Source organism: Halomonas saccharevitans, from assembly GCF_032333995.1.
GTDB classification, from domain to species: domain Bacteria; phylum Pseudomonadota; class Gammaproteobacteria; order Pseudomonadales; family Halomonadaceae; genus Halomonas; species Halomonas saccharevitans.
This window is the reverse complement of the sequence record NZ_JAVXUR010000003.1, coordinates 113881-156944: the sequence shown is the minus strand read 5'-3', so window position 1 is coordinate 156944 and position 43064 is coordinate 113881. Positions and strand designations below refer to the sequence as shown.

Here is a 43064-nt window from a genome sequence, read left to right as displayed (position 1 = left end):
GCCCTGGAGTGATCGAGACGAGATGACGTCATTGCGTTCGACGGGGCCGTGGTCGCCAAGAAATCCTTTCTCCCCCCGGGCCCGGGCTCGGGGATTCTCTGCACTATCCCAACCAAATCCAAATCAAGGAGCATGCCATGCAGACCAAAGCCATTCTCGGACTCGCAGAGGTCAACGCCATTCTCGACGCCGCCCAACAGGCAGCCGAGGCCAACGGCTGGCAGGTGACCGTGGCCGTCACCGACGACAGCGGCGAATTGCTCGGCCTGCGACGCCTTGACGGCGCGGCACCGATGACCGCCATGATCAGCGCCCAGAAGGCCCGCACCGCAGCGCTCAGCCACAAGGAGACCCAGGTCTTCGAGCGCATGATCAATGAGGGCCGCACCGCCTTTCTCTCCGCCCCCCTCGAGGGGCTGCTGGAAGGCGGCGTGCCGGTGGTCGTCGACGGTCGAGTGATCGGTGCCGTGGGCATCTCCGGCGTCAAGTCGGATCAGGACGCCCAGGTGGCCAAGGCCGCAGTCGCCGCCATCGGCTGACCGCTGCCCGCCCCGCCCTTCTCGAGGCCCCGCCATGGCGGGGCCTTCTTGATGCGGGCCGCCCTGGGCCGGTGGGACGTAGAACTCATCCCGGGCGTGGTCCAGACTGATACCATTTCCACTCGGGTCGACGCTCCGGGCGTCTCGGAGGAGCTCATGGCTGGTGGATGGTCGAAGGATGGTGCCGTCCAGGAGCAGATCGACAGCACCGTCGAGGATGCCCTGGCACGTTCGCGACAGCAGTTGCCGGACGGCGAGAGTGCCGAGCACTGCGACGAGTGCGGGGAACCGATCCCCCAGGCGCGCCGCGACGCGATCCGCGGGGTGCGCTTCTGCATCGGGTGCCAGGCAGAGCGAGACAAGCGGCAAGGCCCGGCCGCCGGATACAACCGCCGCGGCAGCAAGGACAGCCAGCTGCGCTGACGCGCCACGGCCTGCCCGCTCCCGCCGGATGCGAGGCGCCACTCGGGACGCCCCTTCCGCCGCGGCGTTGCATCATGCGTGGCTCGACCCCATGGTAGACTGCAACCATTTCCTAGGCGGGAGCCCCGGCACACATGTCCCTCGACGACCTGCACCTCAACCTGCGCAACCTGACCCCGGACGACTACCCGCAGCTCAAAGCGCTGATGGACCGGGTCTATCACGACATCGGCGGTGCCTGGCCCCAGGCCACCATCGACAAGCTGATCACGGAGTTCCCCGACGGCCAGATCCTCATCGAGGACGACGAGACCATCGTCGGCGTGGCCCTGACCGCGCTGGTCGACTACGACACCTTCTCCAACCCGCACCGCTACGACGACCTGATCGGCAAGCGCGAGACCATCCTCAATGATGAGGATGGCGACGCCATGTACGGCCTCGACGTGCTGATCCACCCGGATTACCGCGGCTACCGCCTGGGCCGGCGCCTGTATGAGGCGCGCAAGGAGCTGTGCCGCTCCATGAACCTGCGCTCGATCCTCGCCGGCGGGCGCATCCCCCACTATTACCAGCACGCCCACGAGCTCTCCCCGGCCGAGTACCTCGACAAGGTGGCGCGCAAGGAGATCCACGACCCGATCCTCTCCTTCCAGCTGGCCAACGACTTCCAGGTCAAGCGGCTGCTGCGCAAGTATCTGCCGGAGGACGAGAAGTCACAGGGCTTCGCGACCCTGCTGGAGTGGAACAACATCCTCTTCGAGCCGGCCGAGCGGGTACTGGAGAATCGTCCGACCCAGGTGCGCGTGGGCGCGGTGCAGTGGCAGATGCGCGAGTTCTCCTCGGTGGAGTCGGTGCTGCAGCAGGTCGAGTACTTCGTCGACGCGCTCTCCGACTACCAGAGCGACTTCGCCGTCTTCCCCGAGCTCTTCAACGCCCCGCTGATGGGCCTGCAGGACCGCGCCGCCCAGCAGGACCAGATGGCCGCCATCCGCTTCCTGGCCGGCTTCACCGAGCAGTTCAAGACCGAGCTCTCGCGCATGGCGATCTCCTGCAACATCAACATCATCGCCGGATCGATGATCGAGGAGCATGAGGATGGCCAGCTCTTCAACGTCTCCTACCTGTTCCATCGCGACGGTAGCGTCGACGCCCAGACCAAGCTGCACATCACCCCTCAGGAGCGCCGCGACTGGGTGATCGAGGGCGGCGACGAGCTGCAGGTCTTCGACACCGACGCCGGCCGCGTGGGCATCCTGATCTGCTACGACGTCGAGTTCCCCGAGCTCTCGCGTCTGCTCGCCGACCAGGACATGGACATCCTCTTCGTGCCCTTCTGGACCGACACCAAGAACGGCTACCTGCGGGTGCGCCACTGCGCCCAAGCCCGGGCCATCGAGAACGAGTGCTACGTGGTGCTGTGCGGCAGCGTCGGCAACGTGCCCTCGATCGAAAACATGGAGATCCAGTACGCCCAGTCGTCGGTCTTCTCGCCCTCGGACTTCGCCTTCCCCCACGACGCCGTGCTCTCCGAGACCACGCCCAATACCGAGATGATCATGTTCTCGGATCTGGACCTGACCCGGCTGACCGTGGTGCGCGCCGAGGGCTCGGTGACCAACCTCAAGGATCGGCGCAAGGATCTGTTCGACCTGCGTTGGCGCGACTGGTCCTGGAAGTCCGGCGCCAACCTGGAAGAGAGCTGACGCCATGCTCGGCCGGCTGCTGCGCCTGGGGGGCCGGCGTTTCGAGGCGCGCCACCCCTTCCCCGCCGACGAGTGGGCCGAGGCCCGGGAGCGGGTGGCGCTGATCAAAGCCCTGCCCGACGACCAGGCCGAGCGGCTGGGTCAGCGAGCCTGGCAGTTCGTGCATGCCAAGCGCCTGAGCCTTCACCCGGAGCTGGCCGGCACGGTCACCTTCGACGCCCCGGCCCGGCTCGCCCTGGCGGGCCAGGCCTGCCTGCTGACCCTGGGCTGGTGCGACAGCGAGCACCTCGATGCCTTCGCCAATGTCCACGAGATCCTGATCCTGCCCGACGCCTTCCAGCGGCGAGTGGAGGAGATGGACGAGTTCGGCGTGGTGCACGAGTACGACGACGAGCGCGCCGGTGAGACCTCTCTGCAGGGCCCGGTGGTGGTCGCCTGGCCCGACCTCATGGCAAGCGGCGGGTTCGACGGGTTCAACGTGCTGATCCACGAGCTGGCCCACAAGCTCGACCTCGGCAATTCCCTGGACGTCGACGGCTTTCCGCCGCTGCCGAGAGAGATCGACCCGCGGGAGTGGTACCGCATCTTCATGGGGGTCTGGGAGGATCTCCAGGCGCGCCTCGCCCGGGGCGAGGCGACGCCCATCGACGACTACGCCGCGAGCCACCCCGGCGAGTGCTTCGCGGTCTGCTGCGAGCACTTCTTCAGCGACCCCGCCCGCCTCCACCGGGCCTACCCGGCGCTCTACGGACTGCTGTCGCGCTATTTCCATCAGGATCCGCTGGCGCGCCTCCCGGCAGACGCCGGCTCCCTACGTCCCTGGTAGGCCCGCGTCGGACTCGATGAATCAGCCCCCCGAGACCGAGCACCACTGACCCCAACGCCTACTACCGCCAGGAAGCCCCCATGATCGATCTGCGCAGCGATACCGTCACCCGCCCCAGCGCCGCCATGCGCGATGCCATGCACGCCGCCCCGGTGGGCGATGACGTCTGGGGCGATGATCCCAGCGTGGCACGCTTCGAGGCCGCCGTGGCCGAGCGTGCCGGCAAGGCCGCCGCCCTACTCTTCCCCAGCGGCACCCAGAGCAACCTGGCCGCCCTGCTTGCCCACTGCCAACGTGGCGACGAGTACATCGCCGGCCAGCAGGCCCACACCTACAAGTACGAGGGTGGCGGCGCGGCGGTGGTGGGCGGAATCCAGCCACAGCCGGTGGAGCACGCCGAGGATGGCTCGCTGCCGCTGGCGCGCATTCGTGCCGCCATCAAGCCCGACGACTTCCACTTCGCCCGTACCCGCCTGCTGGCGCTGGAGAACACCATCGGCGGACGCGTGATCGACGCCAACTACCTGCACCAGGCCACCGACCTGGCCCGGCAGCATGGCCTGGCGACCCACCTGGACGGCGCCCGACTGTTCAACGCCGCGGTGGCCACCGACACCTCACTGGCCACGCTCTGTGCGCCCTTCGACACGGTCTCCCTATGCTTCTCCAAGGGGCTGGGCGCGCCGATGGGCTCGGCCCTGACGGGCTCGCAGGCGCTGATCGACGCGGCGCGCCGCTGGCGCAAGATGCTGGGTGGCGGCATGCGCCAGTCCGGCATCATCGCCGCCGCCTGTCACCACGCACTGGACTACCAGGTGGCGGATCTCGCCCACGACCATCGCCGCGCCGCGCAGCTGGCCGAGGGCCTGCGGACGCTGCCGCACATCGAGGTGATCTCCCAGGCCACCAACATGGTGTTCCTGCGAGTGTCAGAGCGGCACATCACCCCGCTGCGTGCCTGGTTGGCCGAGCGCGGGATCCTGATCGAAGTGCTGTATGACACGCGCCTGGTGGTGCACCGCGACCTGGATGATGACGCCATCGACGCGACGCTGGCGGCCTTCAGGAGCTATCTGGCGGAGTAGCGCCCTGGCCTAGGGCACACGGGCCTAGGGCGCCAGCGGCCGTCTCAGCCAGACTCCGGGTCGAGCTGGCCCGTCAGCCAGTCCCAGAGCATCACCGCCTCCGGCCGCGCCGGCGCGCGGGCCGGACGCACCAGCCAGAACGCCTCATCGCTATCGACCGGCAGATCAAGGGCCGCCACCAGGTCGTCTCGACTCTCCACCAGTCGCCGATGGGTCAGGGCGACGCCTTCGCCCAGCGCCGCAAGCGACAGCGTCATGGTCTGCGTATCGCAAATCAGCGGCGCACAGCGCGAAGCCAGCGTCGGCACTCCCACGGCCTCCAGCCAGGCCGGCCAGCCCACCTCGAATCCCACGGCATGCAGCAGGGTGTGCTCCGCCAGATCCGCCGGCTCGGTGATGCGCTCGGCCAGGGCCGGCGCGCACACCGGCAGCATTGTCTCACGGCCGAGAGATACCGCCTCCATGCCCGACCAGGTGCCCTGACCGTAGCGAATCTCGAGATCCGCGCCCTCGGGGCCGAAGTCGTCCGGCCAGATGGCGCTGACGAGCCTCAGCGCCACCTCGGGATGCGCGCGGCGAAAGGCGCACAGGCGCGGCGCCAGCCAGTTCTGCTGCACCACCGGCGTGGTGCGCAGCGTCACCGGGGCCTCTCCGCCGCCGAAGACCTCGTCGGTGCCCTCGGCCAGGCGCGTGAAGGCGTCCTGCAGGCACGGCAGCCAGGCCTGCCCCGCCGGCGTCAGGTTGAGGCTGCGCGGGTGACGCACGAAGAGCTTCTGGCCCAGGCGATCCTCGAGCAGGCGCACGCGCTGGCTGATCGCCGCCTGGGTCACGCCCAGCTCCTGGCCGGCGGCGGTAAAGCTCAGGGTGCGCGCCGCCGTTTCGAAGGCCTGCAGCCACAGCAGGGGAGGTAGCCGACTCATGGATAACCTATGCATAAGCTGAGTGGGGTCATAGGGGCCAGATTAATCGTTTGTCGGTGCTCCGACCAGGCGCCAACATGAGCGCCTTCACAAGGGAGGAGCCGATCATGACCGATACGCCGACCGCCGACGCTCGCAGCGTGCTGCCCATGGGCGAACTGACCCCGCACACCGAGGGGCCTGCGCTCACCGAGGCCACGGACGACGGACGACAGCTAGCCCTTGGCTGGCGCAACGGCGATCGGGCGCGGTTTCCGCTGACGTGGCTGCGCGACCACTGCGCCTGCGCCGAGTGCCGCCACCCGATGACCCGCGAGCGCCTCTACATGGCCTTCGAGGTGCCCAAGCAGGCACCGGCCATTTGCCTCGAGGACGGCAACCTGATCCTGAACTGGGCCGACGACCACGTCAGCCATTTCGACGCCGTCTGGCTGCATCAGCGCCGCCCGGGCCAGACCCGGGAAGATGCCGTGCCGGCTCGCCGCCCCTGGGATCGTGACTACCGCCCGGCCCGCGTCGACCACGCCGACTTCGTCGCCGGCGCCGAGGGCGAGCGGGCCTGGCTCACCGCCCTGCTGCGCGACGGCCTGGTGTTGCTCGAGAACGGCCCGCTGGCCGATGAGGAGGTCAGCCGACTGGCGGGTCGCATCGGGCCGCTGCGCGCCACCAACTTCGGCGCCCGCTTCGACGTGAAGTCCAAGCCCAACCCCAACAACGCCGCCTACACCGCCATCGGCCTGGCGCTGCATACCGACCTGCCCAACTGGCGCCACCCGCCAGACATCCAGCTGCTCTACTGCCTGGAGAACGACGCCGAGGGCGGCGAGTCGACCTTCTTCGACGGCTTCGCCGCGGCCGAGGCGCTGCGTCGCCAGGATCCGGAGGCGTTCCGGCGGCTCAGCGAAACCGAGATCGACTTCCGCTTCCAGGACGAAGAGCACGACCTGGTGTGGACCGCGCCGCTGCTGTCCCTCGACGAGCAGGGCCGGGTCAACGAGGTCCGACTCAACAACTGGATCCGCGACACCCTGCGCCTCCCTCTCGAGGAGATCGATGCCTGGTACGACGCCTACCGCACGTTCTGGGCGCTGGCCCAGGATCCCCGGAACCGGCTCGAGTTCTCCCTGGCCCCGGGCGAGATGGTCGCCTTCGACAACCGCCGGGTGATGCACGGGCGCAACGCCTTCGACCCCAGCACCGGCCGGCGCCACCTGCAGGGCACCTACCTTGACCTCGACATGTGCGAGTCTCGCCTGCGGGTGCTGGCCCGCCGGGGCTGAGGCTACGTCGGGAGGCGGGCGGCGAGGGCGCGCCCCGCTTTGGCGCTCGCCCGCTCTGCCGTATGCTTGGGGCCCCTTGCCCCCATGGAACCGCGCGACATGAGCCACCGCCTCGTCCTCGTCACCGGCCTGCTGGTCGCCCTCCTGGCCCTCGGCCTGCTCTGGCAGTGGCTCGCCATGCGGGACCTGCTGACGGTGGAGACCCTGATGACGCTGGTGAAAGGGGCGGTGGCCTGGCGCGACGCGCCCTGGGCGGTGCTGGTGGTGATGGCGATCTACGCCGGCGCCTCGCTGGTGATGTTCCCGCTCAGCCTGCTGGTGGCGCTGACCGGCCTGATGTTCGGGCCCTGGTGGGGCTTTGGCTACGCGCTGGCCGGCACCCTGGCCGCCTCGATGCTGACCTGGTGGGTCGGGCGCCGGCTGGGCCGCGAGGCGCTGATGCGCCACGGCGGCCGGCGCCTGCACGGCCTGTCGCGCTACCTCTCGGGCCGCGGCATTCGCACCATGACGCTGGTCAATCTGCTGCCGCTGGCGCCCTTTACCCTGACCAACATGATGGCCGGCGCCTTCCACCTGCGCTTTCGCGACTACATGATCGGCTCGCTGCTGGGCATCGCCCCGGGGCTCGCCGGCGTCACCCTGCTGGGCAGCCAGCTGGGCCAGCTGGCCACCGCCGAGAGCCGCGGCGAGCTTGTCTGGGCGGCCGGCGGCCTGCTGGTCGGAGTGGCCCTGCTGGTCGGGCTGAAGCGCTGGTCAGACCGGCGCCGCCGCGCCCGCTGAGGACTACTCTCGGGGCGCCTCGGTCTCGTCCTCCTCGCGATGGCCGGGCCACCAGGCGGGACGCTCCTGCTCCCACTCCTCCTGCACCAGGTGGCGCAGCAGTCGACCGCGATGGCGAAACATCTGCCACTCGGCGCCCAGCCGGTGGCGGATCCGCTCCCAGCCTCCCTCGTCGGCGTGGGTGAAGGGCCCGCCCCGGGCGATGGCCTGGCGATAGACCACCAGGCAGCGTGCGGCGCAGCGCGCCTCGTCGTAGCCGGCGGCCGTCGCCAGCGCCGCCTCGGCCAGGGGCGAGCGCGCGCCGGGGACGGCCAGCCCCGCCAGCGCCTGGGCCATGGCGTCGAGGTCGTCGCCTGCGATCAGCCGGCCGTTGCTGCCCTCGACCACCACTTCACGCACCCCGGGGGCGTCGACGGCGACCACCGGCAGCCCGGCCGCCATGGCCTCGGCTACCACCATGCCCTGGGTCTCGCTGTGGGAGGCGAAGGCGAAGACGTCCATGGCGTGGTAGGCGTCGATCAGCGCCTGGCCCTGCAGGCGGCCGGTGAAGTGCAGGCGATCCGCCACGCCGCGCGCCACCATCACCGCCTCGATGTCGCCTCGCGCGTCGCCCTCGCCCACCACCAGGCCGTGCGCCTCGGGGCGCGCCACCAAGGCGCCTGCCAGCGCCTCGGCCAGGAACGCCAGGTTCTTCTCGCGGGCCAGCCGCCCCAGGTGGCCCATCACGTAGGCGTCCTCGGGGATACCCAGCCGCGCCCGCCAGGCGCGGCCGTCACCCAGGGCGAAGCGCGCGGTGTCCACGCCGCTCGGCACCACGCTGATGGCGGGGTTGGCCTCGCGCCGGCGCAGGAGGCCGAGGATGCTCTCGCTGGGGGCGATCACCTCGTCGCACAGCCAGGTGTACTGGGTGGCGAGCGCCACGGCGAAGCGCTGCATGCGCGACGAATCACCGGGCACGTAGTGGGTGTAGTGCTCGTAGAGGGTGTGGTGGGTGAAGATCAGCGGCAGACCGTAGGTCTCGGCCGCCCGAGCGGCGGTATCGCCCAGCAGGAAGGGGTGGTGGGCGTGGACGATATCCGGTTCGAAGGCCTCGATCGCCTCATGGAGCTGGCCGGGAATCGGCACCGGCAGCGAGAAGTCGCTGCCGTTGAAATGCTGCATGGCCACCACCCGCACAACGTCCTCCTCCTCGGCGGGCTGCCCATCCAGGCGCGGTGCCACCACCAGCACGCGATGGCCGGCGGCCTGCAGCTGGCGCTTGAGCCGCTGAACCGACTCGCTGACCCCGCCGACGATGGGCAGGTAGGTATTGGTGAACATCAGCACATTCACGGGGACGTGGCTCCTCGACTTTCAGTGACGACATTCTGACGGCAAGGCAGGCGGCTGACCATCTCCTGTTCAAGATAGGCGACGGGGACCCGGCTACGCGACGGGGCCCGGCATCGCCCCATCGTCGAAAGAGGCGCCGGGAGAGAGCGACCCACCCCACCTCGCCCTGCCCCCATGCCCCCTGTTGCTCGGGAGACAGACGTTGCGGCCTGCCGGGATGGGGTTTGTTGCGTAAGGCAGTAGACTGGCGAGGTGATCCATAAAGCCCAGGAGCCCACCCATGACCCACCGCATCGCGGTCATCCCCGGCGACGGCATCGGCAAGGAGGTGATGCCCGAGGGGCTGCGCGCCCTCGAGGCCGCCGCCGAGCGCTTCGGTATCGACCTTGCCCTCGAGCCCTTCGACTTCGCCAGCTGCGACTACTATCTGGCGCACGGCCAGATGCTGCCCGACGACTGGTTCGAGCGACTCAAGGACCATGACGCCATCTTCTACGGCGCCGTGGGGTGGCCGGAGACGGTGCCCGACCACGTCTCGCTGTGGGGCTCACTGCTGCAGTTCCGCCGCGGCTTCGACCAGTACGTCAACCTGCGCCCGTGCAGGCTGCTGCCGGGGGTGAAGAGCCCGCTGGCCGGCCGCGCGCCCGGCGATATCGACTTCTACGTGGTGCGCGAGAACACCGAGGGCGAGTACTCCAGCGTCGGCGGCCGGATGTTCGAGGGCACCGAGCGCGAGGTGGTGATCCAGGAGACGGTGATGACCCGCACCGGGGTCGACCGGGTGCTGGCCTACGCCTATGAGCTGGCGGCGAGCCGCCCGCGAAAGACGCTCACCTCGGCCACCAAGTCCAATGGCATCGCCATCACCATGCCCTGGTGGGACGAGCGGGTGAAGGCGGTGGGCGAGCGCTACCCCGAGGTCTCGGTGCAGGCGTTCCACATCGATATCCTGGCGGCCAACTTCGTGATGCACCCCGACTGGTTCGACGTGGTGGTGGCGAGCAACCTGTTCGGCGACATCCTCTCCGACCTGGGGCCGGCCTGCACCGGCACCATCGGCGTGGCGCCCTCGGCCAACATCAACCCCGACGGCGCCTTCCCGAGCCTCTTCGAGCCGGTGCACGGCAGCGCCCCGGACATCGCCGGGCAAGGCATCGCCAACCCCATCGGCCAGATCTGGTCGGCCGCCATGATGCTCGAGCACCTCGGCCACGGGGAGGCCGGCGCGGCCATCGTCTACGCCTTCGAGGCGGTGCTCGCCGAGGGGGATCCGGCGGTACTGACGCCGGACGTCGGCGGTCACGGCACCACCGAGACCCTCGGCCGCGCCATCGCCGAGCGCATCAGCGGCTGACGATCGGACACCCCGATGACGGGTGGACCGGTCAGGCCTTTCGCCACCCTCCCTCGAGGATGCGCACCCGATCCGCGGCCAGGTTGTCGCCCAGGTTGCGCCCCATCTCGACGAAGGCCTCGCCGAAGATCAGCGACGGCCCCGGCAGAGTGGGCGGCGTTGGGCATGACGCCTGCGGCGCATCGCTCGCCTCTCGGCGGCCGTGCTTGCGCCGCCAGTCGAGCGCCGACTTGGAGACGTCGTGCACCGTCTCCGATACGAAGCCGCCCGCGGCGAGCAGGCGTTCCAGGGCCTCGCGGGAGCGCAGGTGGCTGGTCGCGACCTCGCGCGCCCAGGGCACCGGCAGCCGCAGCGGCGAGTCATTGTCGCCCGCCACCGGCTCGTGCAGCAGCACCCGGCCGCCCGGCACCAGCAGGCGCCGCCACTCGGCCAGCACCGTCGCCGCGTCAGGCATGTTCATCAGCGCATGCTGGCACCAGACGACATCCATACTGGCCTCCGGCAGCGGTACCCGCGCAGCGTCGGCGCACAGGAAGCGCGTGCGCTCAGCGTAGCCGGTGGCGCGGCTCAGCCAGGCGGCCACCTCGACGAAGGCGGGAGTGATGTCGAGCCCCGTCACCTCACTGCCGAACTCCGCGGCCAGCAGGCGGCTCGCCCCGCCGGTGCCGCAGCCCACATCGAGCACCCGCTGGCCGGGCGTAAGACCACCGAGTGCCGCCAGCGACCGGCTGGCCCGCCGCCCGCCCAGATGCAGCTGATCGATGCCGGCGATCTCGTCGAGGGTCAGCCGCTCTGGATCGCACCCCGCCGCGCGAAAGGCGTCGCGCAGACGGGCCGGCAGGCTTTGCCTGCCGGCGGCGCGGGGCGCATCATAATGGGCAATGAAGGGGCGGGCGGCGAAGCGATCCACGGGGTCGGTCATGGCGATGTCCTGACGGCAGGCTGACGGCGTGATGAGAAACAAGGAGCACCGCCAGTCTATCCGCCGCCGGCCGCGCGCCCCATCGTGCAAAGGTCACAGCTACCGGCCCTGGCCGCCGTTTCCCGACCGTTCTCTCGAACGCCCTTCGACAAGGAGTCATCCGCGATGTCCCGACCGCTGATCACCACGGCCCTGCTGGGGCTCGGCCTCGCCGGCTGCACCGGCCTGCCCGAGGGCACCCGCGCCGTCACCGGCTTCACGCTAGACCGCTACCTCGGCCAGTGGTACGAGATCGCCCGCCTGGACCACTCCTTCGAGGAGGGGCTGGACTGCGTGACCGCCGACTACTCGCGGCGCGAGGAAAGCGGCGTGCGGGTGATCAATCGCGGCGTGGACCTCGCCGCCGGGGAGGAAAACGTCGCCGAGGGCAAGGCCTACCCGATCGGCGAGCCGGGACAGGGGCGGCTGAAGGTGAGCTTCTTCGGCCCCTTCTATGCCGGCTACAACGTGCTCGCGCTGGACGAGGCGTACGACTGGGCCCTGGTGGCCGGCCCCGACCGCGACTACCTGTGGATCCTCTCGCGCACGCCGGACATGGAGCCGGCCACCTACCAGACGCTTGTCGAGCGCGCCCGGGCGCTCGACTTCCCGGTGGAGGGGCTAATCGAGGTGGAGCAGGGCGAGGCCTGCGCCGCCTGGCGCTGAGGGAAGTTTCACTCTGGGTCCCGCCACTTTCATCCGACCGACGCGAGGCCTTGAGTCCATGGGGCGCTGACGGGAAGGTGTCGACCATCACCACCATGCCAACAACAGGTGCCCGCATGCCCTCCGAGATGAGCCTCGAGCAGTTCTTCGCCCGCCTCTGGGACGACTATACCGCCATGACGCCCCAGGCGAGCCGCATCCACGATGCCCTGGTCGCCGACGGCGAGACCATCGTCAACGACCACGTGGCCTTTCGCACCTTCGACCGCGGGCCGATCCGCCTGGCCGACCTGGAGCCGCACCTGCTGGCGCTGGGCTACACCCGCCTGGAGCCCTACGACTTCGAGGCCAAGAAGCTGCGCGCCTGGGGCTACCTGCCGCCCCGCGACGACCAGCCGCGGGTCTTCCTCTCGGAGCTGAAGTGCGACGAGCTATCCGCTCCCACCCAGGCGATCATCGATGACCTGGTGGCCCAGATCGACCCCGCCCGAATCGCCTCGCCCGAGGTGATGTGGGCCGGCCGCCTCTGGGAGGCGCCGAGCTGGGAGGCCTACAACACCCTGGCCGAGGAGAGCGAGTACGCCGCCTGGCTGTCGATCATCGGGCTGCGCGCCAACCACTTCACCATCAGCGTCAACCAGCTGCGCCACACCCCCACCCTGGCGTCGCTGCTGGAGAAGGTCGAGTCCCTGGGGCTTTCCATCAACACCTCCGGCGGGCGCATCAAGGGCTCACCCGAGGTGCTGCTGGAGCAGGCCTCGACGCTGGCCGACCGCATGCCCTTCACCTTCGCCGGCGGCCGGGTCGAGGAGATCCCCACCTGCTACTACGAGTTCGCCCGCCGCTATGCCGACGCCGAGGGCCGGCTCTATCAGGGCTTCGTCGCCGCCAGCGCCGACCGGATCTTCGAATCCACCGACGTGCGTCGCGACCATGCTCTCTGAGTGGCTGGACCAGGCGCTGGACGGGCGGGCCGCCACGCCGTCCGAGGGGCGCCTGCCCGGCGGACGCTACCGGCTGCTCGCCCCCGGCGTGCTCGAGCTCTCGCCGGATACCTGCGCCGCCGAGGCCCGAGCGAGCGTGCTCTCGGTGGGCATCCACGGCAACGAGACCGCGCCCATCGAGCTCGTGGGCGCGGTCCTCGCACGGCTCGAGGCGGGCCTGCTGCGCCTGGGCGCGCCGCTGCTGGTGATGCTCGGCCACCCCGAGGCGATCCGGCGCGGCGAACGCTTCGTCACGACCAACCTCAACCGGCTGTTCCGGCGCGACCTCGTGGAGGCCGGCGACGAGCCCGACCGGGCCCGGGCGCTGATGGCCGAGGTGGACGCCTTCTATGGCCGTCACGCCTCGCTTGCCCCGCTGCACTACGACCTGCACACGGCGATCCGCGACAGCCGCTTCCCGCGGTTCGTGGTCGAGCCCTTCGGCGAGACGCCGACGGCGCAGGAACAGTGGCGCTGGCTGGCCGCCGCCGACATCCAGGCGGTGCTCCACCAGCACCGGCACAGCTGGACCTTCTCTCACTACTCGAAGCACTACCACGGGGCGGCGGCCTTCACCCTGGAACTGGGGCGCGCCCTGCCCTTCGGCGCCAACGACCTCGCGCCCCTGGCCCCCATGGGCCGGCTGCTCGAGGCACTGGTCGAGGGCCGGGCGCCCGAGGGCGCCGACCCGGCCGGCATGGCCTTCTTCCGCGCCGAGCACGAGCTGATGCGCCACGCCCCGGACTTCCGGCTCTGCTTCCCCGACGACACGCCGAACTTCACCGAATTCGCGCCGGGCACCCGGCTCGCCGAAGACGCCAGCGCCGGCGCCTTCGACGTCGGCGAGACGCCGCTGTCGGTGGTCTTTCCCAATGCCGACGTCGAGATCGGCGCCCGGGCGGCGCTGCTGGTGGTCCCGAGCCCACCGCCGACCTGATCGCGTGCCCCCGGCTGGGGGCCGTGCCCGACCCTCATCGCAGACAATAACAACAGACAGGAGACGCCCCATGACCCGTGCCCCTCGCCCCCAGAATCACGCTTGGCCCATCGCGACGACGCGGCCCGCTGCCGGATCGTCTCCGGCCTGTTAGAATCGCCCCCTTTTTGATCGCCGACCCGTGGATCACGGGCCCGCGTTGATCGCGGACCCGGGTGAATCACGGACCTGCGTCGATCAAGGATCTATGTTGATCACGCAAGTACGCGGTCATAGACCTACGTTGATCGAAGCCCCGCGCCGGCCGACCCTCGATGCGGCGGACCACCCACGATCTGGAGCCCGTTTCATGGCCGATACCCCGATTCCGCTGGAAGTGCGCAATATCACCAAGCGCTTCGGCGATACCGAAGTCCTCAAGGGCCTCTCCCTGAAGGCCCACAAGGGCGATGTAATCACCCTGATCGGAGCCTCCGGCTCCGGCAAGAGCACCTTCCTGCGCTGCATGAACCTGCTCGAGCAGCCCAACGAGGGCGACCTGATCGTCCACGGCGAGCAGATCCGCTTCAAGGAGACCAAGCACGGCCGCGAGCCGGCCGACTGGAAGCAGGTCGTCGACATGCGGGCCAAGCTCTCCATGGTCTTCCAGAGCTTCAACCTCTGGGCCCACATGACGCTGCTCGAGAACATCATCGAGGCCCCGGTCCACGTGCTCGGCAAGCCCAAGCAGGAGGCGATCGCCCACGCCCGCGAGCTGCTCGAACGGGTCGGCCTGGCCGAGCGTGCCGACTACTACCCGGCCCAGATGTCCGGCGGTCAGCAGCAGCGCGGCGCCATCGCCCGGGCACTCGCCATGGACCCGGAGGTGATGCTGTTCGACGAGCCCACCTCGGCGCTGGACCCGGAGCTCGTGGGCGATGTCCTCAAGGTGATGCGTGACCTCGCCAAGGAAGGCCGCACCATGATCGTGGTCACCCATGAGATGGCCTTCGCCCGCGACGTCTCCACCCAGGTGATCTACCTGCACCAGGGGCAGGTCGAGGAGGCCGGGCCGCCCGACGAGGTGCTCGGCAACCCCACCTCCGAGCGCCTCAAGCAGTTCCTGGCGCCCAAGCACTGATGGGCCGGCCCGGAACAAGGAGAGAGACATGATCGACCTGCATGGCTACGGCCCGCGCCTCTTCGAGGGCGCCATGATCACCATCCAGCTGGGGGTGCTGTCGCTGGCTCTGGCCATCGTACTGGGCCTGGTCACCGCCAGCGCCAAGATGTCGCGCAGCTGGGTGGCCCACCGCATCGGCACCCTCTACACCACCATCATCCGCGGCGTGCCCGACCTGGTGCTGATGATGCTGCTGTTCTTCGGCGGCCAGATCGGCATCAACCAGATCACCGACGCCCTCTATAACCACTTCGGGATCGACATCTTCATCAACGTCAACGAGTTCGTGGCGGGGGTGATCACCATCGGCCTGATCTTCGGCGCCTACATGGGCGAGACCTTCCGCGGCGCCTTCCTGGCAGTCGACAGCGGCCAGATCGAGGCGGGCCGCGCCTACGGCATGAACCACTGGCTGGTGTTCCGGCGCATCCGCTTCCCGCAGATGATGCGTCATGCGATCCCGGGGCTCTCCAACAACTGGATGGTGCTGCTCAAGACCACCGCCCTGGTCTCGGTGATCGGCCTCTCGGACATGGTCCGCGTAGCCGCCGAGGCCTCCAAGGCGACCCGCGAGCCGTTCACCTTCATGATCATCGTGGCCGCCATCTATCTGCTGATCGCCAGCGTCTCCGAGTGGGGCTTCGCGCGGCTGCAGAAACGCTATAACGCCGGCTACCGGGAGGCAGACTGATGGACGCCCTGATGACCTGGCTGGAAACCGCCCTGGCCGACAACAGCATCTTCACCCTGCAGACCCTCGGCTACTACGGCGAGGGCCTGGTCACCACCGTGCAGCTGGTGTTCCTGTCGCTGATCATCGGCCTGGTGCTGGCGGTGCCGCTGGCCATCGGCCGCGGCTCGACGTACCGCTGGGTGAGCCTGCCGATCTTCCTCTACTGCTACGTGTTTCGCGGCACGCCGCTGCTGGTTCAGCTCTACCTGATCTACTACGGCGTGGTCTTTGTCGACGGCATCCAGGAGACCTGGCTGTGGGTGATCCTCGAGAAGCCCTTCGTGCCGGCGCTGATCGCCTTCACCCTCAACACCGCGGCCTATACCACCGAGATCTTCCGCGGCGCCATCAAGTCCACGGACCGCGGCGAGATCGAGGCGGCACGGGCCTACGGCATGTCCAAGGGGCTGATGCTTCGACGCATCGTGCTGCCCAGCGCCTTTCGTCGAGCCCTGCCGGCCTACGGCAACGAGGTGATCTTCATGCTCCACGCCAGCGCCATCGCAAGCGTGGTCACCATCATGGATCTCACCGGCGCGGCGCGCTTCGTCTACGCGCGTTTCTACGCGCCCTTCGATGCCTTCCTGTTCGTGGCGGCGATCTATCTCTGCCTCACCTTCGGCATCCTCTACCTGTTCCGCTACCTGGAAAGGCGGCTGCTGGCGCACCTCAAGCCGGCCAGCGGCTGACCGTCGATGACAAGGAGCGTCAAACAAGCGTTGGAAGCGGGCGCTCGAATCCAGCGCTCGCCCCTTCCGATGGGCCCGATCATCGAATATTGTGGTCGGGTCAGCACCCACAAGGTGAACGCACCAACAACAGGGAAAACCCCATGAAAATGAATCACCTCCTCAGTCTCGGCGTCATCGGCGCCACCCTGGTCGCCGGCAGCGCCAACGCCGAAGTCCGCGACATCCGCATCGGCGTCGACGTGCCCTACGAGCCCATGGAGTTTCGCACCCCCGAGGGCGAGCTGACCGGCTTCGACATCGACCTGGGCAACGCCCTGTGTGCCGAGATCGGCATCCAGTGCGAGTGGGTCGTGCAGGGCTGGGACGGCATCATCCCCGGCCTGCAGGCGCGCAAGTACGACGCCATCATGTCCTCCATGACCATCAACGAGCAGCGTCGCGAGCAGGTGCTGTTCTCCGATCCCTACATCACCCCGCCGTCGGCCTGGTTCGCTCCCGGCGACGTCGAGATCGGCACCCCGTCCGACGAGACCCTCGAGGGCCTGACCCTCGGCGTGCAGCGCGGCACCCTGCAGGACAACTACGTCACCGACATGTACGGCGACGTGGCCGACGTGAACCGCTACGCCACCGCCGACGACATGGTGCTGGACATGGATTCGGGCCGCCTCGACGCCGCCTTCCTCGACTTCCCGATCGGCAAGTCCACTCTGCTCGACAGCGGAGCCGGCGATTACAAGGTGGTCGGCGAAAAGGTAACCGAGCCCAAGGAGTACTTCGGCGAGGGCTTCGGCATCGCCTTCCGTCAGCGTGACAAGGAACTGGCCGCCGCCTTCAACGAGGCGCTGGCTACGCTCAAGTCCGACGGCACCTACGAGGAGATCCACGCCACGTACTTTGGCGACTGATTGCTGCCGCCCCGGGCTCGCCCGGGGCGATACGCGCCCAGGAGGCCGTGCCATGACTCCAGCGCCGACCGACCTTCCGTTCATTCCCGCTCCCCGCCGGACCGCTGCCCCGCGCTTCTACCTCAGCGAGTGGTTCGACGAGTAAGCCTTCCCGATGGCCGTCCCGGCCGTCCCGGCACGCCCGTGCCCCGTTCCTGACGGCGCCCCGCGCTGATCACGGCGGCCCTGTCGCCATCGCCCCAGCGGCGAGTCCCTGACCACAATAGCAACGCCCATCCATGACCTCACGGGAGGATTCCCCATGCGTCACGCCAAGCTGCTGCTGGCCGCCACCCTCGGCGCCAGCCTGTTTACCGTCAGCGTCCAAGCCGATGATCCCATTCGACTGGCCGTGGACGTACCCTATGAGCCCTTCGAGTACAAGCTGCCTGACGGCACCCTGACCGGCTTCGAGGTCGAGCTGGGCAACGCCGTCTGCGACTACCTGGACCGGCAATGCACCTGGGTCGAGCAACCCTGGGACGGCATGATCCCGGCCCTGAAGGCGCGTAAGTTCGATGCCATCATGTCCTCGATGGCCATCACCGAGGAGCGCGCCCGGCAAGTATTGTTCTCGGAGCCCTACTACACCACCCCCAGTGCCTGGATCACCGCCAAGGGCGAGAACATCGACATCGATGATCGCGAGAGCCTCGAGGGCCTGTCCGTGGGCGTCCAGCGCGCCACCCTGCAGGACAACTACGTCACCGACCTGTTCGGCGACGTCCTCGAGGTGCGCCGCTACGGCAGCGCCGACGACGTCATCGCCGACATGCGCACCGGCCGCCTGGATCTGACCTTCATGGACTATCCGATCGCCGAGGCGATGATCGACATCGACACCCCGGAGAGCGACTTCAAGCGCATCAGCGACTTCATCAAGGAGCCGGAGAAGTACTTCGGCCAGGGCGTCGGCGTGGCCTTCCGCCAGCGTGACCGCGAGCTCGCCGAACGCTTCAACGAGGCCCTCCAGGCGCTGAAGACCAATGGCACCTACGACGAGATCATGGCCGAATACTTCAGCTACGACGTCAAGCTGTAAGCGCCGACCCGGCCTTCCCTGGACGCCGGCGCAAGCCGGCGTCTTCATTTCGAGAGGAGCGACGATGCTGACCCTGCTCAAGAACGCCCGCCTGCACGCCCCCGAGCCGCGCGGCCTGTGCCACCTGCTGATCAGTGACGGGCGCCTCGCCGCCATCGTCCCGGCGGACGAGGCGAGCGAGCCGCCCGCCCGGGGGCCGGCGGTGACGGTCGAGGACCTCGAGGGCCGTCGGATCATCCCCGGGCTGGTCGACCCCCTGGTGCACTTCATCGGCGGCGGCGGCGAGGGCGGCTTCGGCACCCGCACCCCCGAGCTCGCCCTGGACGAGGCCCTGGCCTCCGGCGTCACCACCCTGGTCGGCGCCCTGGGGACCGATGCCCTGACCCGCACCCCCGCCAACCTGCTGGGCAAGGCCCGTGAACTGGCCGCCGGCGGCCTGACCACCTACTGCTACACGGGGTCCTACCAGCTGCCGCCAGTGACCCTGACCGGCTCGGTGGCCGGCGACATCACCTTCATCCCCGAGTTCATCGGGCTGGGCGAGGTGGCCATCAGCGACCACCGCGGCTCCCAGCCCAGCCGCGAGGAGCTGACCCGGCTGGCGGCCGAGACCCGCACCGCCGGCATGCTGGCCGGCAAGGGCGGCATCGTCTTCATCCACACCGGCGATGCCGAAGGCGGCCTCGAGCCGCTGCGCGAAGTGGCCCGCCACAGCGCCATTCCGCTCGCCCAGTTCCTGCCCACCCATATCAACCGCACCGCCGCGCTGTTCGAGGACGGTCTGCGATTCGCCCGCGAAGGCGGACGCATCGACTTCACCACCAGCACCACGCCCGAACTGCTGGCCGAGGGCGAAGTCCCTGCCGCCCGGGCCGTGGCCCAGGCCCTGGAAGCCAGAGTCGAGCCTTCGCGGATCACCTTGTCATCGGACGCCAACGCCTCGCTGCCGCGCTTCGATGCCGCCGGCCGCTTTATCGGCCTTCAGCCCGGCCGGCTGGGCAGCCTGTTCGAGACCCTGGGCGTGTGCGTCGAGCAGCACGGTGTGGCGCTCGACAAGGCCATTGGTACGGCCAGCACCCACGCCGCGGACGCCTTAGGCCTGACGCGCAAGGGGCGGCTGCAAGTGGGACAGGATGCAGATCTGCTGGTGCTGGCCGATGACGCCTGGGCGATCGACGAGGTCTGGGCAATGGGCCGGCGGGTATATCGCGCCTGAGGCGATGCTGAGGCACCCTCGGAGGGCAGGCGTCACTGCCGCACCGCGATCGCCCGGCGCACGAAGGCGAGGATCCAGCGCACCATCAGGGTATCGTCCACCGCGGCCGAGAGTGACGCCTCACCCTGGCGCACCCGATGGGGGCCGATCAGCTCGCCACGCAGGGCCATCAGGTCCCGGGAATAGGCCTTGGTGAACTCGGGGTGGCCCTGCACACCAATGAAGTGCTCGCCGAGCTGCATCAGGTAGCAGGGGCAGAAGTCGCTGCCGCCCAGCAGCCGCGCCACTCGGGGCAGGCGTTCCACCTGATCCTGATGGCTGACCAGCAGGTCGAGGGTGGGCTGCCAGGGCACCATCCAGTCGGCGCGCTGGTTGACCCGGTTGAAGGAGAGGCCCACGCCCCAGCCCCTGTCGTTCTTCGCCACCTCGCCGCCAAGGGCCTTCGCCATCAGCTGGTGGCCGAAGCAGATGCCGATCAGGGGCTTTTCCGCCACCCAGAGTTTGCGCACGAAGGTCTCCAGCGCGGCGATCCAGGGCAACGCGTCGTTGACCCCGAACTTCGATCCTGTGATCAGCCAGGCGTCCACCGCCTCGAGATCATCGGGGATCTCGCCATCGAGGCAGCGCCAGACGCGAAACTCGAGGGTCGGGTCGACGCGATGGAACAGCGCCTCGAACATCTCGGGATAGTTGCCGTGGGCCTCGCGCAGCTCGGGTGCCACGTCATCGCACTGCAGCAGTCCGATCACCATCGCCTGTCCTCCTGATGGCCGCGGCCGCTTCCCTGCCGCGACCGCACTGGCTCGAGTATAGCCAGCGCCCGGTGGCTAGGGTTCGCCGGCGGGCTCCGTGTCGAGTGGGCCCGAGCGGCGCGTCTCGACGAGAAACACCTTGAAGGCCTGCCACAGCGGGCTGCGATAGCGCTGCGGGTGCCAGACCAGCGAGAAGGTACGGCGCAGCCTCAGGGGCGTGTCCAGGGCGATCAACTCACCGCGTTCGAGCTCGCCGGCCACGCTCAGCCGCGACAGGCAGCCAAGCCCCAGGCCGGCCCGCACCGCCTGCTTGATGGCCTCGTGCTGGCCAAGCTCCATGCGCACCCTGGGCGGCGCGCCGCGGGCGCGCATGGCCTGCTCGAAGACGCTGCGGGTCCCGGAGCCGGTCTCGCGCAGGATCCAGTCCGCCTCGGCCAGCGCCGCCTCGTCGAGTCGTCCGCGCCGCGCCAGCGCATGGCCGGGTGCGGCCACCACCACCATGCGATCCTCGCACCAAGGTTCGCTGGCCAGTGACGGCTCTCGACACTCCCCCTCGATCAGGCCCAGGTCCGCCTCCAGGCGCAGCACGTCGGTGATCACCTCGAAGGTGTTGCGCAGCTTGAGCCGCAGGTCCGCCGCCGGATGCGTCTCGCTGAAGCGACCGGCCAGGGCCGGCAGCAGGTAGGTGCCCACGGTGGCGCTGGCCGACACGCTGAGCACCCCCTGCAGGCGCCCCTCGGGCTCGGTGGCCTCGGCCACGAAGCCGGAGACGCCGTCGAGCAGCTCCTCGGCGCGAGGCAACAGCCGGCGGCCCAGGTCATTGAGATGCAGGCGACGCCCCAGCCGCTCGAAGAGCGCGATCCCCAGGTGGCGTTCGAGGTCCGAGAGCGCCTGGCTGGTTGCCGACTGGGAGAGGCTGAGCTCGGCGGCGGCCGCGCTCACCGTGCCAAGGCGCGCCACCGCGGCGAAGACCTGCAGCTGTCGAAAACTCACCGTGGGTGTCATATCGGTTTTTCCGAATAGCCAGTTCGTTATTAACTGATAACCATACGAGCTGAGCCGCGCCTAGGATAGTCCCGCGAACCCCGTCGAGAGGACATCATCATGTGGCAAGGCCTGGTGGTATGCATCACCCTGACCGCCGCCGGCTTCGGTCTGGCGCAACTCCCCCTGCTGGCTAACGCCGGCATCAGCCCGCTGGTCGTGGCGCTACTGCTGGGCATCCTGGCCGGCAACACCCCGCTGGCAGGCCGCCTGCGCCACACCGCGCCCGGACTCAAGTTTGCCACCCGCTGGCTGCTGCGCAGCGGCATCGTGCTGTTCGGCCTCTCGCTGACCCTGCAGCAGGTCGCCGCGCTGGGCCCCAAGGTGCTGCTGCTCGACGTGCTGATCATCTCGAGCGTGTTGGTCGCCGGCTATTTCATCGGCACCCGAGTGCTCGGCATGGACCGTGAGACCACCCTGCTGACCAGCGCCGGCAGCGCCATCTGCGGCGCCGCCGCGGTGCTGGCCACCGAGTCGACCATCCGTTCGCGCCCGGCGGCCACCTCCATGGCGGTGGCCACGGTGGTGCTGTTCGGCTCGCTGGCAATGCTGCTCTACCCGCTGCTCTATCCGCTGCTGGGCATGGACGAGGGCCTTTACGGCATCTATATCGGCGCGACCGTGCACGAGGTCGCCCAGGTGGTGGCCGCCGGTGAGGCGGTGGGCCCCGACGCCCTGGCCAACGCGGTGATCGTCAAGCTGGTGAGGGTAATGCTGCTGGTGCCCTTCCTGCTGATCGTCGGCCAGTGGTGGATGCGCCGTGGCGAGGGCAGCGAGGCACAGACGGCCGGCGGCGGCCTGGTGATTCCCTGGTTCGCCTTCGGCTTCATGGCCATGGTGGTCGTCAACAGCCTGATCAGCCTGCCCGCCCCCCTGCATGAGGGCCTGGTGCTGGTCGGCCAGCTGGCGCTGGCCATGGCCATGGCCGCGCTGGGCTACGAGACCCGGCTGGAGAAGCTCAAGGCGCTGGGCATCAAGCCCTTCATCCTGGCCCTCACGCTGTTCGTGATGCTGCTCACCGGCGGCTTTCTGGCCAGCCGCCTGCTGATGGGCTGATGCGCTCGACCGAGGCCTGATCCGCAGAGAACCTGACCCGTCGAACACCGAAACGGCCGACTCGCGTGTCGGCCGTTTTCGTATCCGCTATCTCAGCACCCGCCGGACCAGGACGGGTCCGAGAATCTCGAAGACCACCGTCGAGCCCACCACCGCGGAGAGCAGGACGGTCCCGTGGGCGGGAAACTTTTCGGCGGCGAGCAGCGCCATGCCCATCGCCACCCCCGCCTGGGGCGTCAGCGCCAGGCCGATATTGCGCGGCAGCTCGGCCTGGCGCTCCCGGGCCAGGCGCACCCCCAGCAGTCCGCCCAGGTAGCGTCCCAGCAGGCGCAGCAGGATATAGGCCAGGGTCAGGCCGAGAGCGTCGTCCAGGTGGTAGAGATCGACACTGGCCCCGGAGAGCACGAAGAAGAACACCAGGAAGGGCCACTCGATATGCTCGATCTCGTTGAAGGAGCGGGTGTGGTGGGTGGAGAGGTTGGCGACCAGCACCCCGGTGATCATCGCGGCCAGCAGCGACGAGACCCCGAGCCACTCCGAGAGCCCGGCCAGCAGCAGGATCAGCGCCAGGGCCTCGACCTGGGTCGGCTCGTCCGGCTTCAGCCGCCCGGTCAGCCAGGCGGCGGGCAGGCCCACCGCGCTGCCCAGCAGCAGCGCGCCGCCCAGCTCCCAGCCGGCCTCCATCAGAGCCAGCTCGCCGCCCCCGGCGCCGGTCAGCCCCCAGCCCAGCAGTGCCATGGCCAAGCCGAAGACTACGATGCCCCAGCCGTCGTCGATGGCCACGATCCCCAGCAGCAGCCGCGCCCGTAGCCGGGTGTCGCCGCTGGCGTGCACGGTCTCCTGAACGGCGGCCGGGTCGGTGGCCACCGAGATGGCGGCCAGCGACACCGCCACCACCAGCGGGAAGCCCAGCGCCATCAGGCCGATGCCGACGGCCAGGGCGCCCACCCCGATCACCGAGAGCGACAGGATCAGCAGCAGCGGGCCGATGCTCTGCAGGCGCTCGCGCGTCAGCTCGCCGCCGAGCAGGAAGGCCACCATCACCAGCGCCACCTGGATCAACGGCTCGCCCAAGCCATTGAGGGGGCGCGCGTCCGGCACCTCGAGCACCAGCTGCTGGATGACGGCCACGAGCACGCCGACCATCACCAGCAGCGAGATGCGCGGCAGCCGGGTCCGGCGCGCCACAGCGTCGGCGAAGATGCTCGAGGAGAGGATCACCCCCAGCAGGATCAGCGCGGCCGCGCTCGGCGACAACGCCACCGGCAGCCAGGCCGGTGCATGAACGGCGGTCTCCGTCACCGATTCGTCCTCCCTGTGATGCCACAGTTTCGCGCGCCGATTCCGCTGACCTTCATCGACGGCCGGATACGCCTACCATGCCACAGGCCAGAGCATGACGCCTGACGACAGAAGGCCCCGCACCTGCGGGGCCTTCTGCATTGCCGGCGGGGCCACCCGGCCGGTTGGTCACGGGGCTAGTCGAAGCTGAAGCGGGGCTCGGGCGCGTCCGGCAGCAGGGCCGCGCAGGCGCGCACCCGCTCGAGCAGCGCCTCGTGGGTCGGTGCCAGCAGATTGACGTGGGCCAGCTTGCGGCCAGGCCGCTCGGCCTTGTCATAGCGGTGCAGGTGGGCATCCGGCAGGGCGAGGAGCTTGGCCGCCTCGCCTTCGCGACCGATCACGTTGACCATGCAGGTCGGCATGCGCGCCGCGGGATCGCCCAGCGGCAGGCCCTGGATGGCACGCAGGTGATTCTCGAACTGGCTGGTCACCGCGCCGTCCATGGTCCAGTGGCCGGAGTTGTGCACCCTGGGGGCCATTTCGTTGGCCAGCAGCGCGCCGTCGCGGGCCTGGAACAGCTCCAGGGTCAGCACGCCCACGTAGTCGAGCTCGTCGAGCAGCGCGCGGATGTAGCCGTCGGCGAGGTGCTGGACGCTGTCGTCCAGATCCGGCATCGGCGCGATCGAGTAGCGCAGGATGCCGTCCACATGCTGATTCTCGGCCATCGGGTAGAAGGCCACCTCGCCGTCGCGGCCGCGCACCGCGATGATCGACACCTCACGCACGAAGTCGACGAAGGCCTCGACGATCAGCCGCGGATGGTTGATCGCCCGCCAGGCCTCAGAGGCCTCGCTCGGGTCCTTCAACACCGCCTGGCCCTTGCCGTCGTAGCCCTCGGTGACCGACTTGGCGACCACCGGCGTGCCCAGCTCCCGAGCCGCCGCCTCGAGCTCCTCGGCGTTCTCCACCAGGCGATAGGCCGGCGTGGGGATCGCCAGGCGGTCGAACAGCGCCTTCTCCTCGGCGCGGTTCTGGCAGACCCGGATCGCCTCACTGGAGGGATGCACCGGCCGGTGCTCCTCGATGGCCTGGACCAGCGGTACCGGCAGGTGCTCGAACTCGTAGGTGACCAGATCGACCTTCTCGAGGAAGTTCGCCAGGTGCTTCTGATCCGTATCTATGATCACATCCCCGATCCCGGCACTGGGATGGCCGGTGGTATCGAGGAAGCTGAAGCGGTTGGCCAGCGGGTAGCCCGCCAGGGCGAGCATGCGCCCCAGCTGGCCGGCTCCCAGTACGCCGATGTTCATGGCTTTTTCCATAACCTTCTCCTCACTCACTGTCGGGCCGGGGATCAGGATGGTCGAGCACGGTCTGTGTCTGCTCGGCGCGGAAGGCCTCCACGGCGCGGCGCACCTCCTCATCCTGCAGGCCGACCACCTGGGCGGCCAGCAGCCCGGCATTGGTCGCGCCGGCCTTGCCGATGGCCAGCGTGCCCACGGCGACGCCACCGGGCATCTGCACGATGGAGAGCAGCGAATCCAGCCCCTTCAGCGCCTTGGACTCCACCGGCACGCCGAACACCGGCAGCGCCGTCTGGGAGGCCACCATGCCGGGCAGATGGGCGGCGCCGCCCGCGCCGGCGATGATCACCGAGAGGCCGCGCTCGGCGGCGGACTTGGCGTAGTCGAAGAGCAGGTCCGGCGTGCGGTGGGCGGAGACCACCCGAGTCTCGCAGGGCACGCCCAGGCGCTCGAGCATCGCCACGGCATGCTCCATGACGGGCCAGTCCGACTTCGACCCCATGATCACGCCGACCCTCGGCGACTGCTTCGATGACGACATCTGCGACTCCTGGCAAAAACGAACGACGAAAGGGCCACGGGGCAGGCACCACGCGGCACGGTCAAGAATGGAAGGCGAGTATTCTAGCAGAGCACGGCGCGGGCTTCCTCACCCGAGGCGCGGTCGTCGCCGCAGCGCGACAACACTTTCACCCTGAGTGCCAGATTGGCTGCTAGGGTCAGTGTGTGTGGGGCGAAAGGAGCACGCCCAGCGGATTCACCCAACGACGGAGAGAGACATGAAACAGCCACTGATCCTGATCGCCGCCCTGACCGGCACCCTGATGCTTGCCGGCTGCGACGACGGCAGCGACACCGCCGCCGACGAGGCCGCCGAGACCGAGACGCAGATCGAGCAGGAGATGCAGGAGTCCGCCGACGAAGCGAGCGAGGCCATGAACGAGGCCGCCGAGGAGACCGGCGAGGCCATGGACGATGCCGCCACGGAGACGGCTGACACCATGGACGCCGCCGACGAGGAGGTCGCGAGCGCCACCGAAGACGCCATGGACACTACCGAAGCGGCGACCGACGAAGCGATGAGCGAGGCCGGGGACGCCATGGAGGCCACCGAAGAAGCGGCCGACGAGGCGATGAGCGAGGCCGGAGACGCCATGGAGGCCACCGAAGCAGCGGCCGACGAGGCGATGAACGAGGCCGGGGACGCCGCGGAAGCCACCGAAGAGACGGCCGATGAGGCGATGAACGAGGCCGAGGAGGCCGTCGACGGCGACACGACCTACTAAATTCGTGCACTCATGCTCAAGTCCCCGCCCGAGGCGACTCGGGCGGGGACTTTCGCATCCGGCCGACCGCGTCAGGCCGACCGCGTCAGGCCGGCACGCTCGAGCGCCGGCTGATCAGCCAGTTGCCGGCCAGGACAAGCACCATCAACGCCGCCCCGGCGGCCTCCACCGCGAGGCTAGGGTAGAAGACCGCGACGATCCCCGGCAGCAGCAGCGCTCGCGAGGGCCAGCCCATGCGCGTGAAGAGATACCCCTCCAGGGCCGCGGCGAAGGCGCCCAGCGCCAGTAAGCCGGTGAAGGCGGTCCACACCAGCAGCGGCACGGGGCCGCCCATGATGATCTCCGGGTTGTAGACCATGAACAGCGGGATCAGGTAGAGCCCCTTGGCGAACTTCCAGGCCTGGAGGCCGGTATCCATGGGCTTGGCCCCGGCGATCGCCGCCCCGGCGAAGCCGGCCAGGGCGATCGGCGGCGTGACGTTGGAGTCCTGGGAGTACCAGAACACCACCAGGTGGGCGATCAGCAGCGGCACGCCGAACTCGGCCGTCAGCGCCGGGCCCACCAGCACGATCAGCACGATGTAGCTGGCGGTCACCGGCAGGCCCATGCCCAGTACCAGGCTCGCCAGCAGCACCATGACCAGCGCCAGCAGCAGGTTGCCGCCGGAGAAGGCCATCATCATCGAGGAGAACTTCAGGCCCAGGCCCGTCAGCCCCACCACGCCGACGATGATCCCGGCCACGGCGCAGGCCATGGAGACCGCCACGGCGTTGCGGGCCCCCAGCTCCAGGCCGCCGAGCAGCTTGAGCAGCCCGCGCCTCACCGCCTCCGTGAGGGTGGCGGCGGTGACCTTGTCACCCTTGCGCGGGGCGATGAACAGGAACCACACCGCGAAGCGCGCCACCGCCACCGCCAGCATGGTGAGGATGGCGTAGTAGCCCACCCGCATCGGCGACATGTTCATCACCAGCAGCCACACCAGCACCGCCAGCGGCAGCAGGAAGTGCCAGCCGGCGCCCATGACGTCGCGCATCTGCGGCAGCTCGCCCCTGGCCATGCCCTGCATGCCCTGCTTGAGCGCGATGATGTGCACGAACAGATAGACCGTGGCGAAGTACATGATCGCCGGCAGGATGCTCACCTTGACCACGTCGAGGTAGGGCATGCGGGTGTACTCGGCGATCAGGAAGGCCCCGGCGCCCATCAGCGGCGGCATGATCTGGCCGCCGGTGGAGGCCGCCGCCTCGATGCCGCCGGCCTGGTGAGGCTTGTAGCCCAGGCGCTTCATCAGCGGAATGGTGAAGGCGCCGGTGGTCACCACGTTGGCGATGGCGCTGCCGGAGATCGAGCCCATGCCGGCCGAGGCGATCACCGCCGCCTTGGCCGGCCCGCCGCGCTGGCGGCCGGTGGCGGCGTAGGCCAGGTCGATGAAGAACTTGCCGGCGCCGGTGATCTCGAGGAAGGCGCCGAACAGCACGAAGATGAAGATGTAGGTGGCCGCCACCCCCATCGGCAGGCCGAAGATGCCCTCCTGTCCCAGGTAGAGCTGGCCGACCAGGCGGTCCAGGTTGTAGCCGCGGTGCTCGAGGATGCCCGGCAGGAACTGGCCGAGCCAGGGCAGCTCGCCGCGCGGACCGGCGAAGGCATAGAGGATGGCGATCAGGCCGATGATCGTCATGCCTAGCCCCACCGCCCGGCGGGCAGCCTCCAGCACCGTGACGGTGGCGATGCAGCCGACGACGATGTCGGTCTGGCTCCAGAAGCCGGCGCGATTGATGATGTCGTCGAGGTAGAGCACCAGGTAGCCGCCGGTAATCAGCGCCCCGCCGAGAAAGAGCGCATCGACCAGCCCGCTGGCGAGCCCGCGATCGTGCTTCGGCCCCAGCAGGGGGAACATCAGGAAGGCCAGCATCATGATCAGCATCAGGTGGATGCTGCGCTGGTAGAAGAGCCCCAGCGGCTGAATGCCGGCGGAGTAGAGCTGGAACAGCGAGAGCCCCACTGCCACCAGGGTGATCAGCCACAGCACCTGGCGTGAATGGTTCGCCTGGCTGCCGGGGATGACGGGGGAGGTGCCCGATTCGCTCATCGTGATCCTCTCGCGGGAGTGTCCGCAGGGTTGTGGTTCAGTCGAGGGTGGGGGCCGGCAGCGCCAGCCGGATCGTCACCCGCTCGTTGGCCGCCAGGCGGCTGAGGCTCGTGCGCACGCCGTCGACCACCAGGCGATGATCGACGCGCATCGCCCCCACCCGCAGCCGATAGGTGTTGCCCGGCACGGGTTCGTCGATCGCCTCGATCCAGTAGCCACCCTCGCCGTCCGAGACCTGGCGGCCGCGCCCGGGGATATGGTCGAGCCCCGCGGCGAAGTCGGGCAGGTGGCTGCGCTCAAGCACCATGCGCCCGTCGCGGTGGCGGTAGCAGTCGAGCACCGCAAAGCCTTCGACCGAGTGGTTCCACTCCAGGCACCAGCCCTCGCCCTCGGGCATGGGCAGGCTTACCAGGCACTCGCCGGCGGCGTCTCGCACCTCCAGCCGGGCCTCGGTCAGGGACGGATCGGCCGCGGCCGCCGGAACGCCGACCGCCAGGCCCACACACAGCAGCAGGGCGGGCAGCCAGGCCCGCCCCGCGATCAGGCGTGATGCGTGCATCGAACGTCAGGGACGCTGATGGTCGCCGATCTCCGCACCCACTTCCTCGTAGTAGCGCAGCGCGCCCGGATGGAAGCCGATCGGCGTGGACTCCACGCTGAACTCCACAGTGGTGTCGTTGGCCGCCGGGTGGATGGCGATCAGCTCGTCGGTCTGCTCGAAGAGCACCTTGGTGATCTGGTAGGCCAGCTCCTCGTCCATCTCGCTGCTCACGGCGAGCACGTTGGGGATGCCGATGCTCTGCACCGCCTCGCCCATGCCCTCGTAGAGGCCGGCCTTGAGCTCATAGGCCGCGAAGACGGGCTCGGCCTCCTTGGCCTTGGCGATCTCCTCGTCGGTCAGCCCGACCAGGCGGATGTCGCGGGTGGTGGCCAGGTTCATGATCGAGCTGGTGGGCGGGCCCACGCTCCAGAAGCCGGCGTCGATATCGCCGTCACGGATGGCATCGGCGGTCTCGTTGAAGTTCAGGCGACGCGCATCGAGGTCGTCATAGGTGATGCCGTTGGCCTCGAGCAGGGCCTGGGCGTTGACCTCGGTGCCGCTGCCCGGCGCGCCCACGGAGACGGTCTTGCCCTCGAGGTCGGAGAGCGATTCGATGCCGGAATCGGCCAGGGTGACGATCTGCACGGCGTTGGGGTAGATCGAGGCCAGCGCACGGATGTTCTCGAGCTGGCGGCCCTCGAAGTCGCCGGTGCCGTTATAGGCCTGGTAGACGGTGTCGGCCAGCGCCAGGGCCAGGTCGGAGTCGCCGCGCCACACCAGCCCCATGTTCTCCACCGAGGCACCGGTGACCTCGGCGACGGCATCGGCCCCCTCGATGTGGTTACCGATCAGCTCGGCGAGACCGCCGCCATAGGGATAGTAGGTGCCGCCGGTGCCGCCGGTGGCGATGGAGAGCTGCTGGGCGGCGGCCAGCGGGGCCGTGGCCAGCAGCGTGGCGGTAGCGGCATACTTCAGGATTCGCATGGCATTCCTCCGGTCCTGGAACCAGGTTGTAGTGGATTGTTGTTGTAAATGGTTGTTATGAGTTGTTCCGGCACCAGATCGCGGTGCCTCAGGCAACGCTAGCACGGGGCGAGCGTGAGCCACCATGCCACTATTTCTACGTTCTCTGATATTTTCGGCAATCCTCCTTAGGTCGACATCGCAGGATCACGACTCGACCAGCTCCTTCACCTTGTCGACGATGTGCGCGCCGATGGGCAGCGCCGAGGTGGCCGCCGGGGACGGGGCGTTGCCGACGTTCACGGTGCGCCGCGTGTTGACGAACAGGAAGTCGTCGACGAGCTTGCCGTCGCGGGTCACCGCCTGGGCGCGCACCCCGGCCGGATAGGGTGTGAGGTCATCGAGGGTCAGGCTCGGGCAGTACTTGCGCACCAGCTCCAGGTAGCCGCGCTTGTACAGCGAGTTCTTCATCTCGGTGAGCCCCGGCCGCAGATTCTTGCCCAGCACCCGGAGGATGCCCGGGTCGCTGAACATCCGCGCCATGTCGACAAGCGAGACGTCGCGCTTGCGGTAGCCCTCCCGGGCCAGCGCCAGCACGGCGTTGGGCCCCACGGTCACGCTGCCGTCGATCATGCGCGTCAGGTGCACGCCCAGAAACGGCATGGACGGGTCCGGGATGGGGTAGATCAGGTGATTGACGATGGCGTTGTGCTCTGCGGGCAGCAGGTAGTACTCGCCGCGGAACGGGCAGATGCTGAAGCCGGGGTCGCGGCCGAGCATGCGCACCACGCGATCGGCCATCAGCCCCGAGCACGACACCAGGTAGCGTCCGGTGAACTCGCCCGCGCCGGTGGTGACCACCAACTCCTGGCGGCGCTCCGCCAGGGCGGTGACCTCGGCCCCGTAGCGGATCTCGCCGCCCAGGCGCTCGAACTCGGCGGCCATCGCCCGGGTGACCTCGGCGTAGTCGACGATGCCGCTGGAGGGCACGAAGATGCCGGCGATGCCGGTGATGTTCGGCTCGCGCTCCTTGAGCGCCTCACGGGAGAGCCACTCGCGCTCCAGGCCGTTGGCCGCGGTGCGATCCCACAGCGCCTCCATGCGCTGCTTCTCCTGCTCGTTGGTGGCCACCAGCAGCTTGCCGCAGATGTCGTAGGCGATGTCGTGGGCAGCGCAGAACGCCTTGGTGGCCCGGTTGCCCTCCAGACAGAAGCGCGCCTTGAGGCTGCCCGGGGTGTAGTAGACCCCGGCGTGGATGACACCGCTGTTGTGGCCGGTCTGGTGGCACGCCGCCTCGCGCTCCTTCTCCACCACCAGCATGCGGCGATCGGGCCAGGCCTGCTGGAGCTGCATGGCGGTGGACATCCCCAGGATGCCGCCGCCGATGATGATGAAATCAAACATGCCGTCCTCGTTGTGTCATGCGACGGCCACGCCGCGGTCATGGCGTGGCCCCGTCAGGGTACTCTCGCGTGGGGCATGGCGTCTCAGGCCGGGTTCTTGACGAATGGCTCGAGGCTGGCTCATGAATGGCCCACGCCTGGCGCGAGTTGCGCAGTTTTCTGGCGTGGGTGACATGGCCTCGCTGGCGCCTCGGCTCGCGGCGCAGATCGGGAGCAACCGCTCGACCCTTCCGCCATGCGAGGGGCCGAACGACGGCCCTTGAGGAGCGTTGAATATCCCGCACCGGTGGTGCCTCGATGCCCCCCCGCCGGAGGGTCGATTTTTCCCCGAAAATTCCTCGAAAGGAGACTGGCAAAAACGCTCTTCAGCCGCCATAGTGTGCTTGTCGCAATTGCCAACTGGAGCATCATGAGCACGGCACGTCTTACCGCCCACGCGGAACCGACCGACCCTCCTCGAAGTAGCCCTGGCCTCGATGTCAGGGACCTGGAAAAACGTACGCGCCTAATGCGTATCATCACACGGCTGATCGCCGTGTCTGACCTGGGCAGCCGCGAAATCGCTCGCCGCGCCGGTCTGCCGATGCAGAAGATCAGCGACCTCCTCTCGGGGAAGCTGGAGCATCTCTCGGTTGACGAGATGCGCCTGGTCTATCACAGCATCGATACGAGCGGGACACCCACGCCGCCCTGATCGATGGACGCCTCGGGCACACGCTCCGGCATCAAGAACAGCGAACGCTCCGCCTCTCGGCGGGGCGTTTTTTTTGTCTCTTCCTTCTCATCAATTCACTTAAATTTCAGAAACTTACTCAGACATTACGCCAACATTAAGAGCTTGCTAATGATCTCTTGATCGACATCAAGTGCCCCGTCACGGGTCGCCGTTAGCCTGCGGGTCATGCCTTTCGCCATGCGCGAAAGATCCCGCCCCATCCAGGCCACCGGAGGCGCCATGGACCCCATTCGCCGTTCCCTTCTCGGCCAGCTGGCCCGCTTGAGCGCGGGCGCCGCGATGGTGCCGCTATCGAGCGTCGCCAGTGCCGGCATCAACCAGCAGCCGCCTCGTCGTGAAGGCGACCCCAGCAAGCGCTACGGCATGCTCATCGACCTGCGCCAGTGCATCGGCTGCCAGGCCTGCACCGTGTCGTGCCATATCGAGAACGCCGCGCCGCTGGGCAGCTTCCGCACCACCGTCTCCCAGTACGAGGTGGCGCACCAGGAGACCGGCGAGGTCGCCACCTTCATGCTGCCCAGGCTCTGCAACCACTGTGAGAATCCGGCCTGCGTGCCGGTCTGCCCGGTGGAGGCCACCTACCAGCGCCAGGACGGCATCGTGGTGGTGGACAGCGACCGCTGCGTGGGCTGCGCCTACTGCGTCAACGCCTGCCCCTACGACGCCCGCTTCATCAACGAGCGCACCCAGACCGCCGACAAGTGCACCTTCTGCGCCCACCGCCTGGAGGCCGGCCTGCTGCCGGCCTGCGTGGAGAGCTGCGTGGGCGGTGCGCGGATCATCGGCGACATGCGCGACCCACAGAGCCAGATCAGCCGCATGATCGCCGAGCACAAGGACGAGCTGATGGTGCTGCAGCCCGAGAAGAACACCCTGCCCCAGGTCTTCTACCTCGGCATGGACGAGCGCTTCGTCACCCGTCCCGATGCCGAGCCGGTGGCCCTGGACGTCCTCGACCCCCACGGCAAGGAGATGGGCTATGAATTCGGCCATTGAGCTGCTCGCCCCGCGCTACGACATCGCCTGGTACCCCTGGGCGGTGCAGTACTTCTTCATGATCGCCCTCTCCTACGCCAGCCTGTGGCTGGCCGCTCCGGGGCTGGTGTTCGGCAAGTCGCGCTGGCTACCCACCGCGCGCCTGGCGCTGCTGGCCTGCCTGACCACCACCCTGGTGGCACCGGTGGCGCTACTTGCCGACCTGCACCAGCCGCTGCGCTTCTGGCACTTCTACGCCTACGCCAACGGCCACTCCTGGATGTCGGTGGGCAGCCTGCTCCTGCCGCTCTATGTGGTGGGCGTGATCGCGCTTGCGTGGCTCGCCTGGCGCCCGGCGCTGCAGGCGAATCGTCAGGCGCCCGGGCTCAAAGGCCTGCTCGCCCGCTGGCTGTCGCTGGGCGAGGCGCCGACGCCGCGCGCACTGCTGGTGCTGGTGGGTCTCGCCACCCTGGCGCTCTCCACCGGCATCATGCTCTACACCGGCGCCGAGGTGGCCATCGTCAAGGCCCGCCCGCTGTGGCACACCGTGTGGCTTCCGCCGATGTTCGTGGCCACCGGCTTCATCGCCGCTTCCGGCCTGATCCTGCTGCTCAACCGGGTGGCCGGTGAGCGCAGCACCAGCGTCGTCGGCCAGATGCTCAAGGTGATGCTGGTCGCCTGCCTGGCGGCGGGCCTCATTGCCGGCAGCTGGTTCCTCGACGGCATCAACGCCAACGTCGGCTCGGTGGCCGCGGCCCTGGAGTCGGTGCGCGGCAGCCCCGAGTGGCGGCGCACCGCCCTGTGGGGCGGGCTCACCGGCGCGCTACTGTTCAGCGCACTGCTCTACCTGCTCACCCGTCCTGCCGCGCGGCGCCCGACGCTCTATGCCTGGGCCTGGGTGCTGGGCCTGGTGGCCCTGCACGTCGGCTGGATGTTCCGCTGGGTGGTGCTGATGGATGTACAGACCGTGGCCCGTCACAGCGCCGGCTTCCATCACTACGGCGTTCCCGCCGGCTCCTCCGGCATCCTCGGCATCGTCGGCACCTTCGGCCTGTGGCTAGCCGCCATCCTGCTGATCGACCTCTTCGTGCCGTGGCGCCAGGCCCGCCAGGGCGGCCGCGGCGCCGATGTCTCCCCCGCGCCCGCCAGCGCCGCCTCTCCCGACTCCTCTCACGATCATGCCCCCGAAGGAGCGCCTCATCATGGCTAAGTCGTCCGCAGATCCGTCACGTCGCCGCTTCATGAAAGGCGCCGTCGCCGCCGGCGGCGCCGCCACCTTCGCCGCCGGCTACGCCGACCCGCTGCTCAAGATGGGCAAGGGCCTCACCGGCAGCGCCGGCGAGACGCCCAAGCACCGCATCCACGGCAACTCCCTGGCGCCGGAATACAGCGTCGACCCGGCCAGCGGCGAGCTGACCCTGAACCCCGGCCAGCGCCTGGCCTTCACCGTCTGCTACGGCTGCACCACCAAGTGCGGCGTGCGGGTGCGAATCGACAACGACAGCGACCATGTGCTGCGCGTCGCCGGCAACCCCTACCACCCGCTCTCCGCCGACGAGCACCTGCCGATGCGCACCCCGGTGGCGGAGGCCCTGCGCGGCCTCAGCGCCTTCGGCGACCAGGGCCAGCAGAACCGCTCCACCGCCTGCGCCCGCGGCAACGCCATGATGAGCCAGATCGACAGCCCCTTCCGGGTGACGCACTGTCTCAAGCGGGTCGGCGGGCGCGGCGGCCGCGAGTGGCAGAAGGTGCCCTTCGCGCAGGTCATCGAGGAGATCTGCGAGGGCGGCGACCTGTTCGGCGAGGGCCAGGTGGAGGGCCTGCGCGCCATCCACGACGTCGAGACCCCGATCGACCCGGCGAACCCCGAGTACGGCCCCAAGGCCAACCAGCTGATGGTGATGGAGGCCACCGACTACGGCCGCTCCGCCATCCTCAAGCGCTTCGCCTTCAACGCCTACGGCACCCGCAACTACGGCCATCACGGCTCCTACTGCGGGCTGGCCTTCCGCATGGGCTCCGGCGCCGTGATGAACGACATGAAGAAGTTCGCCCACGTCAAACCGGACATCCAGAACGCGCGCTTCATCATGTACATCGGCTGCGCCCCTAGCCAGGCCGGCAACCCCTTCAAGCGCCAGGGCCGCCTGATCGCCCAGGCCCGCGCCGCCGGCACTCTGGAGTACGTGGTAGTCGACCCGGCGCTCAACGCCTCGGCCTCCCACGCCGCCGACCACAACCGCTGGGTGCCGATCCGCCCGGGCACCGACAGCGCCTTCGCCATGGCGCTGATCCAGTGGCTGCTCGACCATGAGGGCTACTCCCGCGACTTCCTCGAGATGCCCGGCCAGGCCGCTGCCGACGCCGCCGGCGAGGCCACCCACTCCAACGCCACCCACCTGGTGATCGACAGCGAGGCGCACCCGCGCCGCGGCCACTTCCTGCGCGCCAGCGACCTGGGCCGGGCCGAGGCCGGCGCCGAGGACGACGCGCCGCTGGTGATCGCCGACGGTGCACTCGTCGACGGCGAATCGATGATGGCCGCCGAGCTCTTTGTCGACCGCGAGGTCGAGCTCGGCGCCGCCCAGGACGGCAGTGGCGAACGCGTGCGGGTCAAGAGCAGCCTGACCCTGCTGCGCGAGGCGGCTCACGAGCAGAGCCTCGCCGACTACGCCGCGCACTGCGGCATCCCCGAGGCGACCATCGTCGCGCTGGCCGAGCGCTACGCCCGTCACGGCCGCCGCGCGGTGGTCAACTGCCACGGCGGCATGATGTCCGGCAACGGCTTCTACGCGGCCTTCGCCGTGCAGATGCTCAACCTGCTGGCCGGCAACCACAACCGCAAGGGCGGCAGCGCCCCGGGCGGCGGCCAGTTCAACGGCGTGGGCCAGGGTCCGCGCTACGACCTGGCCAACTTCCCCGGCAAGCGCGGCCCGCAGGGCATCTTCCTATCCCGCTCGCGCTTCCCCTACGAGAAGTCCTCCGAGTACCGGCGCAAGGTCGATGCCGGCGAGGATCCCTACCCGGCCCGGGCGCCCTGGCGCTCCCTGGCGCCGCCCACCCTCACCGAGCACCTGCCCTCGGCGCTGGACGGCTACCCCTACCCCATCAAGGCGGTCATCGGCTGCATGGCCAACCCCATCTACGGCCAGGCCGGCCTCGAGGGGCTGATCGCCGACAAGCTCAAGGACCCCAAGCGCCTGGGGCTCTACGTGGCGGTGGACGGCTTCATCAACGAGACCAACCGCTACGCCGACTACATCGTGCCAGACTCGGTGATGTACGAGGTGTGGGGCTTCACCGGCGCCTGGCGCGGCACCCTGGGCAAGATGACCACCGCCTGCTGGCCGGTGGTGGAGCCGCGCCAGGAGAAGACCGAGGAGGGCGAGCCGGTCTCCATGGAGAGCTTCTTCATCGCCGTGGCCAAGCGCCTGGGCCTGCCCGGCTTCGGCGAGGGCGCCATCCCCGCCGCCGACGGCAGCCTGCACCCGCTGAACCGCGCCGAGGACTTCTTCCTGCGCGCCGCCGCCAACGTGGCCTTCCAGGGGGAGCCGCTGCCGGCCGCCGAGCAAAGCGACATCGACCACGCCGGCTTGGCACCGCTGATACCCAAGCTCGTGCGCACCCTGCCACCCAAGGAGCACGGCCCGGTGGCCTATCTCTACGCCCGGGGCGGGCGCTTCGAGGACTTCCAGGATCACTTCAAGGGCGAGAACCTCACCAGCGCCTGGACGCGCACCCTGTGCGTCTACAACGAGCGGGTCGGCACCAGCATCAACACCCAGACCGGCGTGCCCAACCGCGGCGTGCCCTGCCACGGCCCGGCGTCCCTGGCCGACGGCCGCGCCATGCGCGAGGTGTTCACCGAGGAGGAGTGGCCACTGCTGGCGTTCTCGTTCAAGTCGAACCTGATGAACTCCTACGCCATCGGCCTCGAGCGGCTACGCATGATCAAGCCCTACAACCCGGTGATGATGCATCGTGAGGACGCCGAGCGCTTCGGCATCGCCCACGGCGACGTGATCCGCATCGAGAGCCCCGGCGGCGGCGTGACCGCGCTGGCGCTGGTCGGCGAGGGTGTCGCACCGGGGGCACTGGCCATCGAGCACGGCTACGGCCACCGTGACCTCGGCGCCACGCCCCACGTGATCGACGGCGAGTCCCAGCCGGATCTCGAGTGGCTGCGCGCCGGCATCAACATCAACGACCTAGGCTTCGAGGACCCGACCCGCCGGATAGCCGGTACCTGGCTCGAGCCGATCAGCGGCGCCGCCGTGCGCCAGGGGCTGCCGATCCGGGTTAACCGCGTCGAGGCCTGAGCGGCCGCCACGCCGACGCGTACGTACGCCCCGCCTGTCCGGCGGGGGGGTTTTTGTGTGGCGACGAGAAGGGGCGACTGCCGCAGAGACCGACCACCTCGCGTCAGCGATCGACGAGATAGTGCACGCTGAACAGCGCCTGATCATCAAGCCACACGGCGCCGGACCGGTAGCCGGCCCGGGCGGCCAGCGCCTGGAAGTCCTCGAGGCGGTACTTGCAGGAGTTCTCGGTATGCAGCGTCTCCCCCGCCTCGAAGGCGAAGCGCCGCTCCTCAATCACGATGGCCTGGCGCCGCCGGCTGACCAGGTGCATCTCGATGCGCGAGGCCGCTTCATGGAAGACGGCGCGATGATCGAAGGCTTCGAGATCGACCTCGGCCCCCAGCTCGCGGCGCATGCGCGACAGCAGGTTGAGGTTGAAGGCCGCGGTGACGCCGGCGGCGTCGTTGTAGGCCGCCTCCAGCCGGTCGCGCTCCTTGACCAGGTCGACGCCAATCAGCACCCCGCTGCCCGTCGGCAGCGCCCGGCGCAGGCGGGCGAGGAAGGCCTCGGCCTCGGCCGGCGTGAAGTTGCCGATGCTCGAGCCCGGGAAGAAGGCCACCGCGCGTCGCTCCGCGAGGCTCGGCGGCAGCCGCACGCCCGCGGAGAAATCGCCCCAGGCGGCGTGCACCTCGAGCCAGGGGTAGTCGGCCGCCAGGCGGCGCGTGCTCTGCAGCAGGAAGTCGCGGGAGATGTCCACGCCCAGATAGCGGCTGGGGCGCAGCGCCTCCAGCAGCCGGCGCACCTTGCGGCTGGCACCGCTGCCGAGTTCGACCAGCAGGGTGTCGGGGCCCACCAGCGCCGCGATCTCGTCGGCGGCCGCGGCGAGGATGCCCTCCTCGGTGCGGGTCAGGTAGTACTCGGGCTGGGCGCAGATGGCCTCGAAGAGCCGCGAGCCCCGCGCGTCGTAGAAGTGCTTGGGCGAGAGCGCCTTCGGCGAGGCGCGAAGGCCTGCGATGACGTCGTCGCGAAAGGCGTCTGGCGCCTGCCCGACGTGCTGATCGTGGACGTGCACGGCGGTGATCATCGAGGTCCCTCGCGAACGGCGGGCGACGACGCCGGGGAGATTCCCGCGCCGGAATCCGGCTAGACTGGGCGGCGGCGCGAGCCCTGGATGCCTCGCGCGCCCCTCTCACCAATCTAGAGCGAGCCCCCTCATGCAGCAACCGCAGCAGACGGTGTTACGGGATATCGTGCTGGTCGGCGGCGGCCACACCCACGTCGGCGTGCTGAAGCGCTTCGCCATGCGCCCCGAACCGGGCGTGCGGCTCACCCTGATCTGCCGCGACACCCACACCCCCTACTCGGGCATGCTGCCGGGCTACGTCGCCGGGCACTACGGCTACGACGACGTGCATATCGACCTGCGCCGGCTGGCCGAATACGCCGGCGCGCGCTTCTTCGCCGACGAGGCGATCGGCGTCGATCACGACGCGCGCCGGGTGCTCTGCCGCTCGCGCCCCCCGGTGCCCTACGACTGGCTGTCGATCAATATCGGCTCGACGCCCCGGGTGGGCAGGGTCCAGGGCGCCGACGCCCATGCCGTGCCGGTCAAGCCGATCCACCGCTTCAACGACCGCTGGCTTCAGCTGCTTGAGCGCATCGAGGCGCACCCCGGCACCACCCGGGTAGCGGTGGTCGGCGGCGGCGCCGGCGGGGTCGAGCTGCTGCTGGCCATGCAGGTCCGGCTGGGCCGCGAGCTGGCCGCCCGGGGACGCGACCCGGCGGAGCTTCACTTCGCGCTCTTCACCCGCGGCGAGAAGATTCTGCCGACCCACAACGCTCGGGTGCGCGGGCACTTCGAGGCCACGCTGCGCCGCCGAGGCGTCGAGGTGCATACCGGCACCGAGGTGGTCGCCGTCGAGGCGGGCCAGCTGCAGAGCGACGACGGCACCTGGCACGGCGCCGACGAGATCGTCTGGGTGACCAACGCCGGCGGGGCCGACTGGCTCAAGGGCACCCGGCTGGCGCTCGACGACGACGGCTTCATCAAGGTCGGCGAGACCCTGCAGTCGCTCTCGGACCCGCGGATCTTCGCCGCCGGCGACATCGCCCACCAGGTCGATCACCCCCGCGAGAAGGCCGGGGTCTTCGCCGTGCGCCAGGGCCGTCCGTTGGCCGACAACCTGCGCGCCGCCGTGACCGGCCGCCCGCTGTCGCCCTATCGCCCGCAGCGCGACTGGCTGGCGCTGATCAGCACCGGCGATCGCCACGCCGTGGCCTCCCGGGGCGGGCTCTATCTGGCCGGCGACTGGGCCTGGCGCTGGAAGGACTGGATCGACCGGCGCTTCATGGCCCGCTTTAACGACCTGCCGCCCATGACCCAGGACGCCATGAAGGCCCCGGCCCGCAGTCGAGTGGTGCTGGACGAGGACGAGAGCGCCCAGGCGATCTCGGCGCTGGCCATGCGCTGCGGCGGCTGCGGGGCCAAGGTGGGGGCCACCACCCTCTCCCGGGCGCTATCGACGCTTGCGCCGGTGGCGCGCGACGAGGTGCTGGTCGGCCTGCACGCCCCGGACGACGCCGCCGTGGTGCGGGTGCCGTCCGGCAAGGACATGGTGCACACCGTGGACTTCTTCCGCGCCTTCATCGATGACCCCTATGTGTTCGGCAAGATCGCCGCCAACCATGCGCTCGGCGACATCTTCGCCATGGGCGCCGAGGCGCAGACCGCCACCGCCGTGGCCACGGTGCCCCAGGGGCTCGAGGCCAAGGTCGAAGACACCGTCTTCCAGATGATGAGCGGCGCGGTGGAAGTGCTCAACGCCGCCGACTGCGCCCTGGTGGGCGGCCACACCGGCGAGGGCAGCGAGCTGGCCCTGGGCTTCGCCGTCAACGGCCTGATCGACAGCGGCAGCACCGACGAAGACGGCACGGCCCTGATGACCAAGGGCGGCCTGCGCCCCGGCCAGGTGCTGATCCTCACCAAGCCCATCGGCACCGGCACGCTGTTCGCCGCCCACGCGCGACTCGCCGCTCGGGGGCGCTGGATCGATGCGGCGCTCGCCAGCATGGTGCAGTCCAACCGCGAGGCTGCGGCCTGCCTGCACGAGCACGGCGCCACCGCCTGCACCGACCTCACCGGCTTCGGCCTGCTCGGGCACCTGGTGGAGATGACCCGCCCCTCGGGGGTGGATGCCGAGCTCGACCTGGCGGCTCTGCCGCTGCTCGAGGGTGCCGAGGAGACCGTCGCCGCCGGCATCCTGAGCTCCCTGCAGCCCGCCAACGTGCGTCTGCGCCGCGCGATCCGCGACCAGGCGGCCTGGGTCGAGCACCCGCGCTATCCGCTGCTCTTCGACCCCCAGACCGCCGGGGGGCTGCTCGCCGGGGTGCCCGCCGAGCGCGCCGAGGCCTGCCTCGCGGCTCTGCACGCCCTGGGCTACGCCAACGCCGCCATCGTCGGCCGCGTCACCCCCGCCGGCGAGGCGCTGGAGCCCATCCGACTCAACGAATGAGGACGGTAGTCAGGCGTGCAGCCCGCAGGCCGTGATCACCCTGGCCAGCGCCTCGCGCTCGGCCTCGGGCGTGAACAGCGGCGCCCGGGCCGCCACCTGGCGGCGCAGGCCCTCGACGAAGGCCGGCTGTGCCTCGGCGCGGCGCAGCAGGTCGCCCAGCGCCGCGGTATCGGCGACCGGGAAATAGCCGGCATGGTCGCCGCCCAGCAGGCCGCGGTTGCCCGGGATGTCCGAGGCCAGCACCGGCAGGCCCGCCGCGCAGGCCTCGCTGACCACGTTGGCGCCCCCCTCCATGCGCGAGCTGATCACCATCAGCCGGGCGCGGGCCATCCACTGGCGCACCCGCCAGCGCGGCAGGTCACCGAGCCAGCGATAGCGCGGGTTGTCCGCCATCTCCTCAACGGCCGCCTTGGCCCAGCTCTCGTCGTGGGCGCCGCCCAGCTGGATGATCCGCAGCCGCGAGCCCATTGGCAGGTCGCGCACCGCGAGTGCCGCGCGCAGCGGGTCCTTCTCCTCGCGCAGGTGGCCCACCACCAGCACATCGAAGTGCCGCCGCCCCGGCCGCGGGGCACCGGGCGGCAGCGGCAGCGCCGACTGGTGGACGACGTGCAGGCGCGGCAGGACGCCCGCGGGCAGGTCCTCCTCCAGGGCATCATGCAGGCCGATCAGGACGTCCGCCGCCGCGAGGCTTTCGTGGAAGGTCTCGGGATGGCTGTGCTGGAAGCGATAGACGTCGGTGCCGGTCAGCACCACGGCCAGGGCGGCCGCAGGAAAGGCCTGGCGACAAGCGAGGATGGCCACGTGGCTGCGCCAGGCGTGCAGCGCCACCACGAGATCTGGGGCCTGTCCGTCGACGCGCCATTCCTTCGGGGCATCCTCGGAGCCGGCGATACTCACGCGGCAGCCAAGCTCGCGCAGCAGGCCCGCCCAGCGGGTCGCGGTGGCGCGGTTGCCGGCGTGGGAGCCTCGACCCGCCGGGGTGATCAGGGCTACCTTCAACACTGTTCACCCTTCCCCTTGTCGCCTTGCATCGCTCGCCCCGTCATCCGCCCATACTTTTCAACCGTTCTTGGCCAGCCAATCTTACCCGGCCGTGCTTATCCAGCCGTTCTTGTTCAGCCACGCTTGCCGCTCCCCGTTCGAGGAGGTCCTGATGATCGCCACCCCGCCCACGCCCCCTCGCGCCGCCGACGCGCTGGCAGACATGCTGATCGATGCCCGCTCGCGCAGCCTTTCGCTGATGCGCGATACCCTCGAGATCCGCGAGCTCGGCCCGCGGCTTTCGATCGTCAACCCGCCGCTGTGGGAGCTCGGCCACCTGGGCTTTTTCCACGACCACTTCGCGCTGCGTGGCCTGTTCGGCCTGCGCGACTACCGGCTCGTCGGCTCCGAGCGGCTGTTCGACTCCGGCAGCATCGCCCATGACGACCGCTGGGCGCTACCGCTGCCCTCCCGCGACGAGACCCTGGACTACCTCTCGCGGGTGCAGGCGGCGATGCTCGCGCGCCTGCCCGAGGGCGAGGCCAGCGCCGCCCAGAGCTACGTCTATCAGCTCACCACCCTGCACGAGGACATGCACGGCGAGGCCTTCCTCTACACCCGCCAGACGCTGGGCGACCCCGCCCCGGCACTCGGCACGCCGCCGCGCGAGGCCCCCGGCGAGGCCGGACGCGGCCCCCTGCCGGGCGACGTCACCATTCCCGGCGGGCGCCACCGTCTGGGTGGCGACGATACCCTGCCCTTCCGCTTCGACAACGAGAAGCCGCCCATGGCGGTCGAGGTGGCGCCCTTCTCGATCGCCCGGGCGCCGGTCACCAACGCCGAGTTCGCCGCCTTCGTCGACGACGGTGGCTACGCGCGGCGCGACTACTGGAGCGAGGCCGGCTGGCGGTGGCGCGAGGGTCAGGGGCAGGAGGCGCCCGTCTACTGGCGCCGGGACGCCAGGGGCCGCTGGGAGGCGCGCCACTTCGACCGCTGGCAGCTGTTGCCCCCTCACCAGCCGGTCGTGCACGTCAGCTGGCACGAAGCCGAGGCCTGGTGCCGCTGGGCCGGGCGACGCCTGCCCAGCGAAGCGGAATGGGAAGTGGCCGCCAGCCGCATGCCATCGGCCGACGGTCGGTCTCTGGCGCCCGGCAAGCGACGCTTCCCCTGGGGCGACACGCCGCCGGACGCCGGCCGGGCCAACCTCGACGGCTGGCGTCTCGGCCCGCTGGACGTGGCCGCGCTGCCCGAGGGCG

39 protein-coding genes (1 of these 39 running past the window's edge) are annotated in these 43064 nt (G+C 69.5%); 25 read left to right on the top strand and 14 right to left on the bottom strand.

All coding sequences use genetic code 11. The annotated features are described in order from the left end of the window. Nucleotides 1-137: 137 nt before the first annotated feature. The 5 genes from RSO68_RS08760 to ltaE all read left to right on the top strand — a co-directional run bounded on the left by RSO68_RS08760 (nucleotide 138) and on the right by ltaE (nucleotide 4579). Nucleotides 138-539, top strand: coding sequence for a GlcG/HbpS family heme-binding protein (locus RSO68_RS08760; protein WP_089846916.1), 402 nt, complete (start codon nucleotides 138-140; stop codon nucleotides 537-539). Between the two features lie 156 nt (nucleotides 540-695). Then, nucleotides 696-962 (top strand): DksA/TraR family C4-type zinc finger protein, encoded by a 267-nt coding sequence (locus RSO68_RS08755; protein WP_089847041.1) that lies wholly within the window; start codon nucleotides 696-698, stop codon nucleotides 960-962. Between the two features lie 134 nt (nucleotides 963-1096). Then, entirely contained in the window at nucleotides 1097-2668 is a 1572-nt protein-coding gene (locus RSO68_RS08750) for a bifunctional GNAT family N-acetyltransferase/carbon-nitrogen hydrolase family protein (protein ID WP_089846918.1), read from the top strand. Between the two features lie 4 nt (nucleotides 2669-2672). Beyond that, on the top strand, nucleotides 2673-3494 hold the full coding sequence (locus RSO68_RS08745; RefSeq protein ID WP_315586310.1) for a M90 family metallopeptidase: 822 nt from the start codon (nucleotides 2673-2675) through the stop codon (nucleotides 3492-3494). A gap of 80 nt (nucleotides 3495-3574) precedes the next feature. Continuing rightward, on the top strand, nucleotides 3575-4579 hold the full coding sequence (gene ltaE / locus RSO68_RS08740) for a low-specificity L-threonine aldolase (RefSeq protein WP_315586309.1): 1005 nt from the start codon (nucleotides 3575-3577) through the stop codon (nucleotides 4577-4579). 44 nt (nucleotides 4580-4623) lie between these two features. Here the strand turns inward: ltaE and RSO68_RS08735 are convergent, their stop codons facing one another. After that, nucleotides 4624-5499 (bottom strand): LysR substrate-binding domain-containing protein, encoded by an 876-nt coding sequence (locus RSO68_RS08735; protein ID WP_089846923.1) that lies wholly within the window; start codon nucleotides 5497-5499, stop codon nucleotides 4624-4626. Between the two features lie 107 nt (nucleotides 5500-5606). On the opposite strand from RSO68_RS08735, the gene RSO68_RS08730 reads away from it, so the two are divergent. Then, nucleotides 5607-6779, top strand: coding sequence for a TauD/TfdA family dioxygenase (locus RSO68_RS08730; RefSeq protein ID WP_315586308.1), 1173 nt, complete (start codon nucleotides 5607-5609; stop codon nucleotides 6777-6779). A gap of 99 nt (nucleotides 6780-6878) precedes the next feature. Beyond that, entirely contained in the window at nucleotides 6879-7559 is a 681-nt protein-coding gene (locus RSO68_RS08725) for a TVP38/TMEM64 family protein (RefSeq protein WP_315586307.1), read from the top strand. Between the two features lie 3 nt (nucleotides 7560-7562). On the opposite strand, the gene RSO68_RS08720 is transcribed toward RSO68_RS08725, so the two are convergent. After that, nucleotides 7563-8891: a glycosyltransferase gene (locus tag RSO68_RS08720; RefSeq protein ID WP_315586306.1), complete on the bottom strand. Its 1329-nt coding sequence runs from the start codon at nucleotides 8889-8891 to the stop codon at nucleotides 7563-7565. Between the two features lie 280 nt (nucleotides 8892-9171). On the opposite strand from RSO68_RS08720, the gene RSO68_RS08715 reads away from it, so the two are divergent. Continuing rightward, entirely contained in the window at nucleotides 9172-10245 is a 1074-nt protein-coding gene (locus tag RSO68_RS08715) for a tartrate dehydrogenase (protein ID WP_315586305.1), read from the top strand. 31 nt (nucleotides 10246-10276) lie between these two features. Here RSO68_RS08715 and RSO68_RS08710 read toward each other — a convergent pair whose 3' ends face one another. Beyond that, nucleotides 10277-11167 (bottom strand): class I SAM-dependent methyltransferase, encoded by an 891-nt coding sequence (locus RSO68_RS08710; protein WP_089846934.1) that lies wholly within the window; start codon nucleotides 11165-11167, stop codon nucleotides 10277-10279. A 165-nt stretch (nucleotides 11168-11332) separates the two neighbouring features. On the opposite strand from RSO68_RS08710, the gene RSO68_RS08705 reads away from it, so the two are divergent. The 9 genes from RSO68_RS08705 (at nucleotide 11333) to iadA (ending at nucleotide 19584) form a co-directional block, all read left to right on the top strand. Next, nucleotides 11333-11872 (top strand): lipocalin family protein, encoded by a 540-nt coding sequence (locus RSO68_RS08705; RefSeq protein WP_089846936.1) that lies wholly within the window; start codon nucleotides 11333-11335, stop codon nucleotides 11870-11872. A gap of 116 nt (nucleotides 11873-11988) precedes the next feature. After that, nucleotides 11989-12816: a DUF1338 domain-containing protein gene (locus tag RSO68_RS08700; RefSeq protein ID WP_245781443.1), complete on the top strand. Its 828-nt coding sequence runs from the start codon at nucleotides 11989-11991 to the stop codon at nucleotides 12814-12816. Then, nucleotides 12806-13792: a succinylglutamate desuccinylase gene (locus RSO68_RS08695; RefSeq protein WP_089846937.1), complete on the top strand. Its 987-nt coding sequence runs from the start codon at nucleotides 12806-12808 to the stop codon at nucleotides 13790-13792. Before RSO68_RS08700 ends, RSO68_RS08695 begins: the two co-directional genes overlap by 11 nt. Before the next feature lie 349 nt (nucleotides 13793-14141). After that, on the top strand, nucleotides 14142-14912 hold the full coding sequence (locus tag RSO68_RS08690; RefSeq protein ID WP_089846939.1) for an ABC transporter ATP-binding protein: 771 nt from the start codon (nucleotides 14142-14144) through the stop codon (nucleotides 14910-14912). Between the two features lie 28 nt (nucleotides 14913-14940). Next, nucleotides 14941-15645: an ABC transporter permease gene (locus RSO68_RS08685; protein ID WP_089846941.1), complete on the top strand. Its 705-nt coding sequence runs from the start codon at nucleotides 14941-14943 to the stop codon at nucleotides 15643-15645. After that, nucleotides 15645-16376, top strand: coding sequence for an ABC transporter permease (locus RSO68_RS08680; protein WP_089846943.1), 732 nt, complete (start codon nucleotides 15645-15647; stop codon nucleotides 16374-16376). Before RSO68_RS08685 ends, RSO68_RS08680 begins: the two co-directional genes overlap by 1 nt. A 149-nt stretch (nucleotides 16377-16525) precedes the next feature. Continuing rightward, a complete protein-coding gene (locus tag RSO68_RS08675) occupies nucleotides 16526-17287 on the top strand; it encodes a transporter substrate-binding domain-containing protein (protein ID WP_315586550.1) in 762 nt (253 codons plus the stop codon). 301 nt (nucleotides 17288-17588) lie between these two features. Further along, nucleotides 17589-18368 (top strand): transporter substrate-binding domain-containing protein, encoded by a 780-nt coding sequence (locus tag RSO68_RS08670; protein WP_315586304.1) that lies wholly within the window; start codon nucleotides 17589-17591, stop codon nucleotides 18366-18368. A 64-nt stretch (nucleotides 18369-18432) separates the two neighbouring features. After that, nucleotides 18433-19584 carry a beta-aspartyl-peptidase gene (gene iadA / locus RSO68_RS08665; RefSeq protein WP_315586303.1) on the top strand — a complete coding sequence of 384 codons (1152 nt, stop codon included), beginning with the start codon at nucleotides 18433-18435 and terminating at the stop codon, nucleotides 19582-19584. Between the two features lie 32 nt (nucleotides 19585-19616). On the opposite strand, the gene RSO68_RS08660 is transcribed toward iadA, so the two are convergent. Further along, nucleotides 19617-20336, bottom strand: a complete 720-nt coding sequence (locus RSO68_RS08660) for a glutamine amidotransferase-related protein (RefSeq protein WP_315586302.1) — start codon at nucleotides 20334-20336, stop codon at nucleotides 19617-19619. A gap of 75 nt (nucleotides 20337-20411) precedes the next feature. Next, nucleotides 20412-21329 carry a LysR substrate-binding domain-containing protein gene (locus RSO68_RS08655; protein WP_315586301.1) on the bottom strand — a complete coding sequence of 306 codons (918 nt, stop codon included), beginning with the start codon at nucleotides 21327-21329 and terminating at the stop codon, nucleotides 20412-20414. Between the two features lie 111 nt (nucleotides 21330-21440). Between RSO68_RS08655 and RSO68_RS08650 the strand changes: the two genes are divergently transcribed. Beyond that, the gene (locus RSO68_RS08650; protein WP_089846949.1) at nucleotides 21441-22436 is read left to right on the top strand and encodes a YeiH family protein; all 996 of its coding nucleotides are present in this window, start codon (nucleotides 21441-21443) and stop codon (nucleotides 22434-22436) included. A gap of 87 nt (nucleotides 22437-22523) precedes the next feature. On the opposite strand, the gene RSO68_RS08645 is transcribed toward RSO68_RS08650, so the two are convergent. From RSO68_RS08645 to purE, 3 genes are all read right to left on the bottom strand, one after another. Continuing rightward, nucleotides 22524-23738 carry a cation:proton antiporter gene (locus RSO68_RS08645; RefSeq protein ID WP_315586300.1) on the bottom strand — a complete coding sequence of 405 codons (1215 nt, stop codon included), beginning with the start codon at nucleotides 23736-23738 and terminating at the stop codon, nucleotides 22524-22526. Between the two features lie 176 nt (nucleotides 23739-23914). After that, on the bottom strand, nucleotides 23915-25027 hold the full coding sequence (locus tag RSO68_RS08640) for a 5-(carboxyamino)imidazole ribonucleotide synthase (protein WP_315586549.1): 1113 nt from the start codon (nucleotides 25025-25027) through the stop codon (nucleotides 23915-23917). 22 nt (nucleotides 25028-25049) lie between these two features. After that, nucleotides 25050-25562, bottom strand: coding sequence for a 5-(carboxyamino)imidazole ribonucleotide mutase (gene purE, locus RSO68_RS08635; RefSeq protein ID WP_089846952.1), 513 nt, complete (start codon nucleotides 25560-25562; stop codon nucleotides 25050-25052). A 238-nt stretch (nucleotides 25563-25800) separates the two neighbouring features. On the opposite strand from purE, the gene RSO68_RS08630 reads away from it, so the two are divergent. Further along, nucleotides 25801-26307, top strand: a complete 507-nt coding sequence (locus RSO68_RS08630; RefSeq protein ID WP_315586299.1) for a hypothetical protein — start codon at nucleotides 25801-25803, stop codon at nucleotides 26305-26307. A gap of 85 nt (nucleotides 26308-26392) precedes the next feature. On the opposite strand, the gene RSO68_RS08625 is transcribed toward RSO68_RS08630, so the two are convergent. From RSO68_RS08625 to lhgO, 4 genes are all read right to left on the bottom strand, one after another. Next, entirely contained in the window at nucleotides 26393-28396 is a 2004-nt protein-coding gene (locus RSO68_RS08625; RefSeq protein ID WP_315586298.1) for a TRAP transporter permease, read from the bottom strand. A gap of 37 nt (nucleotides 28397-28433) precedes the next feature. Next, a complete protein-coding gene (locus RSO68_RS08620; protein WP_315586297.1) occupies nucleotides 28434-28955 on the bottom strand; it encodes a DUF1850 domain-containing protein in 522 nt (173 codons plus the stop codon). 6 nt (nucleotides 28956-28961) lie between these two features. Further along, nucleotides 28962-29921, bottom strand: a complete 960-nt coding sequence (locus RSO68_RS08615; protein WP_089846961.1) for a TAXI family TRAP transporter solute-binding subunit — start codon at nucleotides 29919-29921, stop codon at nucleotides 28962-28964. Nucleotides 29922-30107: 186 nt separating this feature from the next. Further along, on the bottom strand, nucleotides 30108-31304 hold the full coding sequence (gene lhgO / locus RSO68_RS08610) for an L-2-hydroxyglutarate oxidase (RefSeq protein ID WP_315586296.1): 1197 nt from the start codon (nucleotides 31302-31304) through the stop codon (nucleotides 30108-30110). A 408-nt stretch (nucleotides 31305-31712) separates the two neighbouring features. Here lhgO and RSO68_RS08605 point away from each other — a divergent pair, with 408 nt between their 5' ends. The 4 genes from RSO68_RS08605 to RSO68_RS08590 all read left to right on the top strand — a co-directional run bounded on the left by RSO68_RS08605 (nucleotide 31713) and on the right by RSO68_RS08590 (nucleotide 37333). Then, a complete protein-coding gene (locus RSO68_RS08605) occupies nucleotides 31713-31997 on the top strand; it encodes an XRE family transcriptional regulator (protein WP_315586295.1) in 285 nt (94 codons plus the stop codon). A gap of 261 nt (nucleotides 31998-32258) precedes the next feature. Further along, a complete protein-coding gene (gene dsrO / locus RSO68_RS08600) occupies nucleotides 32259-33035 on the top strand; it encodes a sulfate reduction electron transfer complex DsrMKJOP subunit DsrO (RefSeq protein WP_089846965.1) in 777 nt (258 codons plus the stop codon). After that, nucleotides 33019-34224 carry an NrfD/PsrC family molybdoenzyme membrane anchor subunit gene (nrfD, locus tag RSO68_RS08595; RefSeq protein ID WP_315586294.1) on the top strand — a complete coding sequence of 402 codons (1206 nt, stop codon included), beginning with the start codon at nucleotides 33019-33021 and terminating at the stop codon, nucleotides 34222-34224. Before dsrO ends, nrfD begins: the two co-directional genes overlap by 17 nt. Continuing rightward, a complete protein-coding gene (locus RSO68_RS08590; RefSeq protein WP_315586293.1) occupies nucleotides 34217-37333 on the top strand; it encodes a molybdopterin dinucleotide binding domain-containing protein in 3117 nt (1038 codons plus the stop codon). The genes nrfD and RSO68_RS08590 overlap by 8 nt, the downstream gene beginning before the upstream one ends. A 103-nt stretch (nucleotides 37334-37436) precedes the next feature. Here RSO68_RS08590 and egtD read toward each other — a convergent pair whose 3' ends face one another. Next, entirely contained in the window at nucleotides 37437-38399 is a 963-nt protein-coding gene (gene egtD / locus RSO68_RS08585; protein WP_315586291.1) for an L-histidine N(alpha)-methyltransferase, read from the bottom strand. A 130-nt stretch (nucleotides 38400-38529) separates the two neighbouring features. On the opposite strand from egtD, the gene selD reads away from it, so the two are divergent. After that, a complete protein-coding gene (gene selD / locus RSO68_RS08580; RefSeq protein WP_315586290.1) occupies nucleotides 38530-40827 on the top strand; it encodes a selenide, water dikinase SelD in 2298 nt (765 codons plus the stop codon). Nucleotides 40828-40836: 9 nt separating this feature from the next. Here selD and senB read toward each other — a convergent pair whose 3' ends face one another. Next, entirely contained in the window at nucleotides 40837-41826 is a 990-nt protein-coding gene (gene senB, locus RSO68_RS08575; protein WP_315586289.1) for a selenoneine biosynthesis selenosugar synthase SenB, read from the bottom strand. Between the two features lie 154 nt (nucleotides 41827-41980). Here senB and senA point away from each other — a divergent pair, with 154 nt between their 5' ends. Then, nucleotides 41981-43064, top strand: partial view of a selenoneine synthase SenA gene (gene senA / locus RSO68_RS08570; protein ID WP_315586288.1) — the 5' portion only. It continues 251 nt past the right edge of the window; only the first 1084 of its 1335 coding nucleotides appear in the window; the start codon lies at nucleotides 41981-41983; its stop codon lies off the right edge, out of view.

Coding starts and splice junctions, on each gene's coding strand:
- RSO68_RS08760 (WP_089846916.1), top strand. CDS start 138: ATGCAGACCAAAGCCATTCTCGGACTCGCAGAGGTCAACGCCATTCTC.
- RSO68_RS08755 (WP_089847041.1), top strand. CDS start 696: ATGGCTGGTGGATGGTCGAAGGATGGTGCCGTCCAGGAGCAGATCGAC.
- RSO68_RS08750 (WP_089846918.1), top strand. CDS start 1,097: ATGTCCCTCGACGACCTGCACCTCAACCTGCGCAACCTGACCCCGGAC.
- RSO68_RS08745 (WP_315586310.1), top strand. CDS start 2,673: ATGCTCGGCCGGCTGCTGCGCCTGGGGGGCCGGCGTTTCGAGGCGCGC.
- ltaE (WP_315586309.1), top strand. CDS start 3,575: ATGATCGATCTGCGCAGCGATACCGTCACCCGCCCCAGCGCCGCCATG.
- RSO68_RS08735 (WP_089846923.1), bottom strand. CDS start 5,499: ATGAGTCGGCTACCTCCCCTGCTGTGGCTGCAGGCCTTCGAAACGGCG.
- RSO68_RS08730 (WP_315586308.1), top strand. CDS start 5,607: ATGACCGATACGCCGACCGCCGACGCTCGCAGCGTGCTGCCCATGGGC.
- RSO68_RS08725 (WP_315586307.1), top strand. CDS start 6,879: ATGAGCCACCGCCTCGTCCTCGTCACCGGCCTGCTGGTCGCCCTCCTG.
- RSO68_RS08715 (WP_315586305.1), top strand. CDS start 9,172: ATGACCCACCGCATCGCGGTCATCCCCGGCGACGGCATCGGCAAGGAG.
- RSO68_RS08710 (WP_089846934.1), bottom strand. CDS start 11,167: ATGACCGACCCCGTGGATCGCTTCGCCGCCCGCCCCTTCATTGCCCAT.
- RSO68_RS08705 (WP_089846936.1), top strand. CDS start 11,333: ATGTCCCGACCGCTGATCACCACGGCCCTGCTGGGGCTCGGCCTCGCC.
- RSO68_RS08700 (WP_245781443.1), top strand. CDS start 11,989: ATGCCCTCCGAGATGAGCCTCGAGCAGTTCTTCGCCCGCCTCTGGGAC.
- RSO68_RS08695 (WP_089846937.1), top strand. CDS start 12,806: ATGCTCTCTGAGTGGCTGGACCAGGCGCTGGACGGGCGGGCCGCCACG.
- RSO68_RS08690 (WP_089846939.1), top strand. CDS start 14,142: ATGGCCGATACCCCGATTCCGCTGGAAGTGCGCAATATCACCAAGCGC.
- RSO68_RS08685 (WP_089846941.1), top strand. CDS start 14,941: ATGATCGACCTGCATGGCTACGGCCCGCGCCTCTTCGAGGGCGCCATG.
- RSO68_RS08680 (WP_089846943.1), top strand. CDS start 15,645: ATGGACGCCCTGATGACCTGGCTGGAAACCGCCCTGGCCGACAACAGC.
- RSO68_RS08675 (WP_315586550.1), top strand. CDS start 16,526: ATGAATCACCTCCTCAGTCTCGGCGTCATCGGCGCCACCCTGGTCGCC.
- RSO68_RS08670 (WP_315586304.1), top strand. CDS start 17,589: ATGCGTCACGCCAAGCTGCTGCTGGCCGCCACCCTCGGCGCCAGCCTG.
- iadA (WP_315586303.1), top strand. CDS start 18,433: ATGCTGACCCTGCTCAAGAACGCCCGCCTGCACGCCCCCGAGCCGCGC.
- RSO68_RS08660 (WP_315586302.1), bottom strand. CDS start 20,336: ATGGTGATCGGACTGCTGCAGTGCGATGACGTGGCACCCGAGCTGCGC.
- RSO68_RS08650 (WP_089846949.1), top strand. CDS start 21,441: ATGTGGCAAGGCCTGGTGGTATGCATCACCCTGACCGCCGCCGGCTTC.
- RSO68_RS08640 (WP_315586549.1), bottom strand. CDS start 25,027: ATGAACATCGGCGTACTGGGAGCCGGCCAGCTGGGGCGCATGCTCGCC.
- purE (WP_089846952.1), bottom strand. CDS start 25,562: ATGTCGTCATCGAAGCAGTCGCCGAGGGTCGGCGTGATCATGGGGTCG.
- RSO68_RS08630 (WP_315586299.1), top strand. CDS start 25,801: ATGAAACAGCCACTGATCCTGATCGCCGCCCTGACCGGCACCCTGATG.
- RSO68_RS08625 (WP_315586298.1), bottom strand. CDS start 28,396: ATGAGCGAATCGGGCACCTCCCCCGTCATCCCCGGCAGCCAGGCGAAC.
- RSO68_RS08620 (WP_315586297.1), bottom strand. CDS start 28,955: ATGCACGCATCACGCCTGATCGCGGGGCGGGCCTGGCTGCCCGCCCTG.
- RSO68_RS08615 (WP_089846961.1), bottom strand. CDS start 29,921: ATGCGAATCCTGAAGTATGCCGCTACCGCCACGCTGCTGGCCACGGCC.
- lhgO (WP_315586296.1), bottom strand. CDS start 31,304: ATGTTTGATTTCATCATCATCGGCGGCGGCATCCTGGGGATGTCCACC.
- RSO68_RS08605 (WP_315586295.1), top strand. CDS start 31,713: ATGAGCACGGCACGTCTTACCGCCCACGCGGAACCGACCGACCCTCCT.
- dsrO (WP_089846965.1), top strand. CDS start 32,259: ATGGACCCCATTCGCCGTTCCCTTCTCGGCCAGCTGGCCCGCTTGAGC.
- nrfD (WP_315586294.1), top strand. CDS start 33,019: ATGAATTCGGCCATTGAGCTGCTCGCCCCGCGCTACGACATCGCCTGG.
- RSO68_RS08590 (WP_315586293.1), top strand. CDS start 34,217: ATGGCTAAGTCGTCCGCAGATCCGTCACGTCGCCGCTTCATGAAAGGC.
- egtD (WP_315586291.1), bottom strand. CDS start 38,399: ATGATCACCGCCGTGCACGTCCACGATCAGCACGTCGGGCAGGCGCCA.
- selD (WP_315586290.1), top strand. CDS start 38,530: ATGCAGCAACCGCAGCAGACGGTGTTACGGGATATCGTGCTGGTCGGC.